At 72.8% G+C, this 57,671-nt stretch carries 47 protein-coding genes (1 of these 47 running past the window's edge); 10 read left to right on the top strand and 37 right to left on the bottom strand.

Going from position 1 to position 57,671, the window contains the following annotated elements; translation table 11 throughout:
* A protein-coding gene (locus VFZ92_RS08995) for a hypothetical protein (protein ID WP_330875360.1) crosses the window boundary here: on the bottom strand, window positions 1-25 show its 5' end (the start). 869 nt of this gene lie to the left of the window's left edge; 25 of the gene's 894 nt are visible here — the first part of the coding sequence; its start codon is at window positions 23-25; the stop codon falls past the left edge of the window.
* Window positions 26-170: 145 nt separating this feature from the next.
* On the opposite strand from VFZ92_RS08995, the gene VFZ92_RS08990 reads away from it, so the two are divergent.
* Complete coding sequence (locus VFZ92_RS08990; RefSeq protein ID WP_330875359.1) at window positions 171-4,220, top strand: tetrahydrofolate dehydrogenase/cyclohydrolase catalytic domain-containing protein; 4,050 nt, start codon at window positions 171-173, stop codon at window positions 4,218-4,220.
* A gap of 2 nt (window positions 4,221-4,222) precedes the next feature.
* Here the strand turns inward: VFZ92_RS08990 and VFZ92_RS08985 are convergent, their stop codons facing one another.
* From VFZ92_RS08985 to VFZ92_RS08880, 22 genes are all read right to left on the bottom strand, one after another.
* Window positions 4,223-4,672 carry a hypothetical protein gene (locus VFZ92_RS08985; protein ID WP_330875358.1) on the bottom strand — a complete coding sequence of 150 codons (450 nt, stop codon included), beginning with the start codon at window positions 4,670-4,672 and terminating at the stop codon, window positions 4,223-4,225.
* A gap of 186 nt (window positions 4,673-4,858) precedes the next feature.
* Window positions 4,859-5,155 carry a hypothetical protein gene (locus VFZ92_RS08980; protein WP_330875357.1) on the bottom strand — a complete coding sequence of 99 codons (297 nt, stop codon included), beginning with the start codon at window positions 5,153-5,155 and terminating at the stop codon, window positions 4,859-4,861.
* Entirely contained in the window at window positions 5,155-7,206 is a 2,052-nt protein-coding gene (locus tag VFZ92_RS08975; protein ID WP_330875356.1) for an ATP-binding protein, read from the bottom strand. Before VFZ92_RS08975 ends, VFZ92_RS08980 begins: the two co-directional genes overlap by 1 nt.
* A 1-nt stretch (window position 7,207) precedes the next feature.
* Window positions 7,208-8,905: a hypothetical protein gene (locus VFZ92_RS08970; protein WP_330875355.1), complete on the bottom strand. Its 1,698-nt coding sequence runs from the start codon at window positions 8,903-8,905 to the stop codon at window positions 7,208-7,210.
* Entirely contained in the window at window positions 8,902-9,453 is a 552-nt protein-coding gene (locus VFZ92_RS08965; protein WP_330875354.1) for a hypothetical protein, read from the bottom strand. The genes VFZ92_RS08970 and VFZ92_RS08965 overlap by 4 nt, the downstream gene beginning before the upstream one ends.
* Window positions 9,446-10,582: a hypothetical protein gene (locus VFZ92_RS08960; RefSeq protein ID WP_330875353.1), complete on the bottom strand. Its 1,137-nt coding sequence runs from the start codon at window positions 10,580-10,582 to the stop codon at window positions 9,446-9,448. The genes VFZ92_RS08965 and VFZ92_RS08960 overlap by 8 nt, the downstream gene beginning before the upstream one ends.
* The gene (locus VFZ92_RS08955; RefSeq protein WP_330875352.1) at window positions 10,579-12,588 is read right to left on the bottom strand and encodes a hypothetical protein; all 2,010 of its coding nucleotides are present in this window, start codon (window positions 12,586-12,588) and stop codon (window positions 10,579-10,581) included. The genes VFZ92_RS08960 and VFZ92_RS08955 overlap by 4 nt, the downstream gene beginning before the upstream one ends.
* Window positions 12,585-13,880, bottom strand: coding sequence for a hypothetical protein (locus VFZ92_RS08950; protein WP_330875351.1), 1,296 nt, complete (start codon window positions 13,878-13,880; stop codon window positions 12,585-12,587). The genes VFZ92_RS08955 and VFZ92_RS08950 overlap by 4 nt, the downstream gene beginning before the upstream one ends.
* Window positions 13,881-13,893: 13 nt before the next feature.
* Complete coding sequence (locus tag VFZ92_RS08945; RefSeq protein WP_330875350.1) at window positions 13,894-15,816, bottom strand: phage tail protein; 1,923 nt, start codon at window positions 15,814-15,816, stop codon at window positions 13,894-13,896.
* Window positions 15,813-17,861, bottom strand: a complete 2,049-nt coding sequence (locus VFZ92_RS08940) for a putative baseplate assembly protein (protein WP_330875349.1) — start codon at window positions 17,859-17,861, stop codon at window positions 15,813-15,815. Before VFZ92_RS08940 ends, VFZ92_RS08945 begins: the two co-directional genes overlap by 4 nt.
* On the bottom strand, window positions 17,858-19,774 hold the full coding sequence (locus tag VFZ92_RS08935; protein ID WP_330875348.1) for a putative baseplate assembly protein: 1,917 nt from the start codon (window positions 19,772-19,774) through the stop codon (window positions 17,858-17,860). Before VFZ92_RS08935 ends, VFZ92_RS08940 begins: the two co-directional genes overlap by 4 nt.
* Window positions 19,771-20,175 carry a GPW/gp25 family protein gene (locus VFZ92_RS08930; RefSeq protein WP_330875347.1) on the bottom strand — a complete coding sequence of 135 codons (405 nt, stop codon included), beginning with the start codon at window positions 20,173-20,175 and terminating at the stop codon, window positions 19,771-19,773. Before VFZ92_RS08930 ends, VFZ92_RS08935 begins: the two co-directional genes overlap by 4 nt.
* Window positions 20,172-20,810, bottom strand: a complete 639-nt coding sequence (locus VFZ92_RS08925; RefSeq protein ID WP_330875346.1) for a phage baseplate assembly protein V — start codon at window positions 20,808-20,810, stop codon at window positions 20,172-20,174. Before VFZ92_RS08925 ends, VFZ92_RS08930 begins: the two co-directional genes overlap by 4 nt.
* Entirely contained in the window at window positions 20,807-22,015 is a 1,209-nt protein-coding gene (locus VFZ92_RS08920) for a type IV secretion protein Rhs (RefSeq protein ID WP_330875345.1), read from the bottom strand. The genes VFZ92_RS08925 and VFZ92_RS08920 overlap by 4 nt, the downstream gene beginning before the upstream one ends.
* A 10-nt stretch (window positions 22,016-22,025) precedes the next feature.
* Window positions 22,026-22,694, bottom strand: a complete 669-nt coding sequence (locus VFZ92_RS08915) for a CIS tube protein (RefSeq protein ID WP_330875344.1) — start codon at window positions 22,692-22,694, stop codon at window positions 22,026-22,028.
* Window positions 22,691-22,876, bottom strand: coding sequence for a putative phage tail protein (locus VFZ92_RS08910; protein ID WP_330875343.1), 186 nt, complete (start codon window positions 22,874-22,876; stop codon window positions 22,691-22,693). The genes VFZ92_RS08915 and VFZ92_RS08910 overlap by 4 nt, the downstream gene beginning before the upstream one ends.
* Window positions 22,877-22,884: 8 nt before the next feature.
* Window positions 22,885-23,385: a phage tail protein gene (locus tag VFZ92_RS08905; protein WP_330875342.1), complete on the bottom strand. Its 501-nt coding sequence runs from the start codon at window positions 23,383-23,385 to the stop codon at window positions 22,885-22,887.
* Complete coding sequence (locus VFZ92_RS08900) at window positions 23,382-24,848, bottom strand: phage tail sheath subtilisin-like domain-containing protein (RefSeq protein WP_330875341.1); 1,467 nt, start codon at window positions 24,846-24,848, stop codon at window positions 23,382-23,384. The genes VFZ92_RS08905 and VFZ92_RS08900 overlap by 4 nt, the downstream gene beginning before the upstream one ends.
* A 19-nt stretch (window positions 24,849-24,867) precedes the next feature.
* Window positions 24,868-25,326 carry a phage tail protein gene (locus tag VFZ92_RS08895; RefSeq protein WP_330875340.1) on the bottom strand — a complete coding sequence of 153 codons (459 nt, stop codon included), beginning with the start codon at window positions 25,324-25,326 and terminating at the stop codon, window positions 24,868-24,870.
* A 29-nt stretch (window positions 25,327-25,355) separates the two neighbouring features.
* Window positions 25,356-27,626: a phage tail sheath C-terminal domain-containing protein gene (locus VFZ92_RS08890; protein WP_330875339.1), complete on the bottom strand. Its 2,271-nt coding sequence runs from the start codon at window positions 27,624-27,626 to the stop codon at window positions 25,356-25,358.
* 9 nt (window positions 27,627-27,635) lie between these two features.
* Window positions 27,636-28,376 carry a carboxypeptidase regulatory-like domain-containing protein gene (locus tag VFZ92_RS08885; protein ID WP_330875338.1) on the bottom strand — a complete coding sequence of 247 codons (741 nt, stop codon included), beginning with the start codon at window positions 28,374-28,376 and terminating at the stop codon, window positions 27,636-27,638.
* On the bottom strand, window positions 28,373-28,948 hold the full coding sequence (locus VFZ92_RS08880; protein ID WP_330875337.1) for a DUF4255 domain-containing protein: 576 nt from the start codon (window positions 28,946-28,948) through the stop codon (window positions 28,373-28,375). Before VFZ92_RS08880 ends, VFZ92_RS08885 begins: the two co-directional genes overlap by 4 nt.
* A 187-nt stretch (window positions 28,949-29,135) precedes the next feature.
* On the opposite strand from VFZ92_RS08880, the gene VFZ92_RS08875 reads away from it, so the two are divergent.
* Together VFZ92_RS08875 and VFZ92_RS08870 are read left to right on the top strand one after the other, a co-directional pair.
* A complete protein-coding gene (locus VFZ92_RS08875; protein ID WP_330875336.1) occupies window positions 29,136-29,351 on the top strand; it encodes a hypothetical protein in 216 nt (71 codons plus the stop codon).
* Between the two features lie 103 nt (window positions 29,352-29,454).
* Entirely contained in the window at window positions 29,455-30,180 is a 726-nt protein-coding gene (locus VFZ92_RS08870) for an AfsR/SARP family transcriptional regulator (protein ID WP_330875335.1), read from the top strand.
* A gap of 44 nt (window positions 30,181-30,224) precedes the next feature.
* On the opposite strand, the gene VFZ92_RS08865 is transcribed toward VFZ92_RS08870, so the two are convergent.
* Entirely contained in the window at window positions 30,225-30,974 is a 750-nt protein-coding gene (locus VFZ92_RS08865; RefSeq protein ID WP_330875334.1) for an SDR family NAD(P)-dependent oxidoreductase, read from the bottom strand.
* 90 nt (window positions 30,975-31,064) lie between these two features.
* On the opposite strand from VFZ92_RS08865, the gene VFZ92_RS08860 reads away from it, so the two are divergent.
* On the top strand, window positions 31,065-31,667 hold the full coding sequence (locus tag VFZ92_RS08860; RefSeq protein ID WP_330875333.1) for a TetR/AcrR family transcriptional regulator: 603 nt from the start codon (window positions 31,065-31,067) through the stop codon (window positions 31,665-31,667).
* A gap of 42 nt (window positions 31,668-31,709) precedes the next feature.
* Here VFZ92_RS08860 and VFZ92_RS08855 read toward each other — a convergent pair whose 3' ends face one another.
* Both VFZ92_RS08855 and VFZ92_RS08850 read right to left on the bottom strand, forming a co-directional pair.
* The gene (locus tag VFZ92_RS08855) at window positions 31,710-32,261 is read right to left on the bottom strand and encodes an AAA family ATPase (protein WP_330875332.1); all 552 of its coding nucleotides are present in this window, start codon (window positions 32,259-32,261) and stop codon (window positions 31,710-31,712) included.
* 27 nt (window positions 32,262-32,288) lie between these two features.
* The gene (locus VFZ92_RS08850; protein ID WP_330875331.1) at window positions 32,289-33,125 is read right to left on the bottom strand and encodes an enoyl-CoA hydratase/isomerase family protein; all 837 of its coding nucleotides are present in this window, start codon (window positions 33,123-33,125) and stop codon (window positions 32,289-32,291) included.
* Window positions 33,126-33,243: 118 nt separating this feature from the next.
* Between VFZ92_RS08850 and VFZ92_RS08845 the strand changes: the two genes are divergently transcribed.
* Window positions 33,244-33,663, top strand: coding sequence for a helix-turn-helix domain-containing protein (locus VFZ92_RS08845; protein ID WP_330875330.1), 420 nt, complete (start codon window positions 33,244-33,246; stop codon window positions 33,661-33,663).
* A gap of 182 nt (window positions 33,664-33,845) precedes the next feature.
* On the opposite strand, the gene VFZ92_RS08840 is transcribed toward VFZ92_RS08845, so the two are convergent.
* From VFZ92_RS08840 to VFZ92_RS08820, 5 genes are all read right to left on the bottom strand, one after another.
* A complete protein-coding gene (locus tag VFZ92_RS08840) occupies window positions 33,846-35,189 on the bottom strand; it encodes an endo-1,4-beta-xylanase (RefSeq protein ID WP_330875329.1) in 1,344 nt (447 codons plus the stop codon).
* Window positions 35,190-35,287: 98 nt separating this feature from the next.
* Window positions 35,288-36,799, bottom strand: a complete 1,512-nt coding sequence (locus VFZ92_RS08835; protein ID WP_330875328.1) for a glycoside hydrolase family 43 protein — start codon at window positions 36,797-36,799, stop codon at window positions 35,288-35,290.
* Between the two features lie 44 nt (window positions 36,800-36,843).
* On the bottom strand, window positions 36,844-37,692 hold the full coding sequence (locus tag VFZ92_RS08830) for a carbohydrate ABC transporter permease (RefSeq protein WP_330875327.1): 849 nt from the start codon (window positions 37,690-37,692) through the stop codon (window positions 36,844-36,846).
* Complete coding sequence (locus tag VFZ92_RS08825) at window positions 37,689-38,639, bottom strand: sugar ABC transporter permease (protein ID WP_330875326.1); 951 nt, start codon at window positions 38,637-38,639, stop codon at window positions 37,689-37,691. Before VFZ92_RS08825 ends, VFZ92_RS08830 begins: the two co-directional genes overlap by 4 nt.
* A 4-nt stretch (window positions 38,640-38,643) precedes the next feature.
* Window positions 38,644-39,909: an ABC transporter substrate-binding protein gene (locus VFZ92_RS08820; RefSeq protein ID WP_330875325.1), complete on the bottom strand. Its 1,266-nt coding sequence runs from the start codon at window positions 39,907-39,909 to the stop codon at window positions 38,644-38,646.
* A 489-nt stretch (window positions 39,910-40,398) separates the two neighbouring features.
* On the opposite strand from VFZ92_RS08820, the gene VFZ92_RS08815 reads away from it, so the two are divergent.
* Entirely contained in the window at window positions 40,399-42,894 is a 2,496-nt protein-coding gene (locus VFZ92_RS08815; protein WP_330875324.1) for a M12 family metallo-peptidase, read from the top strand.
* Window positions 42,895-42,975: 81 nt separating this feature from the next.
* Here the strand turns inward: VFZ92_RS08815 and VFZ92_RS08810 are convergent, their stop codons facing one another.
* From VFZ92_RS08810 to VFZ92_RS08785, 6 genes are all read right to left on the bottom strand, one after another.
* Window positions 42,976-44,292, bottom strand: a complete 1,317-nt coding sequence (locus VFZ92_RS08810) for a glycoside hydrolase family 6 protein (RefSeq protein ID WP_330875323.1) — start codon at window positions 44,290-44,292, stop codon at window positions 42,976-42,978.
* 67 nt (window positions 44,293-44,359) lie between these two features.
* Window positions 44,360-45,652, bottom strand: a complete 1,293-nt coding sequence (locus VFZ92_RS08805; protein WP_330875322.1) for a cellulose binding domain-containing protein — start codon at window positions 45,650-45,652, stop codon at window positions 44,360-44,362.
* Between the two features lie 19 nt (window positions 45,653-45,671).
* A complete protein-coding gene (locus VFZ92_RS08800; protein ID WP_330875321.1) occupies window positions 45,672-47,318 on the bottom strand; it encodes a glycoside hydrolase 43 family protein in 1,647 nt (548 codons plus the stop codon).
* 21 nt (window positions 47,319-47,339) lie between these two features.
* On the bottom strand, window positions 47,340-48,968 hold the full coding sequence (locus VFZ92_RS08795) for a glycoside hydrolase family 27 protein (protein ID WP_330875320.1): 1,629 nt from the start codon (window positions 48,966-48,968) through the stop codon (window positions 47,340-47,342).
* Between the two features lie 261 nt (window positions 48,969-49,229).
* Window positions 49,230-50,333 (bottom strand): LacI family DNA-binding transcriptional regulator, encoded by a 1,104-nt coding sequence (locus tag VFZ92_RS08790; protein ID WP_330875319.1) that lies wholly within the window; start codon window positions 50,331-50,333, stop codon window positions 49,230-49,232.
* A 210-nt stretch (window positions 50,334-50,543) separates the two neighbouring features.
* The gene (locus tag VFZ92_RS08785; RefSeq protein WP_330875318.1) at window positions 50,544-51,317 is read right to left on the bottom strand and encodes a FadR/GntR family transcriptional regulator; all 774 of its coding nucleotides are present in this window, start codon (window positions 51,315-51,317) and stop codon (window positions 50,544-50,546) included.
* 696 nt (window positions 51,318-52,013) lie between these two features.
* Between VFZ92_RS08785 and VFZ92_RS08780 the strand changes: the two genes are divergently transcribed.
* From VFZ92_RS08780 to VFZ92_RS08765, 4 genes are read left to right on the top strand one after another with little or no spacing between them, the layout of a single operon-like run.
* On the top strand, window positions 52,014-53,375 hold the full coding sequence (locus tag VFZ92_RS08780; protein WP_330875317.1) for an endo-1,4-beta-xylanase: 1,362 nt from the start codon (window positions 52,014-52,016) through the stop codon (window positions 53,373-53,375).
* Window positions 53,372-54,757, top strand: coding sequence for a glycoside hydrolase family 43 protein (locus tag VFZ92_RS08775; RefSeq protein WP_330875316.1), 1,386 nt, complete (start codon window positions 53,372-53,374; stop codon window positions 54,755-54,757). The genes VFZ92_RS08780 and VFZ92_RS08775 overlap by 4 nt, the downstream gene beginning before the upstream one ends.
* A 44-nt stretch (window positions 54,758-54,801) precedes the next feature.
* Window positions 54,802-56,346, top strand: a complete 1,545-nt coding sequence (locus tag VFZ92_RS08770) for a non-reducing end alpha-L-arabinofuranosidase family hydrolase (protein WP_330875315.1) — start codon at window positions 54,802-54,804, stop codon at window positions 56,344-56,346.
* A gap of 43 nt (window positions 56,347-56,389) precedes the next feature.
* Window positions 56,390-57,652 (top strand): cellulose-binding domain-containing protein, encoded by a 1,263-nt coding sequence (locus VFZ92_RS08765; protein ID WP_330875314.1) that lies wholly within the window; start codon window positions 56,390-56,392, stop codon window positions 57,650-57,652.
* Window positions 57,653-57,671: the final 19 nt, after the last annotated feature.

The raw sequence follows: 57,671 nt of genomic DNA, 5'->3' as shown, positions 1-57,671 counted from the left end.
CCGCGCGGGAGAGGTCAACAGTCATGACGCCAGCATGGGCCGTCCGGCGCGCGGGTGTCTTGAACGAAACGGACGTCGGACCGGTCGTGATGCGGTGGTGACGCGCTCGCGACGCGTCGGGTGCGATCGTTCGGGGCGCTCCAGGGCTGTGACAGGAGGAGCCGCACCGGATGCCCGTTCCCGTGAAGGCACGTGCGCCCGCGACCTCGGCGACGCCGTCGCCCGAGGCGGACGTGGCACGGGCTCGGGTGCCGTCGGGCGGAACGGCGATGGCGCGCGGGTCGAGCGACGTGGTGGCGGCGCGGGCGTGGGTCGGCAACGCGGCGGTGACCTCGGTGCTGGGGGCCTCCGCGCCGGGGGTGCTCCCCCGCGGAACCGGGCCGGACCCGTCGGGCTGGACCGGGCGGATGATGCTGGCCGGGCAGGACCTGGTCGGCAACCAAGTGGTCGCGAGGCAGGCCACCGCACCGTCCCCGGTCATCCCGCGACGGCCCGCACCATCCGTTCAGCGCAGGGCGAAGGTGCCATCCGCACCCGCACCGGACCCCAAGGACCTGCGGCGCGAGGAGAAGGCGGAGGGCGCGGAGAAGGAAACGAGGGGCAGGACGGGGACGCGGTCCCCCAGCGCCGATCCGAAGTTCCGGGCGCTCAAGCGGGACGTGCGGGCGACGACGAAGCGGATCGGGTCGAGCCACCCGCCCGCGGCGGCGGAGGCGGGCGCAGCCCAGGCCGCGTCCGTGCCGCCCGCCGACGACCGGGAGGCACGGGGCAAGGCCGCGCACGCCGAGGACATGGACGCCGCGAAGCCCAGGGAGTTCGACAAGGCCGCGTTCGTCAGGGCGGTCGAGGACGCCATCGCGAAGCGGGCGCCGAAGAACCTCGACGAGGCGGACGAGTTCGGTGGGTCCGGCAAGGCCGACGAGGTCAAGGCTGAGGTCCAGGGCGAGGTGGAGGCGGGCAAGGAGGGGTCAGCCAAGGAGATCGCGGACACGACCGCGGCCGTGCCGGAACCCGCGCCGGACGCCAAGCAGGTCGTGCCGCTGACCCCGGACCAGCGGCCGGGCAAGCCTGCCCCGCCGAACCCGACCCAGGCCGTGCCGGACGCGTCGCCACCGTCGGCGACCGACATGTCGGCGGGTCCAGCGCGGGTCCAGGGCCAGATGGCCGCGGCGAACGTCACGGAGCAGCAGTTGGCGTTCACGAACTCGCGCGAACCGGCGTTCGACGGGGCCGTGCGGGACAAGAAGGCGATGGACGCGCACGCGGCGACCGCTCCCGGCGAGCTGCGCAAGGGCGAGGCGCGGGAGTTCGATGAGGTCAAGAGGACGGCGGCGGCGAGCGGGGCGACCGCGGTGGGCGCCATCCACGCCACCCGCGCACGGACCGGCGATCGGGTGATGACCGGCAAGGTCGACCGCAAGGGGCAGGACCAGGACAAGCGCGCCCAGGTCACCGCGCTGCTCCAGACGGTGTTCGACCGCACCAAGACCGACGTCGAGAAGATCCTGTCCGACCTGGACGGAACGGTCGACCAGCAGTTCAGCAGGGAGGAGAAGCGCGCCCGCGACAGGTTCACCGAAGAGCACACCGAGGGGATGCGCGAGTACAAGAGCCGCCGCTACTCGGGCCTCGACGGAAAGGCGCGCTGGGTCAAGGACCTGTTCGCCGACCTCCCCGAGGAGGCGAACCAGATCTACGTCCGGGCCAAGGACAACTACCTGACCGCGATGCGCGGTGTCATCTCCGGCATCGCCGACACCGTCGAGCGCGAGCTGCGCAGGGCCAAGGACCGCATCGCCAGTGGCCGCGAGGAGCTGAAAGCGGCCGTCGACAAGCTCCCCCAAGACCTCCGGGCGATCGGACGCGAGGCGGCGGCGGAGTTCAACGGCCGGTTCGACGAGCTGCGCGACTCGGTCGACGACAAGGGGACCGAGCTGGTCGACACGCTCGCGACGAAGTACACCGACGCCGTCAAGGCGGTCGACGCCGAGATCGCCGCGGAGAAGGAGAAGAACAAGAGCCTGTGGTCCAAGGCCGCCGACAAGATCGGCGGTGTCATCAACACCATCAAGGAACTCGGCCGCCTGCTCCTGGGCGTGCTCCGCAAGGCCGCGACCGCCGTCGGTCTGATCCTGCGCGACCCCATCGGCTTCCTCGGCAACCTGATCACCGGTGTGGGTGGCGGCCTCAAGCTATTCATGAAGAACGCCGGACGCCACCTCCAGCAGGGTGTGCTGGCGTGGCTGCTGGGCACCGGCGTCGGCGCGGGCCTGCAACTGCCCACGACCTTCGACGTGCTCGGCATCCTGGTCATGATCGCCGGCCTGCTGGGCCTGTCGTGGCCCAACCTCCGCGCCCGCCTGGCCCGCAAGGTCGACCCGCGCGCGCTGGCGGCGGCGGAGACGGGCGCGGACGCCGTTCCCATCGTCGTGGAGGCGAGGAAACGCGGGGTCGCGGGCCTGTGGTCGGACCTCAAGAGCCGCGTGGGCGACCTGAAGAAGGAGCTGATCGGCAAGCTCGTGTCGTACCTGCTGCCGACCATCATCATCGCGGGCGTCACCTGGATCGTGTCCCTGCTCAACCCCGCGTCGGCGTTCATCCGCGCCTGCAAGATGATCATCGACATCATTCGGTTCATCGTGACGCAGGGGCGTCAGATCATCGAGTTCGTCAACGCGGTCCTGGACTCGGTGATCGCCATCGCCCGCGGGGCCACGGGTGGGGTGGCGGCGCTGGTGGAACGGGCGCTGGCCAGGTCGATACCGGTGCTGATCGGGGCGCTGGCGGCGATCCTGGGGATCGGGGGGATCGCGGGGAAGGTGCGGTCGATCTTCCAGCAGTTGGCGCGGCCGGTGAACCGGGCGATCGACTGGGTGATCGACAAGATCACCGGGTTGCTGAGGAAGCTGTGGGCGAAGCTCAAGGCCCGGATGGACCGGCGGAAGAAGCCGAAGGAGCCGAAGGAGCCGCGGAAGGACAGGGACCGGAGGACGGCACGTCCGCGCCAACGCCGGCGGCCACGACGGGGGAGGAAGCCCGGCGCGGACCGGAGGAGACGGCCGGACCGCGAGCGGGACCAGACGCCCACGAAGAAGAAGCGGAGGCTGGACGCCGCCCTCGAGGAGGCGGAGAAGCTCTTCGACGACCGGCTCCCGCCCGCCGACATCAAGGCCGCGCTGCCCTCCATCCGCGCAAGGCACGAGATCACGTCGCTCGTGCTCGTGTCCAGGGATCGCGACGGCGTCTCGTCGCTGCGCGTCAAGGGTCGGGTCAATCCCTCGGACAGCACACCCGAGCACCCGTACGGATTCGAGGTGAAGATCCACATCTACGAGAACGAGGTCTCCGGTGTGGAGATCCTCCGGCAGGTGCGGGCCGAGTACGCGGGCAGGTTCCGCGAGCAGATCGTTCCCCTGCGGAAGAAGGTGGCGGTCATCCGCATGAAGCCCGCGCCGAGCGCGGAGTGGCAGTGGAGGGCCCGCATGGAGGCGTCCGCGGTCTCGGCGCGGCAGAAGGAGCGGATCACCACGGCCCTGGGGTTCATCCCCGAGCACGTGGAGCTGGACCACAACATCCCGGTCGCGGAGTTCGCCGCCGTCATCCGCGGCTACAACTCGGACCCGTCCGTGACGGCGATCATCGTCCAGCTCCCGGTGCGGCAGCGGTACCGGGCGGCCGTCAACCTGATCGACCCCCGCAAGGACATCGACTCCATCCTCGGGCCCGCGCGGTCGGAGTTCCCCGTCGGCGCGACCTCCGAGGGCGTCGTCCGGGTCGCCGAGCCGTTCCTCGGCGACAAGCCGGTGGTCGCCGTGGTGGGCGCGAAGGGGTTCGTGGGCAGGGGCGTCGTGAGCCAGCTCGGGAAGTTCGACGTGAGGATCATCGAACTCGACGTGGGCGACAGCCTCGCGCGGGTCAGGGACGCGGCGGTGGTGATCTCCGTGACGGGGCAGGAGGGGATCCTGACACCGGAACTCGTCCTGCCGAGCCACCGCCTGGTGGTGGACTCCGGCTTCGTGCCGAAGCGGACCGGCCCACCCGCCAGCGACGTCGACCCCAGGGCGAGGCCGATACCCAGGCAGGTCACGCCGGTACCGGGCGGGATCGGGCCGGTGGAGATGGCGATCCTCGCGGAACGGTTGGTGCGCAAGGAGCTGGGCTCGCGCGCGGAGGTGCCGACGTGGCGGCTCACCGACCCGGAGGGCCGCATCCGGAGGTGACGTCAGTAGGTCCAGCCGAGGTCGCCCAGCACGTCGGGCACCGGCGCGAACTCGACACCCGCCAGCAGTCGGGCGGCGTCATCGCCCTCGAGTATGTGGTGATCCTCCAGGTCGCCGTGGTACCGGGCTCCGTCCCAACGCAGGTCCACCCGGTCGAGGTCCTCCGGAGCGGCGTAGGCGTCGTAGGAGGAGAACTCGCCGTAGTGCGCCAGCCAGGTCACGTCCTCCGGCGCCACCTCGACGTCGGGCGGGAGCGCGGCCAGCACCGCACCGGCCACGACCGGGAACTCGGAGCCGATCCCCAGTTCGTCGGGACTGCTCCTGATCTCCGAGACGATCGCCACCGGCCTGGCCGAGAGCTGCACGCGCGCCAGGCAGTGGGCCGGTCCGAACTCGTGCCGCCAGTGCACGACCGCCTGGAACTGCCGTTCACCGGACCGCGTCGTGATCACCCGTGAATGCGGTTCGCCGCCCACGCCCAACCTCACCAACGGACACACGCTCGACAACACCGTTCCGACCGAAAATCCACCCTAATCACGGGTTCGCCCCGAATCAACCGCACCCGAACCGCGAAGCTGGTGTCGCACCCGTCCGAGTGGCGGGACGCCGCGCCCGCGCCGGTCCGGCGCAGCGCGTCACAGCCCCGGCGTGCTCTCCTTCTTCGGCACCGCCATGGGGATCGTGCGCATCGCCGCCCCCGCCACCGCCGCGTTCCCCACCCGGTCCTGGCCCGCCGCGAAGGTGGACGCCACGTGCGAGGGCAGCGTCCTCGCCGAGGAGTCCATGGCCGTCTTCGCGGCCTGGGCGTTGCCGATGACCGCCGGAACCAGGACCAGCGGCTTCTTGCCGTGGTCCGAGGCCGCCGCGGTGCGGAGCTCCCGCGCCGTCACGGGCACGGCCGGTTGGTGTTGCGGTGGCAGCAGTTCCGGCATCACCGATCACCCCGATCCCCGTTGTCGGCCAGTAGTTCAGCATACGGGCCCAGCTCGGACGGGCGGAACAGTCTCGCCTCGCGCTGGAACTGTCGGGAGATGCCGCGCACCACGTGGGCCATGCCGATGACCGGGCTGCCGGTGTCGGCCGCCGTGAGTGCGGCGGCGCGGGCCGCCGCGGCGATGCCCGCGCCGGTCATGTCGAGGCGGCACAGGGCTTCCAGGTCGATGTCGGCCGACAGCGGGGCCTCCGGTGGGAACGCGCGGTGCCACAGGCGGCGGCGTTCGGGCGCGCCGGGGCGGGGGAAGTGGACGACGAACTGGAAGCGGCGGGTGAAGGCGGTGTCGATGTTCTCCTTGAGGTTGCTGGTGAGGATGACCAGGCCGTCGCTGGACTCCAGGCGTTGCAGCAGGTAGCCGACTTCGAGGTTGGCGTAGCGGTCGGTGCCGTGCTTGACGTCGCCGCGCTTGCCGAACAGGGCGTCGGCCTCGTCGAACAGCAGCACGGCGTGGCTGTCCTCGGCCTGCTGGAAGACGGCCTCCATGTTCTTCTCGGTCTCCCCGACCCACTTCGACACCACCTGCGCGAGGTCGACCTTCAGCAGTTCCAGGCCCAGCACGCCGGTGATCACCTCGGCCGACATCGTCTTGCCGGTGCCCGGTTCGCCGGTGAACAGGGCCTTGATGCCGCCGTGCGCCGTGCGCCTCGCGAACCCCCACGCCTCCGCGATGCGCGGCCACGCCCGCGCGGCCGACGCGATCTCGGTGATCAGCCGGGTCTGGGCGTCGGGCAGGACCAGGTCCTCGCTGGTGCGGCGCGGGATGATCGACCGCACCGCGCTGCTGTGCCTGCCGCGGATCACGGTGGCGACGGCGGGTTCCAGGTGGTCCGTCGCCCGGTCGTCGCCGCTCAGCCGGGCGTCGACGTCCGCGACCGCCGCGACGGCGCGGAGTTCGCCGCCGCTCATGCGGTAGCGGGCGGCGTGGTCGGCGACGGCCTCCCGGTCGAGCAGGGGGAACGCGGCCCGCCACATGGCCTTGCGGGCCGGGAAGTCCGGTGCGGGGATCGTCAGCTCGGCGTAGGCGCGGGCGGCGAGCAGCCGGGGCGGGCGCCACGGGGTCACGCCGGTCAGGCACACGGGCACCCTGGACCGCAGCAGCGCCTCCTCGTGGCGGGCCGGGTCGTCTGTGGTGAGCCACAGGACCGCGCCCAGGTCGGCCGCCGTGCGCAGGTCGCCCACGGGGTCGGACGTGGCGCGGCGCAGCGGTCGGCCCGCCGCCGCGGCCAGCGCCCCCGCGACGTCGACCTGGCCGTCGGGTGGGCAGCCCCACAGGCCGACCAGGTCCACGTCGCCGTCGCCCAGCGCGCGGCCGAGGCGGGTGAGGCGGGTGAGGCCGTCGGACGCCGGGTCCGGGACTGCCGAGGTCGCCACCTCGCCCGGATCGTGGCCCAGCAGGCCGATGTCACCGCCCCAGCCCATCACGAACTCGAACACGCCCTCCCCCGGTGCCAGCTCCCCCGCCTCGCCGCGGACCAGGCCGTAGCGGCGCAGCCTCCCGGTCGCACCGAGGTCGCGGCGCAGGGCGAGCCTGCCGGACGGGGTCCGCGCGCACACCGAGACCAGCAGCTCGACGCTGGGGGCGCGGTCGTTGAGGTTGTCCACGACGTAGGCGTAGATCCGCCCGTAGGCCGCGTCGAGTTCCGGGGCCGCGACCAGCAGCAGCGCGTCCTGCTCCGACCGCGACAGGCCGAACCGGGTGCGGAGCGCGTCCAGCGGCAGCGTCACGCCGCGCGCGGCGGCCAGGCGGCGCAGGTGCTGTTCGGCCTCCGAGTCGCCGCCCGGTGGATCCGGGGGCTCGGTCATCGCCTCGGTGACCGCGTCCACGCGGCTCAGCAGCGCGCTCACCTGCTCGTCGGTGACGCAGAACGGCGTCAGGTCGGGGCGGCTGAGGGCCGCGGCCTCCCGCGCCTGGCGGTCGACGGCCACCCGCAGCGCCTGGTGCAGGTCCGCCAGCCGGAGGCGGAGGTGTTCGAGCGCCAGAGCACCCACGTCAGCCCCCGGAGAAGGTCAGGGTCCGGCCGCCGAGCCAGACCACGTCGTGGACGTCCGCGAGCGCGCCGCCGTCCCGCAGGTCGGCGTGCCTGCGGCCCAGCGGCAGCCGGACGTGCACGGCCCGGTCGGTGTACCGGACCGTCGCCTCCAGGTCGGCGAACCGCGTCAACGCCGCCACGGGATCGGTGGTCTCCCGGTCCCGCCACAGCGTCCAGGCGACCACGCCGAGGCCGAGGGACGCGGCCAGCGCCGCGCTGCGGTCCAGCGCGTCCGCCCCCGGCACGGCACGGCGGTCGGTGAACAGCTCCCGCACGAGGTCGGCGACGCGCTCGGCGTGGCCGGGGAACGCGGCGGCGACCGGCGGGGCGACGTCGCCGGCCGTCCACAGCGGAGCGGGCAGGGGCAGCCTGGTCACCGGGTCGCCGCGCAGGGGCCGGACGTCGGTCGCGAACCCCACGCCCGCGGCGGCCAGGTCCCGCAGGCAGGCGGTGGGCAGCGGGCTGTCGCGGACGAGCACGGGCGGCCGGCCGCACGCCGCCCAGTGCGGCAGCAGGCCCGCGACGTCCGGTGCCCAGGCGATCGGGAACACGCCCCGCGCGTCGACCAGCAGCAGGCCGCCGTCCACGCCGGTGACGACGAGCGGATCGGCCGGGTCGTGGCCCCGGCACACCGACAGCGCGAGCACGCCGTCGAGCACCGGAAGCGCCCGTCGCACCCGTCGGGCGAACGCGCCCAGGTCCGGCACCGCGTCGAGCCCGGCGAACGCCGCCGCGGCGACGTGGTCCGCGCCCGCTCGGCGCCACCCGCGTTCCGGTGCGCCGAGCACCTGGTACGCCAACGCCGCCGCGAACAGCGGCGCCTCGCCGAGCAGGTCGATCCCGGCGAGCGCCGGACCGATCGCGCCGAGGTAGCCGGTGCGGGCCAGCGGTCCCACGAGCAGGAACGGCAGCGCGGCGCAGACCCGCGTCTCCCCCACCGCGATCGGAACGACCCCCGCCGAGGCGGTCGCACCGGCGTCGGGGGGTTCCGCGGCCTCCGGAGGGGGCACCCCGGTCGGCAGCGACCCCAGGAGCCGCAGGAGACCGGCGCGGTCCGCGGGCACCGACGGCTCCGACGGCACCAATGGCTCCGACGACCGCGCGGACGGCGGGGGCGACCACCGCCGGGCGACCTCGGCCACGACGACGCGCGCGACCGTCCCGTACGCGGGACCCGGCGCGCGGCCGAGCAGCGCGGTCACGTAGGTGGCCAGCACGGTGTCGGGGAGCAGGGCCAGCAGTGCAGCCAGGTCACCGCGCTCGGCGAGTTCGGCGAACAGCTCCAGGGGCGTGGCGGCGTCGGCGGCGGGCACGGACGGCGCTACGGGCTCGTGCTCCGGTCCACTCGGGACGACGGTGGCCACGGGCTCGACCTCGACGTCGACGCGCGGGGGCGCACCGGCCACCGCACCGCCACCACCACCACCACCACCCGAGCGTCCCCAGTGGACGGTCAACCGCACGGGCTCGGTGATCTCCAGGTCCGGCCCGTCGCCCGCGAGGTGCTCGGCGAACCGGTCGGCCAGCAGGTCGGGCAACGCGTCCACCACCTGCCGCACCAGGCTCCGGGGGTCGGGTCCCCAGCTCCACCCACCGCGCCGGACCACGCGCACCAGGCACCGGTGCACGGTGATGCCGACGGCGGTGGGGGTGCTCACCTCTTCGTCACCGGCTCCAGCCTGCCCGCCCACCCGGCCACCAGCACCAGCACGCCGTGCGCCCCGGTGTCGACGGTCACCGGGAGGGTCACGCCCGTGCCCCCCGGCGCGATCGTCCCCGCCAGGAGGTGCGTCTCCTCGCCGGCGGCGACCAGGGCCAGCACGGTCGTGCTCGCGGCGGTGTTCGCGACGGGCACCGCGACGACGAGGCCGTTGGCGTCGAACTCCAGCGGGGTGGACCACGGCGCGAGCCGCAGCAGCGCGGGCTTCGCCACCACGGTCCCGTCCGGCCCCTCGACCTGGTCCACCCCGAAGGCCAGCGGATCGGCGAACGCCCCCGGCTCGTCGTCGGCGGCGAGCGCCGCGAGCTGCCTGGCCCGCAGCGGCAGGACCGCCGTCCCCGCCCCGTCGACCGCGACCCGCACCGGCAGCGCGGACCCGACGAGCGCGCCGACGTCGTCCGGGGCGCTCTCCCCGGTCACGCCCAGCGCGCCGACGACGTGGCCGGTGTCGGGCACGTACACCACGGACAGCGCCACGTCAGCCACCACCGTTCGTCGCCGCGACCGTGACCAGCACGAGGAAGTCGACCGCGCCGGGGTGTTCGAACACCTGCGGCGGGGACGCGGTCGGGTCGTAGAGGCGCAGCCTGCACCGGACCCTGCGGTCGTCGTCCACCGAGGCCTCCGCCGGGACCTGGAGCGCGGTGCCGGTCGATGAGGGCGGCACGCGCGGCGTGACGTAGGTGTGGACCAGGACGCGGCCGTCGGCGACCTCCTCCGGGCTGACCCCCGACGGCAGGGGCAGCAGCATCCCGTCGGTGGCGGTGCCGGAGGTGGCGAGCACGCTGCCCGCCGAGATCCGGCCGGAGAAGCTGCCCGCGACGGTCAGGTTCCCGTTGGCCGCCACGGTCATCAGCGGGCTGACCGAGCCGGTTCCCCGGTAGAGCCCGAAGACCAGGTTCGGCGGGTCGTCGCCGGACAGCACCAGCGCGGGCTGCCCCTCCCGCGCCTCGGGGCGGGTCCTCAGCACCAGCTCGCCCGACCGCGCGGACACGGTGTCCGCCCGCACCCCCGAGTACCGCACGGTGACGCCGCGCGCGGTGGTCGTGGTGCCGGTGAAGTGCCCGTCGGTCCACTGGACGTACCCGAGCAGCACCAGCCACCGGATCGGCGGGTCCGCCGGTGGGGCGCCGACGGCGGGTGGCCGCTGCTCGGCGACCAGGAGTTCGTCGCCCAGCCTGCCGAACAGGACCTGGTAGGACTCCTCCACCCTCGTCGGTTCGGCACCGCCGCCGCACGACGTGGTCCCGGCGGTGGTCGGGACCCGTTCCGCCGCGGCGAGGAACACCGGGTACGGCTCGGCCGTCGGCTGGTCGGCGCCGTTCACGGCGGCGAAGTCGGCCTCGGCGAGCACGACCGGCTCCGGGACGACGAGTTCGCGCCCCGTCCCGTCGACCGCGACCCCGGCGGACACGGTCACCTCGACGAACCGGGCGCCGGTCGCCGGGTCGGTCCGGTTCTCCTCGGTCAGGCCGAGCCCGTCGGCGATGCCCCAGTCGTGCAGGAGCCGGGCGTGCCGGGCCGCCGCGGCCCGCGCGTGGCCGACCGTGGCCGCGAGGTCGGCGGCGGCGAGGACCTGCCCCTCGTGGAAGGACGGGCGCACCGGCGCGGTCACGACGACTCACCCGAACGGGGCTTCTGCGTCCTGGCGGACGGCCGGGCGCGGCGGGCCGGTGGTTTCGCGGGCTCGGCCTTCTCCCGGGCGGGTGGCGGCGGTGCGCTCTCCAGCTCGTCGAGGCGTTCGCCGAGCCGCTCGGGCAACTGCTCGCGCACCTGCCCGACCTGTTCGCGCGCGGTGTCGAGCTGCGCGTGCAGGGTCTTCACGGTGTCCGTCAGGTCCCGGACCTGCGCCCGCAGCACGCTCAGCTCGTGCAGGCTGTCGGTGACCTCGCTGGGCACCGTGTAGACCTGCTCGTGCAGCGGCTTCGGCGGGGTCTCCCCCGGCGCGGGCCGGAGCAGGAGGTTCCACATCGTCTCCAGGTCGCCGGTGCGCCGCCACGGGCCGAGCAGCCCCGGCACGCAGGGCCGCGGCACCGCGCCCTCCGGTGGCACGGTCGGTGGCCGGTACACCGCGGCCGGGTGGCAGCACAGCCGCTCGGCCAGCTCGCGCAGCCGGTACAGCTTGGGCAGCCACTCGCCGTACGCCGACCCGCCCGGCAGCACCTGCTCGCGGGTCGCCGAGCACACCCGCAGCACGTCGCAGCCGTCCAGCTCCAGGTGGGCGAGCAGCACGTCGGTGTCGGTGCGGTCGATGCACGGCGGGGTGAGCGTCGCGCACGCGGCGTCGGTGACGAACCTGGTCAGCGCGGCGGTCAGGCGCGCGGCGGCCTCCTCGACCTGCGCGAGGTCGGTGCTCGTGAGCCGCCGGTCCCCCTCCTGCTCCGGAGCGGGCAGCAGTCTGGGGAGCGGGGTGCTCCGGACGAGGTCGCGCAGCGAGCAGTCCGCGACGCCCGGCGCCCGGTCGAGCCGACCGAGGAGCCACTCGCGGATCGTGACCAGGTCGTGGCGGAACTCGACGTGGAGCGCGTCGCTCACGGGCGTGCCCTGCGCGAGCAGGCGCACTTCGAGCGGCGCGTCGGTGCCGGGCTCCTCCGGCACGACCCTCGCCCTGGTCTCGGCGATCACGGCGAGTCCGAGGGACCGGCGCGCCTCGTCGGGCCACACCTCCTCCGGCTTGGCCGCCGCCACCCGGTCGCAGACCGCGCCGAGCACCGCGCGGGCCTCGGCGACGTCACCGAGCCGCCCGCCGAACTCGCCCCTGATCCGCTCCTGCCCGGCGGCGTCGTGGGTGTCGTACCGCGCCACGGCGCTCGCGAGACCCCGCACCTGCTCGGTCATCGCGGCCGCGACGTCGGGCGCGGGCGTGCCCTCGCCGCTCTGCCGCAGCAGGCGGAGGGAGGTCTCGTACCGCTCGGCGTCGGCCGCGTCGAACCGGATCGGCCGGACGCCGACGGCCCTGGCCACGACCATCGCGTCCAGGTACAGCTCGAACCGCGTGCTCCTGGCCCGGACGGCGTCGTACGCGCCGAGCGGTCCGATGCTCGTGAGCAGCCGGGTGCCGGGGTTGTACCGGTGGTCTTCGGTGTCGGCGCACTTGACGACGAACCGGACGCCCTCGCGGATGCGGGACGGCACGCAGCCGGGGCTCGGGCACGGCTCCTCGGTGGCGTACGGGGCGACGGGGTCTACCGGCAGCTCCTCGTAGCGGACGTAGAGCCCGTAGCGGCGCTCCCCGTCGTCGCACCCGTCGCCGCAGTCGACGCCGACCGAGCTGACCCGCTGCTCGCGCACCAGCGCCGCCACGTCGACCTTCTCCTTGCAGGCCAGCACGATGTCGTTGCCGCGGCAGTCGAGCGCGTGACCGGGGTGGACCACGACGGAGCCGCCGCCGCACGGGTCGCAGGCGACCTCCAGCCCGCAGACGACACCGGGGCCGGACACCGTCCTGTTGTGCAGGCGCGCCTTCCCGGTCACGTACTCGACCAGCAGGCCCAGGTCGTCCTCGGTGAGCAGCTGGCCCGCGAAGAACCTCGGTCGGACGAACGCGGAGGGCCGCGTGGACGCGCCGCCGCACCCGCAGCCGCAGTCCGCCTTCCCGGTCGTCGCCATCGACGCGGTCATCGACGCTCCTCCGTGATGAAGAACCAGCTCTCGAAGACGTCGCCGCCCGCGCCGGAGCCCGAGGTCCACGGGCCGACGCCGCCGGGCGGCAGCGCGCAGGGGCCGCGCCCGCCCCGCTCGTCCGGTTCGGGCTCGGCGTCCGCGCCCGCCTCGCGACCCCTGCCCACGTACGGGACCTTGCCGCCGACGTTGGTCCCGTCGACGGGGCGGCAGCAGCGGTCGAGGATGAACGCGGCGCGGACGGTGACCATGACCCGGTCGCCGTCCTGGAGCGTCTCGCGGGTGGTCTGGCGGTAGCGGAAGTGCCGGGTGAACTCGTCCTCGGTCTCGCCGGGTTCGGCGAACGTCCCGCCCATGTACCAGGTGTCGGCGTTGCGACCGGCGCCGCCCTCGATCACCTGGACCTCCACGACGCCCGGCTGGAGGCTGTCCACCCGGACGTCGTCGGAGAAGTGGACGACGAGGCCGCCGGTGTCCTTCTGGGTGCCGAGCAGCTCCTTGGCCTCGGCGACGGTGTAGGTGTGGCCGTGGACCCAGTTGATGCCGGTGATCACGGTCGGCACGCGCCTGCCGAACGGGCGGCGGACGTCCAGGTGGACGTGGCGAGGGCGAAGGGGCCCGTGCCCGCGGAGGCCGTCGATCCTGGCCAGCCACAGCACCTTGTGCCCGCAGCGGGTGCGGCACGTGTCGCACCGATCGTCGTCGGGCGGCCGTTCGGTCGTGACCCGCACGACGTGGCTCTCGTCGGTCCAGCCGAACTCACAGTCGGAGGTGTCGGCGCAGCTGCTGTTGTAGACGGTCCTGGTCGGTTCGACGGCCCGTTCGGCGTACTCGACCCCGATCCACACCGTGTCGGCGTCGCGCTCGCCCTCGGGCAGCGCCTCCCACAGGTCGACCACGCAGCCGCCGCGGACGACGACCTCGTTGCCGTCGCAGTCGACCCCGAGGCCGGGGGTGATCCGGACCTTCCTCCTGCGCCGCCCGGAACCCGGGGTGTCCTCCCCGGACTCGGTCGGCGTGTCGGCGCCCTCGTCGGTCGGGGCGGTGTCGTCGGCCCCGGCGGTGTCGTCCGCCTGGTGGTCCGGGGCGACCGGCTCCACGAGCAGCCCGCACACCACGCCGTACCCGAGCAGGCAGCGCATCCGCAGCTTCAGCTTCTCGCGGAAGTACTCCTGCTCGCGCTGGAAGTCCCGCGCGGAGAGCAGCTGCCCGTGGAAGTACCGCAGCCGTCGCAGCGGCGGGACGTCGAACTCGGTGCTGCCGGTCTGCGTCGGTGTCGATACCTCGGTCATCGCCTGTGTCCTCTCAAGAAACCTGTGTGTGGATGCCGACCGCGGAGACCAGCCCGACGGTCACGCCGTGCCGGGCACCTCGCGGTCCCGGTCGCAGCACCCCGTCGTGGCCGAGGCGGAAACCGCCCACGACGGGAGCGGGCAGCGGTGTGAACGCGGTGTCGACCCCGACCGCCGACCGGGTGCCGACCACGAACCCCGCGCCGCCGGTGCGGACCGACGCCCTGGTGTGCGCGGGCGCCTGCCGCGTCACGAGCCGACGCAGCGCGTCGGTGTCGACCCCGCCCGCGGGCACCAGCACGCGGAACCGGTGCGCGTGCTCGGTGAACGGGTCGGTGTCGGGGTCGCCGAAGGCGCGCAGGGGCGCGGCCCCCAGGGCCGAACCGCCGACGCGGAACCGGCTCGCGGAGCGGCCGAACAGCCGCACCGACCCGAGGCCCGGCGCGCCCGACGGGCCCGCGGTCGCGCGGACCTGCGCCCAGCGGCGCTCGTCGGCCAGTTCGTCGAGCACCGGCTCGACGCCGAACACGATCCGCACGGCCTCGGCCACCGCCCACGGGGTGCCGCGCCGCCGGTACAGCTCCGGTGCCCCGGCGAGCAGCGCGCGCCGGGTGGCGGCGTCCCAGCCGGACTCGTAGGTCAGGCCGAGCAGCCCGGCGAGCCAGGGCAGCGCGCGGTCGGGGACACCGGCCGGGTCGAGCAGCGCCGGGTAGCGCTCCAGCACCTCGTCGACCTCGCCGAGCGTGGCGTCGAACAGCGACAGGAACCGCTCGGTGAAGTCGTCGGCCGCCGGGTCCTGCCGGAACGCGGCGGGCAGCAGGTCGGCGCTGGTCGACCTCGGGAAGTCGAGCCGGATCCGGTGCAGGACCGGGGTCGAGGAGGTGTCGCCGGACAGCCGGACGCGGGCGGTGAGGTAGCGGCCGGGCGGCTGGTCGACGAGGAAGTCGGTCGTGCCGACCGGCGCGGTCTGCCAGTCGCTGTCGGCGAAGACGCCGTCCTCCGACACCACGACCGAGACCGACACCGCCGTGCCCTCGGGCACGTCCGCGGTGACCCGGACGCGGTGCCAGCGGCAGCGCGGGACACCGCTGTCGATCTGCTCGGTGACGAAGTCGCCGTCCGGCGCGTACCGGCCCGCCGGCGGCGGCCGTTCGGCGAGGGGCTCGCCCAGCCAGGTGCGGCAGCTCGTCGTGACGCCGTCCGGCCCGTTCTCGCGCAGGCAGAACCCGTGCTCGTCCGCGGCCACCAGCGCGCTCGGCGGCAGCGCGGCGGCCAGTTCGTCCACATCGGACTCCTCGAACGGGTGTCCGCGGTAGAGCCGCAGGTGTCCGCCGTCGTCGGTGAGGAGCCAGACGTCGCACCCCGGTCCGGTGCGCAGTCCGATGATCTCGCCGCTCACGCACGTGTCCAGCACCCCGCGCGGCCGTCCGTCCGACCCGTACCGCCACAGGCGGGTGTCGCGGGCGCGCGTGACGAGCACCTGGTCGTCCGGAGCGGGAACGGCGAGCCGCGCGCCCCCGAGGCGGACCACGCCGACGAGGTGGTCACCCCCGTTGCGCCACACGAGGACCCGGTCGGAGTCCACGACCACGAGCCGGTGGCCGCGGGAGCCGACCGCGATCGGCGCGCGCGACAGCCGGGGGTCGCACCACGGCTCCCACACCGGTCGCCAGCCGCCGGAGCAGGTGTCGCGGCGCAGCAGCCGCCGTCCCGCGACCAGGTACCACGCGCACGGTCGACATCCGGGTGCCAGGCGCGGGTCGGGGAACCACGGCAGCAGCTCGGCCCTGGTCGGCCCGTCCGGGGACGGCCCGCTGCCCGCGAGGCGGACGCCGTCGGGCGAGGTGAACCCGACGAGGTCGCGCACCTCGGCCTGCTCCCACCCGACGACGTCGTCGAGCAGGCGGAACGTCGCCGCGGTCGGCGCGCAGGTCATGGCAGGACCCCTTCCTCGACCGGGATGAGCAGCGGGCGTTCCGGCCAGACCAGCGCGGTGGGCGGGACGGTGAGGTCGGTGCACGGCGGCAGCCGGACCCCGTCGACCGCGAGGGACAGCCCGGACACGGCCAGGACGCCGTCGACGGCGAGGAGCCTGCGCACGAGCGGGGTGTGCCGCACCGCCGCCCCGAACGGCCAGCCCGCGCCGTCCTCCCCGCCCCGCAGCGGGTCCAGGTAGGTGGTGACGGCGTCCGCCGCCCTCGTCAGCACGCCTGCGCGCTCCTGGTCCGGGTCGAGCGCCACGCGTGCCTCCACGGCGACCCGGCGGTACCGGACGGGCGCGGCGACGACCGTGATGCCCGCCGGTGCCGCCTCGCGGGTGAGGAAGTCGGCGACGGCGCGGAGGGTGGCCGCGGTCGGTTCCGGTGGCGCGTCGCCGGTGGTGTCGTCGCGGGGCGGCACCACCAGGACGCCGACCACACCGGGGATGGGGGTGCCCGCGAAGTCCGGGTGCAGGCCGGGCACGCCGTGCGCGCGGGCGACCGACGCCCCCGGCGCGCGGGTGGCGAGCAGGCCGTAGTCGGTGGGGGCGACGGCCCTGCCTCGGGCGCGCAGCTCCCCCGCACCGCGCCGCACCACGTCGGCGTCGGCCTCCGCGTCGGTGCCGCCCGACGCCGGGAACGGGTTGGTGACGCGGGTGACGAACGGCAGCGCGGTCACCACGCTGTTCACGGCTCCGGTGGGCACCGCGCCCGCCGTGCCGCCGCCGACGCGGTACCGGACGGCGCGGACGTTGCGGAAGCCCGGCGGCACGGCCGCGCCGGTGACGCCGTCGCCGAACGCGACCTCGCCGGTCGCGTGGTCGACGGCGAAGACCCGGTCGTCCGGCCCGAACCCGGCCAGGCCGGCCACCTCGCGCCACCGGGACGCCGATCCGGTGGTGGTGCCGAACAGGTCGGTGCCGAGGTCGTCGTCGACCTCGATCACCAGGCTGCCCGCCAGGATCGGCACCTGGCTCAGGCGCATCCGCCGCCGCGCGGGGGTCGTCGGGTCCTGGATCGGCTCCAGCGGCTCGTTGGTGACCGTGCGGGCGGCGGTGGCGCTGACGACGTTGAGCCGCAGCCCGGTGAGCACCGGCGCGGGCGGGGTGAACGCGCCGTGGGCGATCCGCAGCCGCAGCCACCGCAGCGGGGGTCCCGGTCGCAGCGCGGGCGGGGTGCCGGGCGCCCACGTGCGCGGTACCCGCAGCCGCACGGTCCCGCTCGCCCGCAGCCCGCCGGTCCCGTCGCGCTCCACCTCGGCGGGCACGAACCGCCCGCCGTCCAGCAGGTCCCAGCGCAGCAGCGGCGCGGGTGGGAGCGGCAGCGGCCCGAGGCCGCCCGAGGCGACCGGGGTGGGCGGCACGGCGGCGACGACGAACCCGAGCGACAGCGACGGGAACGGGTTGGCGGTGCCGGTGAGCCCGATCCACAGCGCGTTGCCGGGCGCGGGGTCGCGGCCGAACGGCTCGAACGCCCGGCCGGGCCCCGCCGGGCCGAGCGGGACCGGCTCCACGGCGCCGCCCCGCTGCACGGCGAGGGCGCCGACGGTGGCGGGGGTGGCGACCAGGTCCTGGTCGGTCTCGAAGACCACTCGCCCGGTCGGGCGGTTCGCGGCGGTCTGGAAACCGGCGGGGACGAGGACCGAGGAGCCGTCGGGCGGGGTGACGGTGAACTCCAGCAGCGCGACGGCCGCGGTCGCGGGCGCGCGCCGCACGCCCGCCGTCCGCAGGTGTTCGGCCAGCACCTTCTCCGGGAGCCGGTTGACCCGGTCCAGCACGGGCTCGACCTGGGTGCCGAACAGCCGGACGAGCGCGACGCCTGCGTCCTGGCGGTCGGGGTTGGTCCAGTCCGGGGTGTAGCCGGGGATCCGGTCGCGCACGGCGGCGCGGACCGCCTCCCTGGAGGCGTCGACCAGTTCGGGCTGCCCGCCCGAGGGACCCGGCCCCGGCACGATCCGCGCTCGGCCGTCCGAACCCCGATCCCACCACACGACGTCGGTCACGTGAGCCCCTCCCCCGGTTCGGCGCGGGCCGCGACGCGGGTCCGGACCTCCCGCACGGCGGGGAGTTCACCGGCCCGCAGCGGCACGTCGAGGCACGACTCGGCGGGGTCGGCCCCGTCGAGGGCGATGGCGACGGCGCCGACGTCCGCGAGGTCGCCGAGAGCGCGCTGGGCGGCCCGCAGCAGCGCCGACGGCCGCAGCGCCCCGCCGAACGGCCAGCCCGTGCCGTCGTCGCCGCCGGTCAGCGGGTCGAGGTACCCGCGCAGGGCCGCGTCGACCGCGGCGGACACCCGGCCGCGGTCGGCGGGACCGCCAGCCAGGTCGACCCGCAGCCGGACCTCGCGGTAGGCGGGGGCGCGCACGAACACCTCGGTCGTGATCAGCCGCGCGGCGTCGAGCCGGTCGGCGACCTCGCACAGCAGGCCGGGGTCCGGCCGCGGCGCCGTGACGCCGGGCGGTACCGACGGGACGACGTGGACGGTCACGGCGCCCGCGACCCGCGCGCACGGGAAGCCGGGGTGCTCGCCGACCGCCGCGTGGGCCCGGCCGACCGCGACGCCGGGCGTGGTCGTGGCCAGGGTGGCGAAGTCGTCGGCGGTGACGGCGCGGGTCACCTCGCCGAGCGCTCCCGCGGCCCGATCCCGTGCCTGGGCCACGGTTTCCGGGTCGGCGCCGTCCGCCGCCTGGACCAGGTTGGCGCCGGTCACACCGAGGGAGGCGATCTCGTCCTCGACGGGCAGCCAGTTGCCGGTCAGTCCGCCGTTGCCCGCCCGGCCGCCGCCGAGGGTGTGCTCGACGACCACGTCCTCCGGCGCGGCGACCGGGATGCGGCCGGTGAGGCCGTCGCCGAAGACGAGCGCGCCCGCCGTCCGGTCGATTCGGAAGACCCGGTCGCGCGACGAGCCGAACGCGAAGTCGGCGACCGGTGCCCAGTCGTCGCCCCCGATCCGCAGGTCCGCGGTGAGGAGCAGGCCCGCCGCGTCGGGCAGCACGAGCCGCTGGCCGGGCAGCTTCCGCCAGGCGGTGATCTGGTCGGCGAGGTCGGCGCCGGTCACCGCGCGCCGTTCGAGGTGGCGGGCCGTGGACGCGTTGAGCGACAACCGGAGCAGCCTCGGCGGGGTGGAGTACGTCGCGGCGCGGGTGGACACGACGACACCGCGGTCGGCGGTGCTCCACCCCCGCGGCGGCAGCAGCCGCACGACGCCGGAGCGCCGCAGCCCGGCCGTTCCGTCCTCAGTGGACTCGAACTCGCCCGTCGCGCCGGTGTCGGGGTTGACCCACGACCACGTCAGGTCCGCGGGTGGCCGCACGTCGGCCACCGCGCGCGGCGACCACGACGGCGGCGCCGGGGAGTCGAGTTCGACCAGCAGCGACAGCGGTCCGGGCGCGGCGTGCGCACCGGTCAGCGGCAGCGTGAAGCGCGCCGACGCGGCCCCGCCGTCGGAGCCGAGCAGCGGCACCCCGCGGCGGGCGACCAGGTCGGCGGTGCGGTCGCGGTCGGTCCACACCTCCACGTCGGCGCCGCTCACGGGGAACACGGCGACCTCGTCGAGCGAGAACCTGATCAGCCCGGTGGGGTCGCGGGACACCAGGGTGCCCTCGGGCAGAACCGGGACCGGGGTGCCCGGCCGGTCGGCGGTCAGCTGGAGCACGGTCGCGGCGGGCACCGCGGGACGCGGCGGACCGAGGCCCAGCAGGCGCAGGATCGCGACGACCAGCTCGTCCGGCACCTGGTCGAGCCGGTAGACCCGCTGCTCCAGCAGGTAGGCGAACAGTTCGAGCAGCGTGACGCCGGGGTCGACGGGCGCGTGCAGCGTCCACGCGCCGTCGGACTCGGCGGGGATGCGGCGGCGGACGGCCGCCATGAGGTCGGCCCAGGTGAGGTCGTCCAGCTTCGGCGCGGGCAGGGTCACGGCGCGCTCCCGGTGAGGCCGAGGTAGAACGGGAACACGAGGTTCTGCTTGGTGTTGGTGCGCCGGATCCGGTACTCGACCGAGACCGTGACCCGGAACTCGTCGACCGGGTCCGCCTCGGCGCGGACGCCGTCCAGCTCCACGCGCGGCTCGTGCGTGCGGACGGCGGTCGCGATCGAGTTCTCCAGTTCGCGCAGGTTCTGCACGCTGCCGGGCGCGAACACCGAGTCCTGCGCGCGGGTGCCGAGGTCGGGCCGCATCACGCGCTCGCCCGCCGCCGTGAGCAGCAGGGCGCGCAGGCAGTGCTCGATGCTCTGCTCGCCTGCGGCGTAGGAGAGCCTGCCCGCCTCGTCGGGGAGGATCGGGAACCGCCAGCCGGTGCCGAGGAACGGTTCGCTCATGTCGTCCTCGACGTCTGGGAGAGCGCGCCCGGGGGAAGCTGCGGCAACGGCGTGGCGGTCGTTCCACCGGGCGCCACGTGGGTGTGGGTGTTGAAGGCGGTGAGCAGGCTGTCGCCGAACACGAGCGGGTGGGTCGCGCCGCCACCGAGGTCGATCGCGTCGGCCTTGACGGTGACCTTGGCGGCGTCGAGGGTGATCTCGCCGGTGGCCGTGACGGTCAGGGTGCCGCCCTGCGCGGTGGTGATCCGGATCTCCTTCGCGCCGTCGTCGAGCAGGACCTCGTGGCCCGCCCTGGTGCGGACCACCTTCTGGTCGCGCCCGTCGGTGCGGGCGGTCGGCGGCTTGTCGACGCCGTTGTAGAGGCCGCCGAGGACGACCGGGAACCGCATGTCGCCGTGCACGAACGCGACCAGCACCTCGTCGTCCTTCTCGGGCACGAACACCGACCCGTAGCCGCTACCGGCGTGGAGCTGGCTGACCCGGCACCACTCGGTGACGGTGGCACCGCCGTCGAACCACGGGAACTTGAGCTTCACCCGGCCCTCGTCGTCGCCGTCGTTCTCCACGACGATCGCCTCGACGACGCCGTAGTAGCGGCGGTCGGTGCTGCGGGCGCGGGGCGCGGTCCTCGTCACGGGGCGTCTCCCTGGAAGATGCGGCGGCCGGTGAAGGTGGTGAAGAACCCGCTCGTGCCCAGCGTGTGCTCGACCCGCTTGACGAAGTAGGTGCCGGAGAACCGCCGTCCGAGGCCGAAGATCTCCAGGTTGTCGCCGGGCCGCAGCTCCGGCAGGCCCGCCACCCGCCCGGTGGCGGTGATGAACTCGTAGGACCGTTCGCGCAGCAGGCTGATCGCGAGTTCGCGGGCCTCGTCCTCGCTGGTGATCGGGGCGTCGACCACGACCTCCTGCCTGCCGCCCGCCGCGCTGTCGGCGGCCTGCGGCCCGCTCTCGCCGTCGGCCGAGGCCTGGCCGGCGGGCAGGTTCTCGACGGTCGCGGTGAACGCGATCCGCTGCTTGGTGCGCGGGTCCCAGCCGCGGACGGTGAGCTTGCTGACCTGCTTGGAGATCGTGAGGGTCGGGGTGAAGTCGAGCAGGTTCGGCACGAGCCCCTCGGGCAGCGCGGTCGGTCCGGTCGTGAGGCCGGGCTGGTAGGCGAGGCGGAACAGCCGGATCGGGCGGCCGTCGCGGCCGTCGGTGGGCCTGATGAAGTAGAGCGTCTCCTCGCCGGTGGTGGGATCGGGCAGGATGTAGCAGTCGAAGTCGACCCGCTTCGCCCGCTCCACCAGGAACTCCGCGTCGGACTGGTTCTTCTGCACCACGCGGTCGTGGACCGGCCCCTCCCGCGTGGTCACGATCGCCAGCTTGTTGCGCTGCGCCACGGCCGTGGCGATCTGCCAGTCGGCCTGGTTGCGGTAGACCTTGTCGACCGCCGCGTCCGGCTTGTTCTCCTTGAGCCGCAGCATCCCGTCCACACCGCTGACCGACACGGTCGGCGAGGCGCCGTCGGGGAACTTCGGCGCCAGGGTGCTGACGGTGCCGGTCGCGACGGTCATCAGCCGGTCGGCGTAGCCGAGCCGCACGGAGACCCTGGAACCGAGCTTGAACTCGCGCGAGTCGCTGTGCTTGAACCGCAGGTTGACGTCGTCCCAGTTGTTCAGCTCCAGGTCGAAGCCGGACATCTCGTCGATGTCGCGGTGCACCTTGATGTCCAGGATGTCGTTCTTGGTGGACGGGTCGGCCTCGACGCCCTCGATGACCACCTCGAACTCGGGGGCGTACCGGTCGGGGTCGGCGACCTCGGGCTGGGTGGTCGTCGATCGGGTGGTGGTCGGCACGGTCATGGCCCGCCCCTCACATCAGCCGGGGCACGGTCAGCACCTGCCCCGGCCTCAGGTCGCGGGGATCGGTGATCCCGTTGGCGCGGGCCAGCGCCCGCCACTCCTCCGGCCGCCGGTAGACGGCCGCGGCGATGCTCGACAGGGTGTCGCCGACGCGCACGACGTAGCTCTTCTCGACGGTCGGCGAGGAGCGCGGGTTGTCCGCGACCTGCTGGGCCGCGGGCCGGTACTCCTTGAGGGTGAGGTCGAGCTGGGCACGCAGGGGCACGCCGTCGGAGTGGAAGAGCACGTAGTTCACGTCGAGCTTCTCCACCACACCGGTGAACACGGCCTCGTCCCACACGAACTGGACGATCGGCGGCGCGTGCTCCCTGCTGTCGGGCCGCATCAGGTTGCGGATGGCGTCCACGTAGGACGTTCGAACGTTGTCCAGCGTGTCGGAGGTGTCCACCAGCGCCTGCACGGTGAGCGTCTCGCTGCCGCCGCGGACGTACTGGAGCGGCGGGGTCTCCAGGCCGGGGATGGTGATCTCGGCGAAGGTGTTGCTCTTGCTGAGCTTGTAGTCGGTGGGGTTGAACCGCAGCGGGATGCGGCGCTGCCGCTCGTCGGCGATCACCGGGCGGACGATGTGCAGCCGGGCCCGCGCGCCCAACCCGGCGAACGAGACGGGAGTCGTGCTCACCAGCCCTCCCCGTCGCCGAGCCTGCGGTCGCCCTCGGCGTGCTTCGCGCGTGCGCACTCCTGCTCGTACAACCGCGCCCACGCCTGGATGTGCTTGTTGAACAGGCGGGTGAACACGGCCCCGTCGTCACCGTCCACCTGGAACCGGACTTCGAGGTTGTGGATGACCAGGTTCTTCGGCACGCTGTCTCCTACAGGACGTTCGTCAGGCCCTCGTGGGCGATCTCCAGTGACTCGATGGCGACGGCGCTCTGCTCGCCGTGCAGGTCGGGGCCGCTCCACTTGGCGGCCAGCCCGCCGTGGAACGCCCACGCCATCGCGGGCAGGCCCTCGTCGCCGAGCAGGATCACGGCTCCGTCGCGGCGGGCACCGAGCGAGTCGGCGAGCCCGGTCCGGTACCAGGACCACAGCACGCGGTCGCGGACCACGCCGCGCTTCAACGTGATCCGGTTCCAGGTGTTGCGCAGCGGCAGCTGGTGGACCGAGTCGTTGCGGCCCCCCTCGGCGTAGCCGACCACTTCGAGGGTCCCGCCGAGGCCGGTGACCTCCTGGAACCCGCCCGCCGCGACGAGCGGCAGCAGCAGGGCCTGCGCGGGGGGCAGGTACGCGTCGCCGGGGTCGAGGGTCACGACGAAGCGGAACTTCAGCAGCGGCTCGGTGAGCGCGCGCACGACGTCCACGGGGGTGGTCACGACTCCACCACCTCCAAGCCGCGGTCCTGGCCCAGCACGAGCCGCAGCCGGACGAACTCCATCGGCACGGCGGGCGCGACGTCGATCTCGCACACCACCAGGGCGGGGTCCTGCTCGGGCGGGTTGTTCGTCTCGTCGCACACCACGCGGAACGCCTGCTCGGGCCGGGCCCCCGCGAGCGCGCCGGACCGGAAGGTCTCCAGCAGCACCGAGGTGAGCGAGCGGACCAGCGCCAGGCGCAGCTCCGGGGAGTTCACGTCGAACACCAGCGGGCTCGCGACCCGCCGGATCGCCCGCACCAGCAGGTGCAGCAGGCGGCGGTGCGCGACGTAGCGGCGGCGCGGGTCGGCGGACAGCGTGCGCCCGCCCCACACCACGAGACCTCGACCGCGCACGCACCGCACGAGGTCGACGTTCGCCTCGAACAGCCGGACGAGCTGCGGTTCCGGGTGGTCGACGGCGAGGTCGACGGCGTCGAGCACGACGGCGTTGGCCGGGGTGTGGTGCGGACCCCGTTCGGCGTCGAGCCTGGCCACGACCCCGAGGACGTGCCCGGAGGCGGGGACGTCCCGCAGCCCGGTGCCCGCGAGTTCCGGGGCGCGCAGCGGCGGGTGGTAGACGGCCGCGGTGGACAGCAGCACGTCGTCGCCGTCGCCCGTCAGCCCGCCGGTCCACGCCAGCACCTCGTCCACGGTGGACAGCTCGGGCGGCACGTCGAGCACGACGAGCCGGTCCAGCAGCGGCGCGGTCGTGCGCAGCAGCTCCAGCACCAGGTCGCCGCGGTCCGCGCCGACCAGGTCGGCGCCGAGGTCGGGCAGCGCCACGAGCGCGGGCTCCGGCAGGTCGGCCTGGTCCCGCACGGCGGTCGAGTACTCGGCGCGACCCGGTGCCGCGTCGGTGCCGCCGGTGAGCGCGAGGTCCCAGGTCGCCGAGATGGCGCCGCCCGCGCCGGGCGGGGCGCCGTCCGGCACGAACCGGACCAGGCGGGACGTGGTGAGCCGATCGGCCACCGCCTCCGGAGGCAGGCCCGCGAAGGTCTCCGCCCGCTCGCCCGGCACCACCACCCGGACGGTCGTCGTCGGCGGTCCGGCGACGGAACTGGCCTGGTAGCGGATGGTGACGCGACCGCCGTTCGCCCAGGCTCCGGGACTCGTGGCGACGACCCGCCACCCGTCCGCCCACTCCGCGCCCGCGGTCTCGGCGGGACCGGAGACCCGCAGCACCCACGCCGTGCGACCGCCGTTCTCGAAGAACCCGCGCAGCGCGTACGGCGTGGCCGCCGAGCCGTCCGGCGGGCCGAACGCGCCGACCACGTCGTTCCAGCTCTCGACCCGGACCGGGGTGCCCACCGGTCCGCGCCTGGTCCGGCCGAGGAACGCCGCCACGTCCGTGCGCAGCGGCTCGGTGTCCGAGCCGCGCGGCACGGAGGTGAGGGTCACGCCCGGCAGGGCTGCACTGGTCATGTCCGCGGTCCCCGTCGTCTCACGCGTCGACCAGCAGGCTCTCGACCGCCAGCACGAGCGTCTCCATCGCGATCTCGTTCTTGGTGGCGTTGAACGACGGACCGGTGTACTTCGTGGGCCACGCCCGGTCGAAGTTCCAGCGCATGGCTTCCTGCCGGTTCTCGTCGAGCATCACGATGGAGCCGGACGTGCGGCGCACCCGGCCGTCGAGCGCCTCCTTCACCCAGTTCCAGAAGCCGACGTGGCCGGTGACGCCGCGCTTGAGGGTGAGCGCGCTCGGGAACTTCTTCAACCCCACGAGCTTGCGGACCGTGATGTCCTCGCTGCCGGTCCGGTACTCGATCACCGGGAGTTCCACGTCCAGCCCGCTGACCTCGGTGAAGGACCCGCTCACCGCCACGCCGTCATCGCTGACGTTCGTCACGATGACGAGGAAGTTGTAGGCGGCGTACGGATCGTCCCGCGTCACAGGTGGCATCGCTCTTGCCTCTCAATCACGTCGTGGTGTCAGACGAGCTGCTGCTCGCGGGTCTTCTGCTGGATCCGGAAGACGACGAACTCCGCCGGGAACACCGGCGCCACGCCGACCAGGCAGATCAGCCGCCCGTTCGCGACGTCGTCCTCGGTCATCGTGGAGCGGTCGCAGGTGACGAAGAACGCCTCGTCGGCCGTGGTGCCCGCGAGCGCCCCGGTGCGCCAGACCGTGGTGAGGAAGTTCGAGACCGTCTGGCGCACCAGCGCCCACAGCGACTCGTCGTTGGGCTCGAACACGACCCACTGCGTGCCCTCGTCGATCGACTCCTCGATGAACAGGAACAGCCTGCGCACGTTGACGTACTTCCACGTCGCGTCCGACGACAGCGTCCGCGCGCCCCACACCCGCTGCCCGAGACCGGGGAAGAACCGGATCGCGTTGATCCCCTTGGGGTTCAACAGGTCCTGGTGCCGCTTGGTGACGTCCTGCGCGATGCCGTCGGTGAGCCGGATGCCCCGGATGACGGCGTTCGCGGGCGCCTTGTGCACCCCGCGCTCGGAGTCCACGCGGGCGTAGATGCCCGCCAGGTGGCCGGAGGGCGGCACCTCGACGAACCGGTTGGTCGACGGGTCGTTGGCGACCAGCCACGGGTAGTAGAGCGCCGCGTACCTGGTGTCGAGGGGTTCCCGGAACGTCTGGACGCCCTCGATGTCGAGCCCGTCCTGCGGGTCGAGGATCGCGAACCGGTCCCTCAGCAGTTCGCAGTGCGTGACGAGCGCGGACTCGACGGTGCCGGACCACACGCCGGGGACCGCGCAGATCGAGACCTCGTCGACGTCCTCCAGCGCGACGATGCCGGTGCGCTTGCCGCTGCCGCCGTCGGTCCCGACGAAGTCGCCGACCGAGAGGTCCTCGAAGCCGTCGGTGCCGCCGTCGGACAGCGACAGCCACGGGCCGCCGGTCCTCGGGGTGGGGAACCGGGCGGGGTCGGTGGACAGGTCCGGCAGCGCGGTCGCGGTCACCAGCCGCGACTGGCGCGCCAGCACGGCGGACACGCTCGCCGGGTCGGTGTCGGGGGTGAGCCGGAGGTCGCGGAACGTCTCGGTGACCGCGGTCCCGCCCGGATCGGTGTACCGGGCGTCCAGCACGCCCTCGACGAGGACGAGCTTCGCGGACTCGAACACCTGGTCCGGGGTGTTGGCGTCGAAGGTGACGCGGTCCTCCTCGATCGACACGACGCGCAGCGTGGTCAGGGCGTCGCCGGTGTCGAGCTGGGCGACCGCGTTCTCGTACAGCCTGTTCACCCCGCCGATCCGCAGCTCCGGGCTCGCGCCGCCGTTCGCCAGGCGCACGCGGCGGACACCGAGCCCGACCGGCCAGGCGGGGTGGCTGGTGTTCGCGGGCAGCGTCAGCGTGACCCGTCCGCCCGTCGGTTCGCCCACCGCCACGGGGAAGCGCCGGTTGCCGATCAGGATCCACACGTCGTCGGGCAACGGGTCGGGATCGAGGCCCGGCACCGCGTCCACGACGACCGTGCCGCTGTCGGCGGGCGACTCCACGGCGAGCCGGGTGGTGAACAGCGGGCCCTCGTCCGGTGCGGCCAGCACGGGCAGGGTGGCGCTCGCCGCCGCCTGGAACCGCACCCGCACGGCCGAGCCCCACGCACCGGGGCTGGACGCGGAGAAGCGCAGGCTCGGCGTGTCGGCGCGGGGGCCGACCTGCACGTAGTCGCCCCGCGCCGCCTTCACCTCGACGGCCAGCGGGGCGGCGAGCCGGACCCGCCGGGCCGTCGCGTCGTAGCCGGTGACGGTCGCGGTGCCGATCTCGGTGTCGTCGCCGCCCCGGACGATCGTGAGGGCGTCGGTTCCGGTGAAGCCGATGACGTGCCCCAGTTCCAGCGACGTGGCACCGACGGCGGCGTCCCGCGCGATGGCGCTCACCAGCCCCTGGCCCAACGTGCCCGACGCGGCCACCGCGCCCGAGGAGGCCACCCGCTTCACGTAGAGGCGCTGGCCGCCGTTGTCGAAGAAGCCCTTGACCGCCAACGGGAACAGCCACCACCGGCCGCCCTCGCCGGGGTCGTTCGCCCACGCGTCGCGCACCGTCCGCTCCGGCTCGGCCAGGAAGCCGCCGAACGTGGTCTGGAACTCCAGGAAGTTCGTGACGAGCTTGGGCTTGCCGTCCACCGGTCCGCGCCTGGTGACCCCGACCATGCCCGCGGTGCTGGTGCTCACCCCCGCGATCGGCCGCGGCCCCGCGTCGATCTCCTCGACGTAGACGCCGGGGCTGAGGTACTCGGGCATGGCTGGCTCCTAACTTTCCCTGCTGTTCGGCTGTGCTGGACGGTCGGATCCGGTGATCTCGATGACGTGCCCGCGACCTCGGTCCGCGGGCAGTCGGACCAGAACCGACCCGGTGCGGCCCGGCCGCTCGGTCGCCACCAGTCGGAAGGTCTCGTCGGCGCCCTCCGCCCCGCCCTCCCACCGCAGGGCGAGGCGGAACGCGCCGCGGCCGTCGGTCAGGGTGCGCTCCCGCCAGGGCACGCCCTCGACACCGCTCACGCCCTCGGCGGCCACCAGCGCGTTCGCCACGGGGACCCGCGTCGCCGCGTCCACGGCGACGCCGTACGCGGTGCGCACGCCGGGCCCGTAGGGGAAGGCGGTGCCCGGCAGGAGCCGGACCACCCTCGGCGCGGCGAGTTCGACGGGCGGCCGGTCCTCGTCGTAGGGGAACGTCCGGAACTCGACGCCGACGACGTCGGCGGCGAACGGCTCGTCGTCGGCGGGGTACAGCGGCGCGAACCCGGCCGCGGTGAAGCGGGCCCGGAACCGGGCCGGGGCACCGCGCCTGCCCAGCCCAGGGTAGGCGATGGCCGCGCTGGGCGTGCGCACCGCGCGGACGTCCTCCGGCAGCCACGCGTTCGCGGCGGCGTCGAAGCGGTCCAGCTCGACGGCGACGCCCGCGGCCCGCACGCGCCCGGTGAACTCGTCCACCGGCACGAACCAGGCCGGGCTGTGCAGCACGGACCTCTCGACGCCGTAGAACCGGGTCATGGCGACGGCACCCCGTTGACGGTGCGGCTGGTGACCAGCCGGAGCGCCGACACGTCCAGGGAATCCAGGTTCACCACGCGGATCTCGTAGTTCAGCGAGAGCCGGTAGGGCTTCTGGATCGCGTACCAGACCCACGACTTCTGGTCGAGCGTCAGCGGTGCCAGGGTGACGTGCAGCGCGTCGGTGCTCGCCGCCAGGCTGCCGGTCAGCTCCTCGCCGTCGAGGACCGCGTCGTCGTAGAACGCTTGCAGCGCCCGGCCGATCATCCGGTGCTGGGTCATCTGGTCGCCGCCCCACGGGGTGACGAGGTACCGCAGCAGCAGCGCCATCGGCGGTTTGCGGCTGGTGGGCGCGTCCGGTGGCAGCGAGCGGACCGGGGGGCGGTTGCGGGAGGTCGGGTCCTCCGCGACCTCGTAGAGGAACACCGTCAGCTTCGGCACGTCCAGCTGCACGGGCTCGGAGAGGTCGTGCAGCTCCGCCCTCGGCGGTTCGGCGCTCAGCCCGTCGAGCGCCCGGTTCAGCCGCTCGACGACGATGGCCGACACGTCGGCCACCACACCGAAGTCTCCCACCGGACCCCCTCCTCCCCGCACCACCGGGCGAGCCGCGGTGGCACCAGGGCAGGATTCCAGCAGCGCGTGTCGGGTTCGCGATCCGACCGTCGCGGTGGCGTCACCGCCCCGTTCCACCCCGCCCGCGTTGACGCGCCGGGAACGCGGCGGTGACATCGGATGTGCATCCTTGCCGCTTGTGGACCCCATGGACGCTCCCGAGGAGCGCACCGGCAGCATGATCATGCGTGCCTGGTTGGAGGACGGACGGCCGGACCGCCTGCGCGTGCGGATCCTGTCCTCCGTCGGCTCGCGGCAGGCGCCCCCCACCGCCGTGAGCTCCGAACACGCCGTGCACGCGGCCGTCGACGACTGGCTGCGCACGCTCAGGACCAGGCCCGACAACGTTCCGGTGACGCCGTGACGACGGCCGTGGGCCACAATTCGCGGTGACGCCCGCGGGGAGATCGACGACAATCGTCGAGGAGAGGGCGTTCCCGGTGCTGAGGCGTCGCCTTGGGGGACCGATGCGGACTGAGGTACGACAAGCCGTCACGTTGCGGCTGCTCAAGGGTTTCGCGCTGCTCGTGGGGGACGAGCGGATCGCGCTGTCGTCGAGCGCCCAGCAGCTGCTGGCGTTCCTGGCGCTCCAGGGCAGACCGCGAACACGGGCCTACGTGGCCAGGACCCTGTGGCCCGAGGCCACCACGACCCGTGCGAACGCCAACCTCCGATCCTCGCTGTGGCGGGCGCTGCGCACGGAACCGGGGATCATCAAGGCGTCGTCGCAGGAGGTCGCGCTGGCCGCGGACATCCGCGTCGACTTCCACGACGCCACGGCCCGCGCGCACAAGCTGCTCGACAGGTCCACGGTGTGCGAGGACATCCTGACGAAGCAGACCTGGGACGACCTGTCGTCCGACCTGCTGCCGGAGTGGTCGGACAGCGAGTGGGTGCTGCTGGAGCAGGAGCAGTACCACCAGCTCCGGCTGTACGCGCTGGAGGCGATGGCGCGGCGCCTGACCGCGGCGGGCCGCCACGGCGAGGCGGTCGCGGCCGGTCTCGCCGCCGTGCAGGCCGAGCCGCTGCGGGAGAGCGCGCACCGCGTGCTCATCAACGCCCACCTCGCGGCGGGCAACCGCGCGGAGGCGCAGCACCAGTTCGAGCAGTGCCGCCGCGCGCTGCGGGACGAGCTGGGCCTGGAACCCCCGGTCGCGCTGCGGGAGCTGGTGACCCAGGCGATCCTCCGGTGAACCCGGTGGTGCGCCGGTCGGACCGCCGCACCACCACCGCCGGGTCAGATCTGGTTCTCGCCGCCGTCCACGTACAGGTTTGCGCCCAGGACGTAGCTGCTGTCCGGCGAGGCGAGGAAGGCCACGGCGGCGGCGATCTCCTCGGGGCGGCCGATCCGGCCGATCGCGACCCTGGCGCCCTCGCGCGCCTTGAAGGCGGTCGCGTTCTCCTCGCCGACGAGTTCGGTGATCCCGGAGGTGTCGGTCGGTCCGGGCGAGATCGCGTTGACGCGGATGCCGCGGCCCCTCAGCTCGTTGGCCCACGTCCTGGCGAACGTCCGGATGGCGGCCTTGGACGCCGCGTACAGGCCGAACATCTCCGTGCCGCGGTCGGCGCTGGTCGAGGCGTTCAGGATCACCGAGGCGCCCTCGTTGAGCAGTGGCAACGCCTTCTGCACGGTGAACAGCGTGCCCTTGACGTTGACGGCGAGGATCCGGTCGACCTCCTCCTCGGCGATCTGCTCCAGGGTCGCGAGGGAGGCGGTGGCCGCGTTGGCGAACACCACGTCCAGGCCCTTGCCCCTGGCGCGGACCGCGTCGTAGAGCCGGTCGAGGTCGGCGGGGTCGGTGATGTCGCCCGGCACCGCGGTGACCGACGGGCCGATGGCCTCGACGGCCTCGTCCAGCTCGGTCTTGCGCCTGCCGGTGATGAACACGTGCGCGCCCTCGGCCACCAGCCGCGCGGCGGTGGCCCGGCCGATCCCCCGCGTGCCGCCCCCGGTGACGACGGCCGTCTTGCCTTCCAGCGTTCCCATTCCGACCTCCACAGCTCTCCGTACCGATCGGTACTGAAGTCGACCGTAGCACTTCCGAACCGAACGGTACGGAAGGGGTACGATGGGGCCATGAGCGATGTCCGGAAGCCACCGATCGGCAGGCCGCGGGGGTTCGACGCCGACGAGGCCCTCCAGCGGGCCATGGTGGTCTTCTGGGAGCAGGGCTACGAGGGCGCCAGCCTGACCGACCTGACCGGGGCCATGGGCATCACGAAGACGAGCATGTACGCGGCCTTCGGCAACAAGGAGGACCTCTTCCGCAAGGCGCTGGACCGCTACGCCGACGGCCCGGCGGCGTACGTGGCCAGGGCGCTGGCGCTGCCGACGGCGCGGGAGGTGGCCGCGGCGCTCCTCGCGGGCGCGGTCGCGGCCAGCACCACGCCCGGCTGCCCGGCCGGGTGCCTCGGCGTCCAGGGCTCCCTCGCCGCGGGCGAGGGCGGGCGGACCGTGCGCGACCTCCTGGCCGACTGGCGCGACCAGGGCCGCACGCACCTGCACGACCGGTTCCGGCGAGCGGTCGACGAGGGCGACCTGCCGCCCGACGCCGACCCGCGCGTCCTCGCCCGCTACGTCACGACCGTGGCCAACGGCATCGCCGTCCAGGCCGCGGGCGGCGCGAGCCGCGACGAGCTCCAGGAGGTCGCCGACGTGGCCCTGCGGAACTGGCCCTGAGCGGGGTGGTCCCTCCCCCGGTCACGGGAGCCGTGGCGCGGGTCAGCGGCGCAGTGCGTCCACCAGCAGCGCGTAGGTCTCCGACACCGCTCCCGGCACGCTCGGCACCACCACCGCGTCCGGACGCAGGCGGACGACCTCCACCAGGTCGTCGTACATGGTCCCGAGCGCGGCCGGCCCGCCGCGCGCCGTGACGAGGCGGTGGTGGTGGAGGATCCACGGGTCGTCGCTGTCGCGCGCCCTGCGGTCGAACCGCTCCGCCGACGCCTCCCGGCCGTCGAGCAGCACGACCTCCCGGAAGTCGGCCCCGTGCTCGCGCGCCAGGTCCTCGAACGCCGCGATCTCGTGCAGCCGGGCGTGGTACTGGGGCAGCACGACGTCGTGCCCGCCGCCCAGGTGGGTCGCCGCCATCGCCCGGACGAGCGACCACACGGCGGGCCACGTGTCCGTCTCCTCGTCCCGCCACCCGCCGACCAGGCGGTGCACGAGGTCGACGTCGAGGTTCAGCGTGCCGGGCTCGCGATCGGCGAGCAGCGCGGAGAGCGTGGACTTGCCGATGCCCGGCGGACCGTTGAGGTGGACCAGTCGTGCCACACCAGCACCCTAGCGCCCCGACCGGCGCTAGATCACCGACCGGGCCAGGCCCCGGAACAGGCTCTCCAGGTCGTGCTCGCCGTCGCGGGTCTGCGCGCCGTGGGTCAGCCCCGCCCCCATCAGCTCCGCCGTGGCGGGGCGGAAGACCAGACCGGCCCAGGCGTCGTTCTCCCGCACCAGGCCCTCGGTGAGGTCGCGGGGGGCGATGGCGTGCTTCACGGCGGCCACGACGCCGTCCGGGAGCGCGGCGATGTGGCGGGCGAGGCGGTCCACGACGTCGTCCAGCTCGTCGGCGGGCACGGCCCGGTTGACCCAGCCGTAGCGCTCGGCGGTCTCGACGTCGAACAGGTCGCCGCCGAGCACCACCTCCAGGGCGCGGTTGCGGCCGATCCTCTCGGCGAGGTACTGCGTGGCGCCACCGCCGGGCACGATGCCCATGAGCGCCTCGACCTGGCCGAGCCCGGCCCGGCCGATCGCGGCGAACGCCATGTCCGCGGCCACGACGAACTCGGCTCCACCGCCGCGCGCCTTGCCCGCGAGCTTGACGATCGTCACCTGGGGCTGGTGGCGCAGCTGCTCGCCGAGTGCCTGGAAGACGTTGACGCCCTCCGGCAGGCCGGCCGCCAGCGCGGCGAGGGCCTCCGGTGTGGCGGTCATGTCGACGTGGGCCAGGAAGAAGTCCGGGTCGGCGCTGTCGAAGACGATCACGCGGACCGCGTCGTCGGCCGCCAGCGCGGTGAGCAGGTCCCGCAGGTCGGTCATCAGGGCGACGCCGAGGAGGTTGACCGGCGGGTTGTCGATGGTGACGTGGGCGACCCCGTCCTTCCTGATCACCCGCAGGGTCTGGTGGGAGTCGTGGTCCATCATGTCTCCAGTAGGTGTCCGGGACGATCTCGGTTCCTGTTCACACCTACTGTGAAACCACTCCTGAGCTGCGTCAACAAGGCACTGTGGGGATACTGGGATTGTGGAGGATACCGCCGTGACCGCGTCCGAGAGCGATGTCGAGAGCTTCTACGGGGCCATCTCCGAGGGCGGCCTGGTGTTCCGGTCCGACTGCGCGAGCAGGCCGATCCTCGACCAGATCGCCGACAAGTGGTCGATGATGGTGATGGCGGTCCTGAGCGAGCCGCGCCGGTTCAACGAGATCAGGCGCCGCCTCGACGGCGTGACCCAGCGGGTCCTGACGCAGACGCTCCGCCGCCTGGAGCGCAACGGGATGGTCCGGCGCCGCGTGCTGCCGACGTCGCCGATCGGCGTCGAGTACTCGCTCACCCCGATCGGGGAGTCGCTGCGCGAGCCGTTCGGCCACCTCTACGACTGGACGGTCGCGAACGCGCCCGCGATCCAGGCGCACCAGCGCGACTACGACGGCAGGCAGCGGGCCCGGCCGTCGAGCTGAAGCACCGGTTCCGGCACGCGCCGGTCGACCCGGTTCCGCGCGCGCCTCCGGTGTCCCCGTGGTGATCACGACCGAGGCCCGCCGGGGCCGCTCCGGCACAGCGGTCTTCTCGTCACGCCACCTCGGGCCGGGCCGTGACGAGGGTGGGAGGGCCCCGCGGCGCGGGACCCTCCCACCGCGGATCAGCTCGCCTGGCAGGTGACGGTCGGCCAGGCCCAGTTGCCGTTGTGCTGCACGGTGAAGCCGAACGAGTTGCCGCTGCCGTTGGGGCGCGCGGTCATCACGTTGCCACTGGAATCCCAGCTGGCGCTGGTGTTCCAGGTGGCGATGATCTTCTGCGGCGAGCTGACGGTGACCGTGACCGTCCAGTTGTCGCTGCCCGAGACGGAGACGAGGCCGTTGAAGCGGTCGTTCCACTTCTCGCCCTCGGAGTACGTCGCGCTGCAACCACCGGGGTTCGGGTTGGACGTGGTGGTCGTGGTCGTCGTCGGCGGGGTGGTGCCGGTGCCGGTGTTCAGCACGGAGAGGACCGAGTTGTACGCGGCCTTCTTGTTGCCGGAGCCGTCGAACAGCAGCGGGGTGCCCGAGGCGCGCCACGAGTCGGTGTCGCGGATGCCCCACACGGTGATGCCGGTGCAGCGGGCCACGGACAGGCAGGCCTGCACGACGCCCTGGTACTGCTGGGCCTGGCTGGAACCGGAGCCCTCGATGTCCAGCTCGGTGATCTGGACATCGACGCCGAGCGCGGCGAAGTTCCCCAGGGTGGTGTGGTAGTTGGACGGGACGGGGTTGCCGCTGTTGAAGTGGGCCTGGAAGCCGACGCAGTCGATCGGCACGCCGCGGGACTTGAAGTCCTGCACCATCCGGTACACGCCCTGGGTCTTGGCGTGCGACCAGTTGTCGGTGTTGTAGTCGTTGTAGCAGAGCTTGGCGTTCGGGTCGGCCGCCCGCGCCGCGCGGAACGCCGCCTCGATCCAGTCGTTGCCCGTGCGCTGGAGGTTCGAGTCGCGACGACCGCCGGAACTGCCGTCGGCGAACGCCTCGTTCACCACGTCCCAGGCGTAGATCTTGCCCCGGTAGTAGCTCGCGACCTGCGTGACGTGGTTGAGCATCGCCGAGCGCAGGGCGCTGCCGCCCATGTTCTGCATCCACCCCGGCTGCTGGGAGTGCCACGCCAGGGCGTGGCCGCGGACCCGCTTGCCCTGGTTGCGGGCCTGGTTGACGATGCGGTCGGCGTTGCCGTAGCTGAACTGCCCCTGGTTGGGCTCGGTCGCGTCCATCTTCATCTCGTTCTCGGCCGTGACCATGTCGAACTCACGGTTCAGGATGCCCGTGTAGGTCGAGTCCGAGAGCTTGTTCGCCGCCACGGCCGTGCCGAAGTAGCGGCCGCTCTGCTGCGCCGCCGCCGCGAGCGTGGAGGCGGCGCCGCTGGCGGGTGCCGCCGCGAGGACCGCGACCCCCGCGGCGACGGCCACCAGGGCCGACACGAGCGCTGTTCGTGAGACCGACTTCGCTGTCAGCGTCATGGATGTCGCTTTCTTGGAGGCACCCGTGGAGGTGCGTGGGTGAACGGGGTGGAGACCCCCGGAGCCGGGTGCTCCGAGGTACAGGGGGGTGGGGACCGCTACGGGGCGTCGAGCGGACCGTGTTCGAACCAGTCGGCCCACGCGGTGCCCTCGGTGGCGTACAGGCCGATGACCCGGCCGGTGAAGCCCGTGGCGACCTCCGTGGACAGGTACCGGCCGTCGAGTTCGGCGAGCAGGTCCTCGCCGACGTGGAAGGCGATGAGGTCGGGGGCGGCGACGTGGAGGCCCGTCGGCTGCCCGTCGACCGGTGGCCGCTCCCCCGCCGGGCCGGTGGTGATCACCAGCGTCACCGGGCCGGGCGGCACGGGACGGGTCGCCACCCGGTGGCGCAGCGGGCCGATCCGGGCGATCACGTCGACCTGCCCGTCGGCGACCTCCAGGTCGTAGTGGTGGCCCTCGTCCACGCGGATCGACAGGCCCGCCCGACCGGAACCGGGGTCCAGCAGCGCCGCGGTCCGGCTCTCCTGGTGCTCCTGGCGGCGGCCGAGGAGGGTGCAGCCCGGTCGGTCCAGTGTGGACCCGGTGGCGTGCAGGGCCAGCCACCCCGGCCGTTCGACCAGCGACCAGGAGTCGTCGGGGCGCGACCGCGGCGAGATCCACCGCGGGTCGAGCGCGGGCGCGTCGAAGTCGTCCCGGCGCGCAGCCCGCTCCACCGGCCGCGGGCTGCCCGGTCCCCGTTCGCGGAGGTTGACGGGGCCGACGACCGGCCAGCCGTCCTCCCACGCGACGGGGGTGAGGAACGTCTCCCGCCCCAGCACGTGGAAACCGGGGCTGTAGCCGCGCGGACGGGTGGCGAGCAGGACCATCCAGTACTCGCCGTCGGGGCCGATGACGAGGTCGGCGTGGCCGGTGCTCTGGACCGGGTGGGCGGTGCCGCGGTGGGTCAGGACCGGGTTGGACGGCGCGGGTTCCCAGGGACCGCGGGGGGTCCGGGCGCGCGCCATCGCCACGGTGTGGCCGCGTTCGGTGCCGCCCTCGGCGATCATCAGGTACCACCACTCCCCGATCCGGTACAGGTGCGGCGCTTCCGGCCACTGCAACCCCGTCCCGGACCAGGCGGCGATCGGCCCCTCCAGCACCTTCCCGGCCTCGGGGTCGATCCGGGCCACGCCCACGCCCTGGAAGGCGCACCAGCAGTCGCCGTCCTCGTCCCACGCGAGGTCGGGATCGATGCCGGGCAGGTCGATCCACACCGGGTCCGACCACGGGCCCTCGGGCCGCTCCGCGCTGACGATGAAGTTGCCGCCCTCGGAGACGTTCGTGGTGATCAGCCAGAACCTGCCGTCGTGGTGGCGGATCGTCGGCGCGTAGATGCCGTCGGACGCCGACGCGTCGGGCGGCAGCGGGAGCTGGGCAGGCCGGTCGAGGACGTTGCCGATCTGCCGCCAGTGCACCAGGTCGCGGCTGTGGAAGAGCGGTACGCCGGGGAAGTACTCGAAGCTGGAGCACACCAGGTAGTAGTCCTCGCCGACCCGGCAGACGCTGGGGTCGGGGTGGAATCCGGGGATGACCGGGTTGTCGTAGTACCAGTCCGTCGTTTCCTCGTGCACGGGTTCCGTCGCTCCAGGGTGTCGTGGTGCAGGGGGGTGGTGTGTCAGCCCTTGAACGCGCCTTCCAGGACGCCCGCGACCATCCGCCGTCCCACGAGGACGAACAGCACGACCAGCGGGGCGGTGGCCAGGAACGAGCCGGACATGGCCAGCCCGAGGTCGACGTCGTAGCTGTTCTGGAGGGCCTTGATGGCGATCTGGGCGGTGTAGCGCTCGGGTGTCTTGAGCACGATGAAGGGCCAGAGGAAGTCGTTCCACGCCGTGACGAACCCGAACAGGCCGAGCACGAACGCCGCGGGGCGCACGATCGGGAAGGCGATGCGCCAGAACACCTGCCACGAGTTCGCGCCGTCGATCGTCGCCGCCTGCACCAGTTCGTCGTCGATCGTGGCGGTGATGTGCTGGCGCATCCAGAAGATGCCGAAGGCGCTGGCCAGTCCGGGCACGACCAGGGCCTGCAGCGTGTCCACCCAGCCCAGCGACGACATGATCATGTACTGCGGGATGACGGAGAGCTGGGTGGGAACGGTCATGGTGAGCACGACGACCAGGAACAGGGTGTTGCGGCCGGGGAAGCTCAGCTTGGCGAACGCGAAACCGGCCAGCGCGCACAGCACCGCCTGGCCCGCGCCGATGGCGGTGGCCACGAACAGGCTGTTGAGCAGGGACTGGACGAACGGCACCGTGTCCAGCACCAGGCCCAGCAGGTGGAAGAAGTTGTCGCCGGGCACGACCGCGGGCGGCATCCGCGTCGCGGTCGCGGTGTCGGTGGTGGCGACGACGAACATCCAGTACAGCGGGAACAGGCACGCGGCGGCGGCCCCGGACAGCAGCAGGTAGGTCCACCAGCGGACCCGGCCGTGGGGTCGGCGGCGCGCCGCGGCGGCGGTCACCGGTCCGCCCTGATCCGCGCCGACAGCAGGTAGTTGACCGCGGCGATCACCACGACCACGACGAACAGCGCGACGCCGACCGCCGAGCCGTAGCCGAACTCGAACTCCCCGAAGCCCTGCTCGTAGAGGAACAGCGTCAGCGTCTGGCACTGCCGGACCGCGCCGCACGTCAGCGGTGCGCCCGCGGCGATCAGGAGCGGCTCGGTGAAGATCTGGAGTCCGCCGATGGTGGACGTGACGACGGTGAAGATGATCACCGGCCGCAGGGACGGGATGGTGATGTGGCGGAACCGCTGCCACGGACCGGCTCCGTCGATGGCCGCCGCCTCGTAGACCGCGCGCGGCACCGCCTGCAACGACGCGAGGTAGAGCAGCGTGGTGTAGCCGAACCACCGCCAGGTCACCATCGTGGCGATCAGGACGTGGCTGCCCCAGGTGGACTGGACGAAGTCGACCGGTGCCACGCCGACCAGGCCCAGCAGCCAGTTGAGCAACCCGTAGTCGCGGTCGAACAGCTGCGCGAACACGATCGCCGTCGCCGCCACCGACGTCACGTAGGGCACCAGCACCGACATGCGGAAGAACAGCGCGAACCGCAGCCGGGCGTGGTTGAGCACGTGCGCCAGCAGCAGGGCGATCAGCAGTTGCGGGACGGTGGACAGGAACCAGATGCTCACCGTGTTGCGGGCGGCGTTCCAGAAGCGGGGGTCGGAGGCCATGCGGGTGAAGTTGTCCACGCCGATGAACACCTGGTCGCCGATGGGGTTCCAGTCGAACAGGGCCACGTAGAAGGTGAAGGCGAACGGGAACAGCCCGAACACCGCGAAGAGGACGAAGAACGGGGCGATGTAGGCGTAGGGCGCCAGGCGCTCCCCCAGCCCGCGAGCCGTTCGGGGGGCCAGGGGCGGCGGCGCGACCCGCGGTGCGGGGACGAGCGTGATGGCCACCCGGTCACCCGCCGATGGCGGTCTTGATGTTGCGGACCGCGTCGTCCCACGCGGTGGCCGGGTTGCCGCCGCTCTGCTCGACGTTGGTGATGGAGTTGAGGAACTCCTGGCCGATGGTGGCGCTGTCCGGTCCGATGTAGAACGGCTTCAGCCCCAGCAGCGAGTCGGTGTAGACCCGGCCGATCCGCGCGTCGGAGAAGAACGGGTCCTGCCGCGAGGTGAGCTTCTCGTCCTGGTAGACCGACGGGGTGGAGGGCAGGGCCCCGACGCGGACGAAGTGGTCGAGCTGCCCCTGGGGCGACTGCATCTCCTTGATGTAGTTCCAGGCGGCCTGCGGGTTCTTCGCGCGCTTGGGGATGGCCAGGTAGCTGCCGCCCCAGTTGCCCGCGCCGCCGGGGATCTTCGCGATGGCCCACTTGCCCGCGGTGTCGGGTGCGGTGCTGCGGATCGTGTTGAGCATCCACGACGGCGCGGCCACGGCCGCGTACTGACCCTGCGCCAGGCCCGCGCTCCACGCGCTCTCGAACGACGTCTGCCCCGCGGTGATCCCGGCGGTGGCCGCCGCGACGCCGAGGTCGAACGCCGCCCGCACCTGGGGGTTGCGGTCGTAGACCAGGTCGCGGCCCTCGCTGTAGTACTTCTCCGACACCTGGTTGACCGCCTGGTAGAAGACGCTGGTGGCCGCGTTGTCGATGAAGGCCTTGCCGGTGGCCTGCTTGTAGCGCTTCCCGGTCTCGATGAACGCCTCCCACGAGGGCCACAGCGCGCTGACGGCCGCCGGGTCGGTCGGGAGCTGGGCCGCGGCGAACAGGTCGGTCCGGTAGGCGATGGCCATCCCGCCGACGTCGGTGGGGATGCCGAGCACCTCGCCGTCCTTGGCGACGCTCTGCTTCATCACCCAGTCCAGGTAGTCGTCCGTGATGTCGTCCGCGCCGAGCGTTCTCAGGTCGACGAAGTTCTGGGGCTGCTGCACGAACTTCGGCAGGTTGTCGCCCTGGATGAGCACGAGGTCCGGCACCTTGCCTCCCGCCAGCGCCGTCGTGAGCGCCTGCGCGGTCTCCGTCGAGGTGCCCACCTCGGTCAGCTTGACCTCGACGTCCGGGTGCTTCTCCCGGTAGGCGTCCACGGACAGCTTCTGGTTGATGGCGGCGAACGACCAGAACTCGAACGACGTGCCGTCGCCTCCCCCGCCACCACCCGTGCCGGGTGTGCAGGCGGTGGTCAGGACGAGCGCCGCGGCGGCGAGCAGCGTGGGCAGGCGGAGGGTCACGTCGCGTCTCCAAGGTGATCGGGGCGAACAGCAACACCGGTCGACGAACTCGAAACTTTCGACATATTTTCCGAATGTTAGCGCTCACGACGGTAAGCTGAGTCACATCCGGCGTCAAGGGCGTCACGTCGCTGTCACCTGGAGGACCCACGTGCCCGGACTGCGACGGCGGCCCGACGTCGACCGTCACAACCGTGCCCGAGGAAGCGCCGAGAGGGCCGGGGCACCGACCCGCGCACCCCGAAAGTACTTTCGTAACCCGCTGAACAGAGGCAACAAGGGGGTCGCGCGCACCGAGAGGACGCCGTGCCACGAGGGTTGGACCGAACCGGGTGGAGGTCCGCGCTCGACCCGACCGGACCGACCGCGACAGAGGTCTGTTAGCGCGAACATGGCGGGTGCGGCAACTCGATACTTTCGACGCTTCTCGCGCAAGAAATGGATCGGCAGGATGTGGGTCGACCTCGCCCCCTTCGAGAGGAGACCCCCGTGGCAGCACCTCCCACGACCCGCCGCGCCCTGGCACTGGTGGTGATCGCCGTCGCGGCGGGCGCGTCGGTGATCACCAACGGGTCGGCCGCCGCGGCGGACAACCCGTGGACCAGGGCCGACAGCGGGGTCGTCGCGTCGCGCTCGGCCCAGCCGGGAGACGTCCGGGCGGAGGGGTTCGCGGGGTTCACCCTCGACCGGCCCGCCATGGCCGCCGCCCTGGCGGGGGCCGACACCCGCGAGGTCCTGCTGCCGACGCCCGCGGGCACGTTCGAGCGGTTCGCGCTCGTCGACACCCCGGTCATGGAGCCGGGGCTGGCCGCCCGGCACCCGGAGATCAGGACCTTCGCGGGCCGGAGCCTGGACGACCCGACGGCGACGCTCCGCGCGGACCTGACCCCGCTGGGCTTCCACGCCTCCGTGCGCTCCCAGCGCGGGCAGTGGTTCGTCGACCCCTACAGCCACCGCGACCAGGGTCTGTACGCCAGCTACTTCGGCCACGACCTCGCGCCCGCCGCGCCGCTGGAGGAAGGCGGTGTCGAGTACGCGACGACGCCGTTCCGGCCCGCGACGGCGGCCCCGAGCCCCGTCGTGCGGCTGCGCACCTACCGGCTGGCGATCATCTCGGACCCGTCGTACGCCCGGTACTTCGGCGTGGAGAACGTGATCGCGGCCAAGGCCGCCCTGGTGAACCGGGTGGCGCAGGTCTACGAGGACGAGCACGCGATCCGGCTGCTGCTGGCCGACGGCAGCGACCGGACGAACCTCAGCACCGACGCGGAGGCGACCGGTCCGAACGGGCCGTGCGGCGCGGCGCCGTGCTTCGAACCGTCCGAACTGGAGGGTTGCGTGACCGGGACCCTCGGTCGCGCCGCGACGGTGCTGGGCCAGCTCATCGGCGCGGGCGGCTACGACGTCGGGCACGTCGTGCTGGGCGTCCGGGGCGGCGGAGCCGGGGTACCGGGCGTGGGCGGGCCCGACAAGGCCGCGGGGTGCACGGGCATCACCACACCGACCGGCGACCACTTCGCCGTGGACTACGTGGCGCACGAGATCGGGCACCAGTTCGGCGCGGAGCACACGTTCAACGGCGACCAGTGGGGCTGCGGCACCGGCCAGCGCCGGGCGGAGTCCTCCTACGAGCCGGGCAGCGGCTCGTCGATCATGGCGTACGCGGGCATCTGCCAGCAGGACAACCTCCAGCGGCACAGCGACCCGTACTTCTCGCACCGCAGCCGCGTGGAGGTCGCCGCCTTCACCACGTCGACCAGGTGGGACGCGACCGAGGTGCAGAACGTGTCCCTGCGGGACTTCGACGACGGCGACTCGTTCACGCTGACCCACGACGGCCGCAGGTCGGACCCCGTCACCCGCGCAGGCTACGGCCAGGAGGCGATCAGGGCGGCGGTCGAGTCGATCCTGCCCGAGGGCGCGCGGGTCGAGGTCGCGGGCTTCGGGGACAACGTGAACCGGCCGACCCCGTTCGACACCACCGGTTTCCAGGTCACGTTCCGGGGAGCACTGGAGGGGACCGACGTCGCCGCGCTGGGCATCGACGTCACGGGGGCGACCGGGCACGTCGGCGAGACGGTCAGGGGTGGCCCGCAGGGCAACCAGGGCCACGTCCGGGACACCCGCAACCACGCGCCCGTCGTGACCGTCCCCGCTCGGCACACGATCCCGGCGCGCACGCCGTTCTCGTTGACCGGCAGGGCCTCCGACCCCGACGGCGACCCGGTGACCTACCTGTGGGAGCAGGACGACCCCGGTGGCGAGACCGGAACCCCGTTGGTGGACAACGCGAAGACCGACGGGCCGCTGTTCCGCGTGTTCGGCACGGCCGCGGTCGTCAGCGACGAGGACGCGCTGGAGTACCGCTCCCCCGGCCAGAACAGCGCGACCACCGACCCGACGAGGGTCTTCCCCGACCTCGCGCAGGTCGCCGCGGGCAACACCAACGCCGTGACGGGCCGGTGCCCGACCGCCCCGCCGCCCCCGGCGCCGGAGACCGGTGGCGGCACGAACGTGCCCGCCGACGTCGTCGACTGCTACTCGGAGTTCCTGCCCACCGCGGACTGGGTGGGCGTGGACGGCTCGCGCACCCTGCACTTCAGACTCACCGCCCGCGACGGCAGGCCGGGCGGCGGCGGGATCGGGACGGCCGACACCGCACTGGTGGTCGCGCCGGACGCGGGCCCGTTCCTGGTGACCTCGCACGCCTCCACCTCCTCCCACCGGGGTGGCTCGCGGCAGCCGGTCACCTGGGACGTGGCCGGGACGACCGCGGCCCCGGTCGGCACGACCGCCGTGCGGATCACCTTCTCCACCGACGGCGGACGGACCTTCCCGCACGTGCTCACCCACCGGACGCGCAACGACGGGTCGGAGACCGTGACGCTGCCGAGGGTCGCCACCACCAAGGGCCGGATCAGGGTCGAGGCGCTCGGCAACGTCTTCTTCGACCTCAACGACGCCGACCTCACCGTCACCGGCTGACCGGCTCCCCGACGGCGCCGACGGGTGCGGTCGGCGGTTCCCCGTCCCGGCGAGGGTCGGGACGGGGAACCGGTCGAGGGGTCACGAGCACGCGGTGCCGTTCAGCGTCGCCGCGCTGAACGGCGGCGTTCCCCCGCCGTGGTTCGCGTTGTACCCGACGGTCGCCTGACCACCGGACGCGAGCGCGCCGTTCCACGACGCGTTCTCGACCCGGACCACGTCCCCGGTGTCGGTCCACGTCCCGTTCCACCCCTGCGTGACGGTCACGCCCGGCGCGGAGAACGAGAGCGTCCACCCGGTGATCGACGGTCCCCGGTTCGTGATGACGACCTCGCCGGAGTACCCGCCGGACCACTGGCTGACCACCCGGTGGGCGACCGTGCAGCCGCCACCGGGGTTGTTCCCGGTCGTCGTGGTCGTGGTCGTCGTCGTGGGACCCGCCGCCACCGCCAGGTCGTACGCGCGCTGCGGCACGAACTGGCCCGCCGGGGCGATGCAGCCGTCCGCCTCGCCCGGCAGCTTGACCCACAGGAAGGCGTCGATCCTGGAGTCACCGGTGTTCGTCGTGCTGGGCGTGCCGATCGCGCGACCCGCCGGGTCGCACCACTCCTCGCCCAGCGGACCGTTGCCGTTGCGGCTCGTGTCCACCACCGCCTTGAGCCTGCCGTCGCCGACCGCGCCCAGCACGGCCTTGGCGTAGGCGACCTCGTCGGCGGTGGTGCGGTAGTTGGACACGTTGGTGGAGATGCCGTCGGCGCTGCCGGAGACGTCCGCCGAACGCAACCTGGCAGCGGCCTCCGACGGGCTCAGCCAGGCGGAGTTGCCGATGTCCAGGTACACCTTGGCCTGCGAGGAACCGGACTTGAGCTTCCGGCCCGCGTAGGAGAGCGACGCCTTCGTCTGGTTCTGCTGGTCCGCGTTCTGGCAGTTGCTCATGATCGGCAGCACGTCGGGTTCGAGCACGATCGCCGCCGGTCGGCCCGCCAGTCCCGCCGCGACCTCGTCCACCCAGGCCCGGTAGGCCGAGTGGGAGGGCGCGCCACCGCCGCTGGCCCCGCCGCAGTCGCGGTTGGGGATGTTGTAGACGACCAGGATCGGGATCTTCCCCGCCGAGGCCGCCGCCCCCACGAAGGAGCTGATCTCCGAGCGGATCGCCGAGGTGTTGGTGGTGGTGAACCACCGCGCCTGCGGCACCGACGCGATCCGGTCGCGGATGACCGGCGCCCGCGAGTCGCCGGGGTTGGCGGCGACCCACTTCGCGCTGGAGCTGGACGGGTCGACGTAGAACGCCGAGTCCGCCGCGCCGACGGCCGTGCCGCCGACCGCCAGTGCCGCGACCGAGGCCAGGAGCGCGCTGGAGAGCGCGCCCGCCGCGGCGACCTGCCTTCTCCGCATCATCGGGTGTCCTTTCGGGGATGGGCGAGGACGTGGACCCGGCAGGGGACCTCGGCTTCGGGGTGGATCGTCAGGCGGTCGTGCAGGTCGCGCCGTTGAGCGTGAAGGAGGTCGGTTCGCCCGCGTCGCCGGAGTGGGTCGCCTGGAAGCCGATGCCGACCGACGCGTTCGGCGCCACCTCCGCGTTGTAGGAGGCGTTCCTCGCGGTCACCTGACCGGACGTCGGCGAGTAGGAGGCGTTCCAGCCGGAGGTGATCGTCTGGCCGCTCGGCAGCGTGAACACCAGCGACCAGCCCGAGTACGGCGACGTGCCGGTGTTGGTGATGGTGATCTCCGAGGTCAGGCCGCCCGCCCAGGAGTTGACCGAGTAGGCGACCCGGCACTGCGACGCTCCCGGAACGGTCGTCGTCGTGGTGGTCGTCGTCGTGGTCGTCGTGGTCGGCGGGGTGCCCTGGAACTGGGAGAAGAACTTCCACACCTCGCCCTTGGTCCAGGTCCGGACGCCGCTCTCGCAGTTGCAGCCGTCCACCGCGCCCGGCAGGTGCCCGCCGTCGAACGCGGCCCACACCACCGGGTAGCCTGCCCGGCAGCCCGAGTACGCGGTGGTGATGTGGGTCAGGCTGCCCGCGGCGGGTTCGCGCGGGTTCTGGGCCGTGCAGCCGTTGTTCCGCACGAACCGGTCGCGCAGCGCCCGGCCCTGCGAGATGTTCAGCACCGAGTCGCTGATGCCGTGGATGCCGAGGTAGGCCACGGGCTGCGACCCGCCGTCGCAGCCGCTGAGCTGCGCGCCGGAGAACACCGCCACGGCGCGGAAGACGGAGGACCGACCGCAGGCGAGGGCGTAGCTCATGCCGCCGCCGTAGCTGAACCCCGTCGCGAACCGCTGCGTGGTGTCGACGCAGAGGGCGGCGTCGATCCGGCCGACCATGGCGTCGACGAAGGCGACGTCCTCGCCGCCGTTGTTGGGCCACGCGTTGTCGATGCCCTGCGGCGCCACGAGGATGGCGCTGTTGTCGGACTGCTCCTGCTGCCCGTAGTAGGCCCACGGCGTGCCGCTGGTCCCGCCGGAGGCGACGTCGTTGGCCGTGCCGCCCCACCAGTGGAAGGCGAAGATCACCCGGTACTGACGGGCGCTGTCGTAGTTCGCGGGGACCCGCAGGATGAAGGTCCGGTTCTTGCCGCCGCTCTGGAGCGTGTGCGTGCCGCTCGCCAGACCGGGGGCCTTGCCGCACCCGGCCGTGGCCGCGGTGGCGCCGACCGCGGCGCTCGCCCCGGTGTCGGCGAGGGTTCCGGTCGCGGCCAACCCGGCCGCGGCCAGCACCAGCGACACCGCGGCCGCCCACAGGGATTTCTTCCTCGTCATCGGGGAGCTCCTTCCGTTCCTAGGGCGTCGACAGTTCGAAGCGCTGGACGGTGACGGTGCCGCCGAGGGCCTGGGTGGCGTGGTTGAAGACGCCGAAGCGGTAGCCCATGAAGAACTGCCAGGCGTTGTTGAGGGTGAAGCCGGGGCCGAGCGGGGTGAAGTTCACGCCGTCGGTGCTGTAGGAGAACCTGGCCTGCCTGCCGGAGCCGGGGCGGATGTCGGCGTTGGCGCGCAACCAGACCCGTGTGCCGGGCAGGTCGGCGCTCGCCACCTCCGTGCCCGTTCCGGTGGTCCGCCAGCTGGAGTCCATCGTCAGGCCGTTGACCATGACGACCCGGTTGCGCCCGTTGTCGCGCTTGACGCCGATCCACGCCGACGAGTCGCGCAGCACCGCCAGACCGGTGCGGTCGCCGTCGCGCACCGCCGAGAGGTCGAGGGCGACGGTGGCGGTGGAGGTCGGGCCCTGGATGCGGTGGGTCAGGGTGTTGCGGGCGGAGTAGAGGTCGTTGGTGACGGTCGCGGTGGACAGGCGCAGGCCGTTGCCGACGCTGTACCTGCTCGTGTCGGGGTTGTGGTTCCACTCCCACTGGGGGCCCAGCGCGGAGCCGGTGAAGGTGTCCACGCCGATCATCGGTTTCACCTGCCGGGGAGGGGCGGGCAGGTTCGGCACCGGGTAGGTCGCGCCCCAGCCGCCGTTGACGGTGGTGATGCGCGGCCAGCCGTCCGAGGTCCAGGTGATCGGCGCGAGCACCGGCACGCGTCCGCCGGGGTAGGCGTCGACGAAGGCCAGGTAGTACCAGTCGCCGTTCTGCGTCTGCACCAGGCCGCCCTGGTGCGGCACGCCGCCGCCGGGGATGGGCGTCGGCATGTTCAGCAGCACCTGCTGCACGGTGTAGGGGCCGAACGGGCTGGACGCCTTGAGGACGTACTGGCCGTTGGCCGGTCTGGTCAGCCAGATGTAGTAGCTGCCGCCGCGCTTGTAGAACCGCGCGCCCTCCAGGGTGCCGATGTTCGACGGCGTCTGGAACACCTGCTGCGACCGGACCTCGGACTTCCCGTCCGCCGAGAGCTGGGCGACGCTGATGGTCGTGTTGCCGTAGGCGACGTACATCGTGTCGTTGTCGTCGACCAGCATCCCCGCGTCGTAGTAGCACTTGTCGATCGTGGTGTGGCGGGACCACTGCCCGTCCACGGCGGTCGCGGTGTAGATGTGGGTCTTGGCGAAGTCGACGCAGCCGCCCCAGTAGAACGTCCTGTTGCTCTTGCGGTGGCTGAGGAACGACGCCCAGATCCCGTTGACGTAGGCGCGCGACCCGCTCAGGTCGTACTTCGAGCCGAAGTCCAGCCTGGGCACCGAGTGGCCCGCGAACTCCCAGTTGACCAGGTCGTAGGAGCGCAGCACCGGCGCGCCCGGCGAGTAGTGCATCGTGGACGCGGAGTAGTAGTAGGTGTCGTCCACGCGGATGATGTCGATGTCCGCGAAGTCCTGCCACAGCACGGGGTTCGTGAACGTCGAGGCCCTCGGTCCCGTGGCGCACGCGGGGGACGCGGTGCGGGACGCCGAGCAGTCGGGTGAGGCCTGCGCGGGTGGGATCGCGGTGATCCCACCGCCCACCAGGGCCACGACCGCGACCAGTCCCAGCGTCCACTGGCGTTGACGAGACATCTGCCGTCCTTCCGACGATCGCTAGACGCGGGTCCACCGCTGGTTGGCCTGGCCGTTGCACGTCCACAGGACCAGCCGCGACCCGTTGGCGGTGGCGGCCTGCTCGACGTCGAGGCACAGGCCCGCGCGGGTGTTGCGCAGGGAGCCGTCGGAGCCGAGGGTCCACCTCTGGTTGTCCTGGCCGTTGCAGGACCACGTGATCACCCGCGTGCCGTTGGTGGTGCCCTGGTCGTAGGCGTCGAGGCACCGGTCGCCGAACACCCGGACCTCACCGCCCGCCCACGTCGTCCAGAGCTGGTTCGCCGCGGTGTGGCAGTCCCAGATGAGCGTGGCCGCGCCCGCGGCGGTGGAGGCGTTGTCGACGTCCACGCACCGGTTCGACCCGACGCCGCGCAGGCGCGAGGTCGTGTTCGCCAGCGGGCTGCCGCCGGACACCCGGAACGCGCTCACGCCGTGCGCGGGGACGCTCGCCGAGATCGTGCCGGACGTGCTGGACGTGCCGCCCGTCCACAGGTCGAGCAGGGTGAACGCGCTGCCGCCCAGGCCGATCTGCGCGGCGGTCGTGGAGATCGTCGCGGTGGAGCCGCCCCGGTTGAACAGGCCGACGGCGACCGATCCGTCGGACAGGGGCTTGGCGAACACCTCGGTGGCGCCGTCGTCGCGGACCCGTCGACCGCCCGCGCCGAGCGGGTCCTGGTTCACCGCGAGCAGGCGGGGGTTGCGCAGGACCTGGCTGATGTCGGCGGACATGGTGCGGATGTCGTTGCCCGCCATGAGGGGTGCGGCCAGCAGCGCCCACAGCGCGAAGTGCGACCGCGACTCGGTGAGCGTCAGGCCGGGGCGGCCGACGACGAGCATGTCCGGGTCGTTCCAGTGGCCGGGCCCCGACTGGGCGGCCAGCGGAGCCGTCACGTCCAGGACGTTGCCGACGCCCATCGGGTAGCTGTTGGTGTTGCCGTTCTGCCAGATGTCGAGCAGGTCCTCGGTGGTGCGCCACAGGTCCGCGACCTGGCCCCAGTCGTACTTGTCGCCGGTGATGGCGTGGAAGCTGTTGGGGTTGATGCTGTAGACGATCGGGCGGCCGGTCGCGCGCAGGGCGTCGCGCATGATCGAGAAGCGGGCGACCTGCTCGTCCCGCGTGCCCGCCGACGAGCACCAGTCGTACTTCACGTAGTCGACGCCCCAGGAGGCGAACGACCGGGCGTCCTGGACCTCGTGCCCCTTGCTGCCGGTCGAGCCGGGGTGCGCGCCCGTGCCCTGGGCGCAGGTGCGCTCGTTCGGCACCTGGTAGATGCCGAACTTCAGGCCGCGGGCGTGGATGTAGTCGCCCAGCGCCTTCATGCCGGACGCGAACTTGGTCGGGTGGGCCCGGAGGTTGCCCGCCGAGTCGCGCTGGGGGTCGAACCAGCAGTCGTCCACGACGACGTACTGGTAGCCGGCGTCGCGCATCCCCGAGGACACCATCGCGTCCGCTGCCTGGCGCACCTGCGCCTCGGTGACGCCGCAGCCGAAGCTGTTCCAGCTGTTCCACCCCAGCGGCGGGGTCAGGGCGGGGCTGCCGGGGGCGGCGGCCGACGGTTGGGGAAGAGCGGTGAGGAGTGCGGCCACCACCGCGGCGATCACGAGGTGAACCGTTCTTCTGCGCGGCACGGGCGTCTCCTTCCGGGCACGGCGGGGACACCGCGGACGCCGGGGACGTCCGCGGTGCTCACCCCCGTGGTTCAGCGGGTGGAGTGGGTCGTGGTGGACGCCGCGACGGGATCACGAGCGCGACCGCGCTCGGATGGGGCAGGGGTCGTCACGGCGGCCCTGATGAGCAATCTATCGACGCCCGGCGGAAGGCGTCAAAGCTAAATGTGAGCGTTCACTTTAGCTACCTTCGTTTCAGGCCAGCAAGACCTGCTGTAACGATCATGAGAGGTGTGAACGTGCGCAGTCCCGATGACCGAGGTGGACCAGCGGGGCGGTCACCGCCTTCACCGAGCCGCCCGTCCGGACCGGCATCGGAACGCGGTGGACCGCGGCGGTCTCCGCGAGCCGACCACGCCGCTCGGCCGCGGCGAACAGGACCTCGACGGCCGTGGCGCCGAGCCGGTGGTGCGGGAGCACGACGGTCGTCAGCCGAGGGCGCAGCCACGAGGCGATCGGGTGGTCGTCGAACGACATCACGGCCACGTCGTCCGGTACGGACAGGGCGGCGTCCGCGAGAGCCTGGTAGGCCCCGAAGGCCAGGCGGTCGTTGAAGCAGAGCAGGGCCGAGGGCCTGCCGCGGCGCAGCAGCTCGCGGGTGGCGTCGTAGCCGTTGTCGGGGCTCCAGTCCCCGCACGGGCGACCGCCCGCCACGGTGACGCCCGCGCGGGCGAACACCTCGTGGATGCCGACGAGCCGCTCCACGGCGGCGATGCTGCGCGCGGGCACCCGGTGCAGTTCGGGACCAGCGCCGATCAGGTGGATGCCCTCGCGGTGCCCGGCCTCGACGAGCACGCGGGCCGCGGCCCGACCGGCCTGCACCTCGTCGGGCAGCACCGACGGCAGCGACGAACGGCCGACCGGCAGGGCGTTCAGGAGCACGGCGGGGCCGTCCTCCAACCCCTTGGGCACGATCACCCGTCTGGTGAACATGCTCGCGAACACGATGCCGTCGACCCGGTGGTCGCGCATGGCCTCGACCAGCGACCGCTCGACCTCGGGGTCACCGCCGCTCTCGCCGGTGAAGAGCACGCACCCGCGCCCACCGGCCGCCTCCGCCGCACCCCGCACCATGTCGCCCGCCAGCAGGGACGACACGACGAAGTCGGTGATCAGACCGACGGTCCGCGTGCGCGCCCCGCGCGGGCCGTCGGCGACCGCGTGGCGCCGGTACCCCAACTCCTGGGCGGCATCCCGCACCCGGCGCTCCGCGGCGTGCGAGATGCGCAGGGCCCTGCCCCTGCCGGTCAACACCAGTGACGCGGTCGTGGGGGAAACACCACTCGCCTTGGCCACGTCGGCCAGCGTCACGCGCTGTCGTCCCACCGCACATCCTCCGTCTCGACGGCGATCAAACCGAATCAACGGACATAGGCACCCGGCAGGACACCCGTTGAGAAACCTGATGTTAACACCGACCGGCCCGCGGGAAACGGCGCCGAATCACCGTTCACACGTCTGCCAATAAAACGTTTCACATAGCCGGGTCATTTCCCCTCGGCCCGCGCCACCCATTCGTCGAGCCCAACGGCGGTTTCAGCGCTGCAACCGGCCGGGATCCCCGGCGGCGGCCCGGCGCACGAGCCACGCCTCGGTGATGTGGGTGAACATGGCCCCGGCGGCGCCCACCCCGTCACCCGCGGCGATGCGCTCGTAGACGCGGCGGTGCCCCCGGTTGGACGCCTCGCACAGGTCGCGCCCGCTCACGCCCACGTAGCCCGCCTCGGTGGCGACCTGGCTCTCCAGCGCGCGGATCACGCCGCGGGCGATGCGGTTGCCCGACGCCCGCATGACCGTGTCGTGGAAGGCCCGGTCCTGCTCCCGGTAGGCCACGGGGTCGTGGACGAGGCCGTCCATCCGGTCCACCAGCGCCCGCAGCTGGTCGAGGGTGGCGCCGTCGGCCGTCCGCGCGGCGACCTGCGCCATGTCGGACTCCAGCAGCCGCCGCGTCACGACGAGGTCGTCCAGGATCGCCAGGCTCTCGTCCTCGGCGATGGTGGCGGCGAGGACCATCTCGTCGAGCATGTTCCAGGCCACGACCGGGTTGACCGTCGTCCCGGCCCCCTGCCGCACCTGGACCAGGCCCTTCTCCTGGAGGACCTTCACCGCCTCCCGGACCACGGTCCGGCTCACCGAGAACATCCCGCACAGGACGGGCTCGGGGGGCAGGGCGGTCCCCGGCGGGTGGACGCCCCGGACGACGCGCTCCACGAGCTCGGCCGTGACCGCCTTCGCCAGGTTGTTCGGCCGACGGGCCCACGCGGGACCCGCGGGCACGGCCGCGGTCGGCTCGGAACCGGTCGTCGTCATCGTCCCTCCGGGTGAACTGGCCAGCTCACCCACTATGGCACGCGGTCACGATGCGTCACGCCGTTGACGGCAGACGTCATACGAGTTAACTTTCGTTTCGTTCGGCTCCCGCGCCCGGCCGCCGTCCTCGACGATGAGGATGAGCGGCGGTTGGAGCACGGAACCGAACACCGAGTGCCGTTTTCCCCTTTACGCGGGTAACGACCGGTTTCACTCCGCGAGTGCCGAGATCGGACCACCGAACGCCTTTCCGCGGCGTGGTGGATCCCCAGACTCCGGCGACACCGGGAAAGGCCTCCCGTGGCGCTGGAACACCTCCGCCGCGCAATTCCGCACACCAGCACGTCGCTTTCCGCGCCCTTGTCCCTGACCCCCGGCCGGCGACGGGACCGCGAGGTACGCCGCCGCGGCCCCCACCGTGCGACGACGACACCGCCCCGAGGCGGCGTCGGAGCTAAATTGTTAGCGCTCACTCGGACGACATCGCGTCTCTTTAGGCCGATCAAGTGGCGTTGGTCAATGCGGCAATCCACTGCCTTGTGAACGCAAACATCCACTGCCACACTGCTCAACGCCCCGTCTCGACGCGGGAGTCACGGCGTCGGGCCCGGACACCTCCGCGGACCTCGCGCGCGGTCCGACCATCCAGCCCATCACCGCCCGGACGCTCCGGGCGGTCTTCGGAAAGCGTGGACGATGAACCTGACATCGAGGTCAGTGTCTCGAACCGCGATCGTGTCGACGGTCCTGGCGGCCTCGCTCGGCGCGACGCTGATCGTCACCACCTCCGCGAGCGCGGCGACGACCCTCGGGGCCGCCGCCGCCCAGACCGGCCGCTACTACGGCACGGCCGTGGCGGCGGGCAAGCTCGGCGACTCGACCTACGTGAACATCCTCAACCGGGAGTTCTCCATGGTCACCGCCGAGAACGAGATGAAGTGGGACGCCACCGAGCCCAACCGCGGCCAGTTCAACTACACCAACGGCGACCGCATCCTCAACCAGGCGCTGTCCAACGGCAAGCGGGTGCGCGGCCACGCGCTGCTGTGGCACCAGCAGCAGCCGGGCTGGGCGCGGGGGCTCAGCGGGTCGGACCTCCGCTCCGCGGCGATCAACCACGTCACGCAGGTCGCGAGCCACTACCGGGGCAAGATCTACGCCTGGGACGTGGTGAACGAGGCGTTCGCCGACGGCGGCTCCGGCGGTCGTCGCGACTCGAACCTCCAGCGCACCGGCAACGACTGGATCGAGGCGGCGTTCCGCGCCGCCCGCGCGGCCGACCCGAACGCCAAGCTCTGCTACAACGACTACAACACCGACGGCATCAACGCGAAGTCCACCGGCGTCTACACGATGGTCCGCGACTTCAAGGCCCGCGGCGTGCCGATCGACTGCGTCGGGTTGCAGTCCCACCTCACCAACGGCCCGCCCGGTGACTACCAGGCCAACATCCAGCGCTTCGCCGACCTCGGCGTGGACGTGCAGATCACCGAGCTGGACATCGCGGGATCCAGCCAGGCCAACGGTTTCTCGTCGGTGACCAGGGCGTGCATGGCCGTGGCCCGCTGCACCGGCATCACCGTGTGGGGCATCCGCGACACCGATTCCTGGCGCACGGGCGAGAACCCGCTGCTGTTCGACGGCTCCGGCAACAAGAAGGCCGCCTACACCTCGACCCTCAACGCGCTCAACGCGGGCGGGACGACCGTTCCGGGTGGCCCCACGACCACACCACCCGATCCCGGTTCCGGCAGCTGCACCGCGTCGGTGTCGCTCAACCCCTGGACCGGCGGCTTCGTCGCCACCGTGACGGTCACCGCGGGGTCCTCGGCCCTGACCGGCTGGAGGGTGACCACCGCGCTGCCGTCCGGCACGACGGTCACGGGGTCCTGGAGCGCGGTCGGCAGCGGTACCACCGGCACGGTCACCTGGACCAACGTCGACTACAACGGCGCCGTCGCCGCCGGGCGGTCCACCGAGTTCGGCTTCCAGGGCAGCGGTAGCGCCGAGGGGCTCTCCCCGACCTGCACCGCCGCGGCCGCACGGGAGGCGCGATGACCTCGTCACCGTCGAGGTCCACCAGCCGCGTCGCCGCACTGCTCGGACTCGCGCTCCTCGCGAGCGGGTTCGCCGCCGTCACCCCCGCCAGGGCGGACAACCCGATCGTGCAGCACGTCTACACCGCCGACCCGGCACCGCTGGTGCACAACGGCCGCGTGTACCTCTACACCGGGCACGACGAGGACGGCTCCACCTACTTCACCATGAAGGACTGGCGGGTCTGGTCGTCGGCCGACATGGTGAACTGGACCGACCACGGCTCCCCCATGAGCGTGGGCACGTTCAGCTGGGCCAGCAAGGACGCCTGGGCGGGCCAGGCCGTCGAGCGGAACGGCAGGTTCTACTGGTACGTCCCGGTGGTCAACCGGGCCACCGGCCGCATGGCGATCGGCGTGGGTGTGGCGGACAGCCCCACCGGCCCGTTCCGCGACGCCATCGGCCGCCCGCTGGTGGAGAACGGCGAGATCGACCCGACCGTGATGATCGACGACGACGGCCAGGCGTACCTGTACTGGGGCAACCCGAACCTCTGGTACGTGAAGCTCAACAGCGACATGGTCTCCTACTCCGGCAGCGCCACGAAGATCCCGCTCACGACCGCGGGCTTCGGCACCCGCACCGGTGACCCGAACCGGCCCACCCTCTACGAGGAGGGGCCGTGGGTCTACCGGCGCAACGGCGTGTACTACAACGTCTTCGCGGCCAGGTGCTGCTCGGAGTTCATCGCCTACTCCACCGCCCCGAGCCCGACCGGGCCGTGGACCTACCGGGGCACCGTCATGCCGACCCAGGGCAGCAGCTTCACCAACCACGCGGGGATCGTCGACTACAAGGGCTCCTCGTACTTCTTCTACCACAACGGCGCGCTGCCCGGCGGGGGCGGCTACACGCGGTCCGTCGCCGTCGAGAGGTTCACCTACGGGGCCGACGGCTCCATCCCGACGATGTCCATGACCACCGCGGGCCCGCCGCCCGCCGACACCCTCGACCCCTACGCCCGCCAGGAGGCCGAGACCATGGCGTGGGGCTCGGGCATCGAGACCGAGGTGTCCTCCGAGGGCGGCATGAACGTCGGCTACGTCGACAACGGCGACCACCTCAAGGTCCGCAACGTCGCCTTCGGCGCCGGCGCGGCGTCGTTCAGCGCACGCGTGTCCTCGACGGTGTCCGGTGCCGCCGTGGAGGTCCGCACCGACGGTCCCAACGGGACGGTGGTCGGCCGCTGCACCGTCCCCAACACCGGCGGCTGGCAGGCGTGGACCACGGTGTCCTGCCCCGTCAGCGGCCTGTCCGGCACCCGCGACCTGTACCTGCGGTTCAGCGGCGGCAGCGGCTACCTGCTCAACGTCAACTGGTGGCAGTTCACCAGGACGACCTAGTGGTGGGCCACCGTCCACCCACCTCGACGAAGGGGAGCACGTTCGTGACCAGAACAGGGACCACCGGCCCGCGGACCAGCGGGCGGAACCTCGCCGGTCTCGCCGCCGCCGTCGTCACCGTGCTGCTCAGCGGCCTGGTGACGGCGCTCGCGGCGACACCCGCCTCGGCGGCGACCGTCGACACCACCGCGTGGTACGTGCTGGTCAACCGCACGAGCGGCAAGGCGCTGGACGTCTACAACCTCGCCACCGACGACGGCGCCCGCATCACCCAGTGGACCCGCAACGACGGCAACCAGCAGCAGTGGCAGTTCGCCGACTCCGGCGGCGGCTACTACCGGCTCAAGTCCCGCCACTCCGGCAAGGTCCTCGACGTGCACAACTTCTCCACCGCCGACGGCGGGGCGATCGTGCAGTGGGCCGACGGCGGCGGCACCAACCAGCAGTTCCGCCTCGCCGACTCCGCCGACGGCCACGTGCGCCTGCTCAACCGCAACAGCGGCAAGGCCGTCGAGGTCCAGGGCGGTGCCACCACCGACGGCGCGAACGTCGTGCAGTACACCGACTGGGGCGGCGCCAACCAGCAGTGGCAGCTCGTCCGCGTCGGCTCCGGCGAGCAGCCCGGCACCGGCCTGCCGTCCTCGTTCCGCTGGAGTTCCAGCGGGGTGCTGGCCGGGCCGAAGTCCGACGCGAGCCACAACATCGTGTCCATCAAGGACTACACGGTGGTGCGGTACAACAACCAGTGGCAGGTCTACGCCACCACCGCCAGCCGTTCGGGCGGCTGGAACCTGGTGCACTTCGCGTTCTCCGACTGGTCGCAGGCCGCGAGCGCCACCCACACGTTCCTCGACACCGCCTCGGGCGTGGGGACCGGCTACCGGGCGGCGCCGCACCTGTTCTACTTCGCGCCGCAGAACCTCTGGTACCTGGTCTACCAGACCGGCCTGCCGAGCTACTCGACCAGCACCGATCCCAGCAACCCCCGGTCGTGGTCCACGCCGCGCAACTTCATGTCCGCCGAGCCCGACATCGTCCGGCAGAACAAGGGCAACGGGAACTGGCTGGACTTCTGGGTCATCTGCGACTCGGCGAACTGCCACCTGTTCTCCAGCGACGACAACGGTCACATCTACCGCGCCCAGACCAGCGTCGCGAACTTCCCCAACGGGTTCGGCGGCACGGTCATCACCCTCCAGGACTCCAACCGCAACAACCTGTTCGAGGGCTCCGCGGTCTACAAGGTCGACGGCCGCAACCAGTACCTGCTGCTCCAGGAGGCCATCGGATCGACCGGCCGCTACTACAGGTCCTTCACCTCCAGCCGCGTCGAGGGGCCGTGGACCGCGCACGCGGCGAGCGAGTCCAACCCGTTCGCCCGCACCAGCAACACCACCTTCCCCGGCGGCCAGTGGACCAGGGACATCAGCCACGGCGAGCTGATCCGCTCCGGCAACGACCAGACGCTGCCGATCAGCCCCTGCAAGCTCCAGTTCCTCTACCAGGGCCTCGATCCGAACGCGGGCGGCGAGTACAGCCAGCTCCCGTACCGCATGGGCCTGCTGACCCAGACCAACTCGCCCTGCTGACCGGTTCGGTGCCCCCGAACCCCCATCCCGACGAGGAGGATCGATGACCGCGCCCAGGACCGACACCCGCGCACGGCGCACGGCCGCGGCAGGTGTCGTCGTGGCACTGACCGCCGCCGCGGCGGCCGTGCTCGGATCCCAGCCCGCCTCCGCCGCCGCGGGCTGCCGGGTCGACTACACCATCGGATCGCAGTGGCCGGGCGGGTTCGGCGCGACCGCGGTCGTGACGAACCTCGGCGACCGGATCAGCGGCTGGCGGCTGTCCTGGACGTTCGCCGGGGACGAGCGCGTCACGCAGTCGTGGAACGGGACGCACACCCAGTCCGGCGGCCGGGTGACCGCGGTCAACGCGGCGTGGAACGGCGACCTCGCCACCGGTGCCGCGGTCTCGTTCGGCTTCAACGCCACGTCCAGCACCAGCCCGGCCACGCCGGCGGCGTTCACGCTCAACGACGTGGTGTGCACCGGCTCGACCACACCCACGACCACCACGACGACGACCACGACCACCACGACACCGGCGCCGGGACGTTCCCTGGTGGACAACGACTTCCCGGTCACCCGCGAGGGCGCGTACGGCGACAACCGCTTCACGGTCTTCCGCCCGTCGAACCCGCAGGCCGTCGACCGACCGCTGCCCGTGCTGGCGTTCGGCAACGGCGCGTGCGCGCACACCAACAACAGCGAGGTCACGAGGGCGCTGACGGTCGTCGCGTCGAAGGGCTTCCTCGTGGTGGACATCGGGTCGGTGAACGGGTCGGCCAACGGCCTGCCCAGCGGCTCGCCCATCCCGTCGCTGCTGACCGACGCGATCACCTGGGCCGAACGGGAGCAGCAGCGCTCCGGGTCCCCGCTGGCGCAGCGGCTCGACCTGACGAGGGTGGCGACCGCGGGCCACTCGTGCGGCGGCCTGGAGGCCCTCGTCGCCGCCCAGGACCGCCGGGTGTCCGGGGTGGTCTCGCTGAACAGCGGCTTCTTCGCCGACGGCTCGTTCGGCTACCCCCGCTCCGAACTCGCCAAATTGCACACACCGGCGCTGTTCATGGACGGCGGGTCCTCCGACGTCGCCTACGCCAACAACCAGGCGAACTACGACCTGGCCACCGTGCCCGCCGTGCTGGCCAGGCAACCGCGGGCCGGGCACGGCGGGTTCATCTCCGGCAACGAGGTGGTCGACGGCATGACGACAGTCGTGCAGTTCCTGGACATGGTGCTCTACGGCAACCAGGCGGCGCGGACCTACATCCTCGACCCGTCGGGACTCGCCTCCCGGAGCCCGTGGACGGTGGCGAAGAAGAACTTCTGACGCCTCGTCGGGGGGGTCG

The sequence above is a fragment of the Umezawaea sp. genome (assembly GCF_036375055.1).
In the GTDB taxonomy this organism is placed as follows: Bacteria; Actinomycetota; Actinomycetes; order Mycobacteriales; family Pseudonocardiaceae; genus Umezawaea.
This window is presented reverse-complemented; position numbering and strand designations above follow the sequence as displayed.

Bases quoted from the DNA above. Each gene is read 5' to 3' on its own strand.
- VFZ92_RS08860 (WP_330875333.1), top strand. From the start codon at position 31,065: ATGAGCGATGTCCGGAAGCCACCGATCGGCAGGCCGCGGGGGTTCGAC.
- VFZ92_RS08870 (WP_330875335.1), top strand. From the start codon at position 29,455: ATGCGGACTGAGGTACGACAAGCCGTCACGTTGCGGCTGCTCAAGGGT.
- VFZ92_RS08800 (WP_330875321.1), bottom strand. From the start codon at position 47,318: ATGTCTCGTCAACGCCAGTGGACGCTGGGACTGGTCGCGGTCGTGGCC.
- VFZ92_RS08990 (WP_330875359.1), top strand. From the start codon at position 171: ATGCCCGTTCCCGTGAAGGCACGTGCGCCCGCGACCTCGGCGACGCCG.
- VFZ92_RS08955 (WP_330875352.1), bottom strand. From the start codon at position 12,588: ATGACCGCGTCGATGGCGACGACCGGGAAGGCGGACTGCGGCTGCGGG.
- VFZ92_RS08890 (WP_330875339.1), bottom strand. From the start codon at position 27,626: ATGCCCGAGTACCTCAGCCCCGGCGTCTACGTCGAGGAGATCGACGCG.
- VFZ92_RS08780 (WP_330875317.1), top strand. From the start codon at position 52,014: ATGAACCTGACATCGAGGTCAGTGTCTCGAACCGCGATCGTGTCGACG.
- VFZ92_RS08900 (WP_330875341.1), bottom strand. From the start codon at position 24,848: ATGACCAGTGCAGCCCTGCCGGGCGTGACCCTCACCTCCGTGCCGCGC.
- VFZ92_RS08950 (WP_330875351.1), bottom strand. From the start codon at position 13,880: ATGACCGAGGTATCGACACCGACGCAGACCGGCAGCACCGAGTTCGAC.
- VFZ92_RS08850 (WP_330875331.1), bottom strand. From the start codon at position 33,125: ATGGACCACGACTCCCACCAGACCCTGCGGGTGATCAGGAAGGACGGG.
- VFZ92_RS08775 (WP_330875316.1), top strand. From the start codon at position 53,372: ATGACCTCGTCACCGTCGAGGTCCACCAGCCGCGTCGCCGCACTGCTC.
- VFZ92_RS08920 (WP_330875345.1), bottom strand. From the start codon at position 22,015: ATGACCGTGCCGACCACCACCCGATCGACGACCACCCAGCCCGAGGTC.
- VFZ92_RS08945 (WP_330875350.1), bottom strand. From the start codon at position 15,816: ATGACCTGCGCGCCGACCGCGGCGACGTTCCGCCTGCTCGACGACGTC.
- VFZ92_RS08805 (WP_330875322.1), bottom strand. From the start codon at position 45,652: ATGACGAGGAAGAAATCCCTGTGGGCGGCCGCGGTGTCGCTGGTGCTG.
- VFZ92_RS08810 (WP_330875323.1), bottom strand. From the start codon at position 44,292: ATGATGCGGAGAAGGCAGGTCGCCGCGGCGGGCGCGCTCTCCAGCGCG.
- VFZ92_RS08875 (WP_330875336.1), top strand. From the start codon at position 29,136: ATGGACGCTCCCGAGGAGCGCACCGGCAGCATGATCATGCGTGCCTGG.
- VFZ92_RS08765 (WP_330875314.1), top strand. From the start codon at position 56,390: ATGACCGCGCCCAGGACCGACACCCGCGCACGGCGCACGGCCGCGGCA.
- VFZ92_RS08895 (WP_330875340.1), bottom strand. From the start codon at position 25,326: ATGCCACCTGTGACGCGGGACGATCCGTACGCCGCCTACAACTTCCTC.
- VFZ92_RS08930 (WP_330875347.1), bottom strand. From the start codon at position 20,175: ATGAGCGAACCGTTCCTCGGCACCGGCTGGCGGTTCCCGATCCTCCCC.
- VFZ92_RS08865 (WP_330875334.1), bottom strand. From the start codon at position 30,974: ATGGGAACGCTGGAAGGCAAGACGGCCGTCGTCACCGGGGGCGGCACG.
- VFZ92_RS08840 (WP_330875329.1), bottom strand. From the start codon at position 35,189: ATGACGCTGACAGCGAAGTCGGTCTCACGAACAGCGCTCGTGTCGGCC.
- VFZ92_RS08885 (WP_330875338.1), bottom strand. From the start codon at position 28,376: ATGACCCGGTTCTACGGCGTCGAGAGGTCCGTGCTGCACAGCCCGGCC.
- VFZ92_RS08785 (WP_330875318.1), bottom strand. From the start codon at position 51,317: ATGACGACGACCGGTTCCGAGCCGACCGCGGCCGTGCCCGCGGGTCCC.
- VFZ92_RS08980 (WP_330875357.1), bottom strand. From the start codon at position 5,155: ATGCCGGAACTGCTGCCACCGCAACACCAACCGGCCGTGCCCGTGACG.